We start from the raw sequence: 56,618 nt of genomic DNA, 5'->3' as shown, positions 1-56,618 counted from the left end.
GTGGCGGGGTAGAAATTTTTGAGCAAACTGAGACCGTGCTCGACGCCAAAATTAATATTCATTTCAAGGGAATTACCCAATATTTTCATACTCGGAATGTGAATCACCGCCCTGAAACAATTGACATGGTCTTTGTAGACGGCCCGTTTAAGCACTTTTCTGGGCAATGGAACTTTATCCCTTTGCGGGAAGATGCTTGTAAGGTGGAGTTCAAGTTGCACTGGGAGTTCAAAAGCGTCATTTTAGACAAGATTATTGGCCCAGTATTTGGTCATATAGCCGGCACCTTTGTTGACTGCTTTGTAAAGCGTGCCGAGGACCTCTATGGCTGAGCGCTCGCTTGACCTCATTCTCTGTGATGCCAGGCAGGGTGAGCCAGAGCTTAAGGCGTTCAAGCTCATCCTGTCAGCGGGCGAGTTGCCTACTGTTGGTCTGACCCTTATTAGGGCCGGGATTGCAGTTGGTCCAGACGACCCTGTTTTAGCCAGAAAAGGCTGCTTCGGGGTCTTTGGTAAGCGCAAGGACTGGGATAGCCCCATTTATGCTGGAGATCGCCTAGAGCTCTATTCCCCGCTATTAATTGACCCTAAAACGGTTCGGCGTAAGAAGGCTAATCAGAACCAAGATGCCAAATTCCAGGCTGCCGCAGCTAAAAGAAAGGCTAGGAGGCTATAATCTGTTTTTGCGACTAGGGGTTTTGCATGCGACTCATTCAAAAAGCACTCACTTTTGACGATGTGCTCCTCGTACCGGCTTATTCATCGGTACTCCCTCGAGATGCCAGCTTGGCAAGTAAGTTAACTCGAGATATTTCACTTAATACACCATTGGTGTCCGCAGCTATGGATACCGTCACTGAAGGTCGTTTGGCAATTGCCATGGCTAGTGAGGGTGGCATTGGCATCGTTCATAAAAACTTAAAGCCTGCTGAGCAAGCGCGTGAAGTAGCTAAAGTAAAGCGATATGAATCTGGTGTTCTGCGTGATCCAATCACGATAAGCCCAGAGGTCACTCTGCGTCAGGTGATCCAACTTTCTCGTGAGCATGGTTTCTCAGGATTCCCAGTGCTCGTTGGCAAAGAGGTTGTTGGCATTATTACGAACCGAGATTTGCGTTTCGAAGAAGACTTAGATGCTCCAGTAAAAACAAAGATGACTCCACGTGAGCGTTTGATTACCGTGAAAGAAGGTTGCTCACTGGATGAAGCAAAGCGCTTAATGAGTCATCATCGTTTAGAACGCGTGTTGGTTGTCAATAACAAGTTCGAACTGCGTGGTCTGATTACCGTTAAAGACATTCTCAAGGCAACTGAACATCCGAATGCTTGTAAAGACAGCGAAGGTAAATTACGCGTTGGCGCCGCAGTAGGCGTTGGCCCTGATAACGATGAGCGTATTGAGTTATTGGTGCGTGCTGGTGTTGATGTGATTGTGGTTGACACAGCTCATGGCCATAGCCAAGGCGTATTGGATCGCGTGAAGTGGGTTAAGAAAAATTATCCTCAAGTGCAAGTGATTGGCGGCAATATTGCTACTGGTGATGCTGCTAAGGCATTAGCTGATCATGGTGCTGATGGTGTCAAGGTTGGTATTGGTCCTGGCTCAATCTGTACAACACGTATTGTTGCTGGCGTTGGTGTTCCACAAATCACTGCGATAGTGAATGTGGCAACTGCACTTAAGGGCACCGGCATTCCATTAATTGCTGATGGTGGCATACGTTACTCCGGTGACGTTGCAAAAGCATTAGCGGCTGGCGCTAGTTCGGTCATGATGGGTGGCATGTTTGCTGGCACTGAAGAAGCTCCTGGTGAAGTGTTCCTGTATCAAGGACGCTCATATAAGAGCTATCGCGGTATGGGTTCTTTGGGCGCGATGGCGGATGGTTCTGCTGATCGTTATTTCCAAAGCGATATTGTTGCGAATGCAGAAAAGTTAGTGCCAGAAGGCATTGAAGGTCAAGTGCCATACAAAGGTAGCGTGTTGGCAATCTTGCATCAGCTCACTGGTGGTATTCGTTCTTCTATGGGCTATCTCGGTTGCAAGACCATTGATGAGCTCCATGAAAAAGCTAACTTCGTAGAAATCACATCAGCTGGCGTGCGTGAGTCGCACGTTCATGACGTGAAAATCACTAAAGAAGCGCCAAATTACCATATTGATTAACAACTATAAAAAGCTGAAATAAAGGCTGATCTTTTCGTGCACGACAAAATACTGATTCTCGACTTTGGTTCACAGGTAACTCAACTCATTGCTCGGCGTGTGCGCGATGGGCGCGTGTATTCAGAGATCCATTCTTACGATTGCGATCCTGAATTCATTCGCAAGTTTGTTCAGGAGCAGGGTGGCAAAGGCATTATTCTCTCTGGCGGCCCTAGTTCAGTTGCTGAAGACGGCAGTCCCCGTGCACCCCAAATTGTTTTTGAGCTTGGCGTTCCTGTTTTAGGAATTTGCTACGGTATGCAAACCATGGCTACTCAGTTGGGTGGTGCAGTTGCCTCTGCAGAGTCTTTGGGTAAAGCACGTGAGTTTGGTTACTCCGAAGTGCGCGCTCATGGGCACACAAATTTGCTTAAAGGCATTCAGGACTTCTCCACCAGCGAAGGTCATGGGATTTTGAAGGTGTGGATGAGTCATGGCGACTCAGTCACCTCAATGCCGCCTGCGTTTAAGTTGATGGCCTCTACTGAGTCTTGCCCAATTGCTGGCATGGCGGATGAAGAGCGTCGCTTCTATGCATTTCAGTTTCATCCAGAAGTAACCCATACCATTCAAGGCACTGCAATCATTGAGCGCTTTGTCCATGAAATTTGCCAATGCAAACCTGACTGGGTAATGGGCGACTACATTGCAGAAGCAGTTGAGAATATTCGCAAGCAAGTTGGAAATGAAGAAGTCATTCTGGGCTTGTCTGGCGGTGTCGACTCCAGTGTTGCAGCGGCCTTAATTCATCGTGCGATTGGCGATCAATTGACTTGTGTATTTGTGGATCATGGCCTGCTTCGCTTGAATGAAGGTGATATGGTGATGGAAATGTTTGCACGCAATTTGGGTGTGAAGGTTATCCGCGTTGATGCTAAAGAGAAATTCATGGGTGAGTTGGCTGGTGTTGCTGATCCAGAAGCCAAGCGCAAGATCATCGGTAAAGAATTCGTAGAAATTTTCCAGACTGAGTCTGGGAAGATTCAGAATGCCAAATGGCTAGCTCAAGGAACCATTTATCCAGACGTGATTGAGTCTGCTGGCAAGGGCAAGAAGGGCGCTCACACCATTAAGAGTCACCATAACGTTGGCGGCTTGCCTGAAGACATGCATCTCAAATTGCTCGAGCCCTTGCGTGAGCTCTTCAAGGATGAGGTCCGCGAACTTGGAGTGGCCTTAGGTCTTCCCCGTGAGATGGTATATCGCCATCCATTCCCAGGCCCAGGTCTTGGCGTGCGCATACTGGGTGAAGTCAAGGCAGAATTTGCTAGCTTGTTGCAACGTGCTGATGCCATTTTCATTGAAGAGCTGCGCAATACGATTGATGAAGCTAGTCAAAAATCTTGGTATGACCTTACTAGTCAAGCGTTCGCTGTTTTTTTGCCAGTGAAGTCTGTCGGTGTCATGGGCGACGGCAGAACATATGAATATGTTGTTGCCCTCAGGGCAGTCCAAACCCAAGACTTTATGACAGCGCATTGGGCCCACTTGCCACATGAGTTGTTAGGCAAGGTTTCAAACCGCATCATCAATGAAGTGCGCGGCATTAACCGTGTTGTATACGACATCAGTGGAAAACCGCCTGCAACGATCGAGTGGGAATAAGGGGTAGGCGATTTAAGCCTGCCAATATTCATGCTTGAGTTACGCGAAGCTTCACTCGCAATCCTAGCAAGCACTGATGCACAAAACAAAGTAAGTCAGTTACTCGGTTTGTTTGATAGCTATCACAAACAACAAATTACTCTGGATATTGCCCATAAGATAGATGCTCAAGGCCTTTCTCTACCTGGGCGTCCGCTAAAGCCAGAATTGGTACTTCCTAAGCTAGTTCCCAAAAGAAGAATGGATACGCCTGAGGGAAGGGCGGGCTTATTACATTCGCTTGCCCATATTGAATTTAATGCAATGAACCTTGCGCTAGATGCCATCTGGCGTTTCCCAGATATGCCCAAGGAATACTATGAGGACTGGTTGAAGGTTGCCAAAGAAGAGGCCTATCATTTCAGTTTAGTAAATGAGTATTTGCATGCGCTGGGGTTTTCTTATGGAGATTTCCCTGCCCACAATAGTTTGTGGGAGATGGTTGAAAGAACAACGGATTCTGTAATTGCAAGAATGGCTTTGGTGCCCAGAACAATGGAAGCAAGAGGCTTAGATGCGGTGCCAGCGATTCGAGATCGCTTCAAGCAAATTAAAGAAGTGCGTGCAGTGGAGATATTGGAAATTATTCTCAATGATGAAATCGGCCATGTATTGATTGGCAATCGCTGGTTTAATTTCTTGTGCGTGAAAGATAATCTTTCTCCAATCACTGCTTATCGAGAGTTAGCCGCCAAATATCGTGCGCCTGTTTTAAAGCCCCCATTCAATATGGAGGCCCGCAAGCAGGCTGGCTTTACAAGCGAAGAGCTATCTCTTCTTGGTGCATAGTAAATAATGATGAAGGTATTAAGCCTCATTCCACCCATGACCCAGCTGAACACGCCGTATCCCTCTACGGCGTATCTCACGGGATTCTTGAGGTCTCGTGGAGTTGACGCCGTTCAAGAGGATCTCGCCTTAGCTTTAGTGCTCAGTTTCTTTACTCCAGAGGGTATGTCTGAGATTCGTGCTCAAGCGCTCACGGTGCCTGAAGAGAGTCGCAGTGCCAGCGTTAATTTCTTTCTGGATTACTTTGATGCCTATCAATCAACCATTGCCCCAACGATTAGCTTCTTACAGGGGCGCGATAGCACTTTAAGTCATCGCATCAATACCCGTGATTTTCTACCTGAGGGACCACGATTTACTTCTCTTGATGCATTTGATGAAGAGGAGGCGGGTGATCCTTTATCTTGGGCCTTTGGCGCTTTAGGGTCTCAAGACAGGGCGCGTCATTTAGCCACCCTTTATCTCAATGATTTATCCGATGTATTGCGTGATGCTGTTGATGACCGCTTTGAATTCGTGCGTTATGCAGAATCCTTGGCAAGTAGTCAGCCTACCTTTACGCCTTTGGCTGATGCGCTCCAGGCTAAACCAACGCTCATGGACCTGCATTTACAAGAGTTAGCCAGTAAAGCGATTGAGCGTCACCAGCCGAATGTAGTACTCCTATCCGTACCCTTCCCGGGGGCCATGTATGCAGCCTTGCGTATAGCTCAGGTGATTAAAAAATCACATCCCAAAATCAAGATTGCTTTGGGTGGTGGTTATGTCAATACTGAGCTTCGAGAGTTATCCGACGCTCGGATCTTTGATTATGTGGATTTCATTACGCTAGATTCTGGCGAGAGACCGCTGCTTGCTTTACTCGAGCACATCGGCGGCAAACGCTCCACCGAAAGATTGGTGCGAACCTTTATGCGGAATTCTAGTAATCAAGTGCAATACCTCAATTGGCAAGAGCTTGATGTGCCTTTTGAAGAGGTTGGTACTGCCACTTGGGATGGGTTACCGCTGGATTCTTATTTATCTCTTTTGGATATGCTTAATCCGATGCATCGCCTATGGAGTGACGGCCGCTGGAACAAGCTGACTGTTGCGCATGGCTGTTATTGGAAAAAGTGCAGCTTCTGCGATGTATCTCTTGATTACATCTCTCGTTATGAAACTGCGTCAGCCAGTTTATTGGTAGATCGTATTGAGCAAATTGTTCAGGAAACTGGGCAGACAGGATTTCATTTTGTGGATGAAGCTGCGCCACCTAAGATATTAAAAGCGCTGGCTGAGGAGCTCATTCGCCGCAAGGTGCTCATTTCTTGGTGGGGCAATATTCGCTTTGAGAAAACCTTCACGCCTGAATTGGCGGAGCTGTTAGCTAAAAGTGGATGTATTGCGATGTCTGGAGGTCTCGAAGTGGCCTCTGATCGCCTACTCAATCTCATGAAAAAAGGCGTATCGGTTGAACAGGTTGCTCAGGTTACAAAGGGTTTCTCTGATGCCGGAATCTTGGTTCACGCTTATTTAATGTATGGCTTTCCAACACAAACCGTCCAAGAGACGGTGGATGCATTGGAATATGTGAGACAGCTTTTTGAGCATGGCTGCATTCAAAGCGGCTTCTTTCATCGTTTTACTTGCACCGTACATTCTCCGGTGGGTCAAAATCCGCAAGAGTATGGAATTGAACTCATTCCTTTGCCAGAAACCACCTTTGCCAAGAATGATGTTGCCTTTATTGATTCCACTGGGGTTGATCATGGAGTCCTTGGTCAGGGGCTAAAAAAGGCCATTTATAACTATATGCACGGCGTAGGATTTGAGATCAAAACTCAGTCTTGGTTTGATGGTTTGGGCATCTCCATACCCAAGACAACTGTCCCTAAAAATTTCATACAAAACGCTTTATATCGCTAGCCCATGCCTATTTGGCCACTGGAATTACAGACTGGCTGGAATGAATTTTTTACAATCCAATACCAAGTGCCAGCATACCCCGATGGAACTTACTACTGGGGGCTTGGTATGAATGTATCGCAATGGGAGCGCATTCAGACCCCTGCGGGGCCATTTTTGGTATGACAGATTCATAATAAAATCCCGAATTTTGTCAGTAATGACCTATTTAGGGTTGGCAATGAGCGGCAAGAGGACTTGTGGTTTACGCCAGAAATCGGGCGCTGGGTTATTCGGCGTAGTTCAGGACGCTATATCACTACTGGCGTCTATTGGGCTAATGCCTACTGGGAAGACTATCTAGAGTGGGAGTTAATCTCCTGGAAATAAGCAAAGCGCTTAAAATAGACGCACTGCTATGTATACCGTTAAAGAACTATTCCCCACACTTCAAGGCGAAGGCACCCACACTGGTAGGGCTGCCGTATTTTGTCGTTTTGCTGGATGCAATCTTTGGAGTGGGCGTGAAGAAGATCGCGCCTCAGCGATTTGCCAGTTTTGCGACACCGATTTTGTAGGTAGCGATGGTGCTGGCGGTGGTAAGTTTGAAACCGCTGCATCACTTGCTGATGCAATTGAGAATTCATGGCGTAGCACTTCGGCTGGTCCGCAGCAGCGTTATGTAGTTTTCACTGGTGGGGAGCCGCTCCTGCAATTGGATGAGGAGTTAATTGCAGCACTTCATCAAAAAGGTTTTGAAGTGGCGATTGAAACGAACGGCACCATTAAAGTTCCCAAAGGAGTTGATTGGGTTTGTGTAAGCCCTAAAGCTGGCGCTGATCTGATTGTTCTTCAAGCGGATGAGTTAAAGCTAGTCATCCCACAAAATGACCATCAAGCATTAGAAAAAATCATGGCCCGCTTTGAGGGAATGGATTATCGCAATCGTTTCTTGCAACCCATGGATGGGAAAAACCTTAAAAGTAATACTGAGTTAGCGGTAAGCTTATGTCAAAAGCGTCCCTTATGGAGATTGAGCCTGCAATCTCATAAACTGATTGGGATTCGATAGTTGACTAAGCTCAAATAGGATTAATTAAGCACCGAATGACAAATAAACAGCCTGCCATCTCCATTACCCGCCGCCTTGAGTTTGACTCCGGGCATCGTATTCCCAATCATGATGGTCAATGTCGGCATCTGCACGGACATCGCTATGCAATAGAAGTCACTCTGACTGGCAAGGTAGCTGATCATCCTGGTAAAGCAGATGATGGCATGGTGCTCGACTTTGGCGATATCAAACGCCTAACAAACCAATACGTAGTAGATCTTTGGGATCATGCATTTTTAGTGGCCAAAGAGGATGAAGGGCTGGTTGCATTCTTGTCAACCTTACCTGATCACAAGACGGTCATCATGGAGCATGTGCCAACTGTTGAGAACTTAGCTAACACGGCCTTTGCAATCTTGAAGCCCGTTTTCAGCAAAGCTTTTAGTGGTCGCTTAGAGCTCTCTTCCATTCGTCTTTATGAGACGCCCAATTGCTGGGCTGATGTGCATCCTGTCTAAATGACGCAAACAGAGCTTGACCAGCAATATATGCGTATGGCAATTGAGCAAGCTCAGTTGGCAGCGCAATCAGGTGAGGTTCCTGTAGGCGCAGTGCTAGTTCGGGGTGGCCAAGTCATATCGAGGGCATTTAACAAGCCGATTGCAAACCATGATCCTAGTGCTCATGCTGAAATGCTGGCCTTGCGAGAAGCAGCGCTAACCGAAGAGAATTACCGTATCCCAGGCAGCACCTTATATGTCACTCTTGAGCCGTGTGCGATGTGCTCCGGCGCCATGCTCCATGCTAGGATTGATCGAGTGGTTTATGGGGCGCAAGACCCCAAAACAGGCGCTGCTGGTAGCGTGCTAGATATATTTTCTTCAAAACAGATTAATCACCAGACCAGTGTTGAAGGTGGCATCATGAGTGAAGAGTGCGGTCAATTGCTGCGTGATTTTTTTAAGGGGCGACGTTGAAATCCATTCACCTCATTGCTCCTTCTGGAGCAAGCTTAGATAGTAAAAGTCCATTGGCTGGTATTGACTGGTTTGGACTTCAAGATATCGCTATCCTTAATGCAGATTGCATACATCGCGTCCATGAGCGCTTCGCTGGCAACGATGATGAACGGCTTGCTGAGTTAAATGCCATATCCAAATTAGAGCCTCAGACTGTAGTGATGTCTATGCGTGGAGGCTATGGTCTACATCGCTTGCTACCCGGTATTGAGTGGCAAGCAATTGCAAAGGCTATTCAAAACGGCTTGCAAGTATGTGGTCATAGTGATTTCACTGTCTTTCAGTTAGGATTACTAGCAAAAACTGGCGCCATTTCTTTGGCTGGTCCGATGCTGAACTATGACTTTGGAAGGTTGGGTGATGATGGTTCACCGGTAGTGCCGGATGAGTTTATGTGGAAGCATTTCCAGGCCGCAGTTCAAGACCGAAGGCTGGATTGCCAAGTGTCGACCCCACAATCTTTCTTGGGTAAAAAAGATGCGCACTCAATCACAGGTTTATTGTGGGGCGGTAATTTAACGGTTCTGGCTGGTTTAGTTGGCACACCATATCTTCCAAGCGCTCAGCAAACGCAAGGCGGGATCTTATTTTTGGAAGATGTGAATGAGCATCCTTATCGAATTGAAAGAATGTTGATGCAACTTTTAGATGCAGGCATTCTTGCAAATCAATTAGCCATATTGTTGGGTGGATTTTCTGCCTATCGTCTTTACGACAACGATAAGGGGTATTCGCTCGAGCGCGCTATTGAGGCGATACGCAAACGTTTGCCGGAAGCGATTCCAATTTTGACCGGGCTGCCATTCGGACATCAGGCCAATAAATTAACTTTGCCTGTTGGTGCGCAAGCCGATTTACATTTCAATTCAAATGGATTTGAACTTAAAGCACAGTGGTAATGTTTACTGAGACCAGTGTGGGAAACTCTTTTTTTAAAAGTCTTTTAGTTTTCATTGCACTCACCTTTACTGGAGCAGTCATGGCAACCGAAGAGCCAAAATATGCTGTTCTCGAAAAAGAACCACCCTTTGAAATCCGCTCTTATGCACCCATGATTGTTGCTGAGGTACAAGTTGAGGGTGATTTAGATGAGGCCTCGAGCCAAGGATTTCGCTTGATTGCTGCTTATATTTTTGGCCAGAATCAAGTGAGCGAAAAAATTGCAATGACTGCGCCAGTGACAGTCGAAGATCAATCGGTGAAGAGCGCAAAGATTGCAATGACTGCACCGGTAGGAATTGAGTCTAAAGCCGGCAAATGGACAGTGTCGTTCGTGATGCCTGCTGAATATACGATGGAATCGATACCCAAGCCCATGAGTCCGCAAGTGCAATTGCGCCAAATTCCCGCAGTAAAAAGGGCAGTCATTAGTTTTAGTGGTTTTTATAATAGCCAGAAAGTGGCCGAGAAAACGCTAGAGCTGGAGCAGTGGATGAAGTCTCGTAATTTGCAAAGTGCCGGCACTCCTAATTTCGCACGTTATAACCCGCCTTGGACTTTGCCCTTCATGCGTCGCAATGAAGTCATGATCACCTTACGTGACTAGTTCTTAGCTTCGAAGCTCTTCAATAAAAATTGGCCGCCGCCATTGATGCCTAAAGCCTTCGTTAAGGTCGGTAGTGCCTGGGCCAGATGTTTTTCTAGAGTCCATGGTGGGTTGATGATGAACATCCCGCTAGCTTGCAAACGGCGCTCACCTGGCGCATTTTCAACTCGTAATTCTGTATGTAACCATGAGCGTTTATGTGCGGTAGCAATTTTTTTCAGACGGTCAGGTAGGGCTGCCGACTCTCTTCTAGAGAGTGCTGGGTACCAAATCGCATAGCAGCCGGTTGCAAAGCGTTGCAGCGCCTCTTCCATGGCGAGCTCAAGATAACGATAGTCTTGCTTGTCTTCGTAAGAAGGGTCAATTAATACGAGGCCGCGTCGACTAGGAGGGGGCAGTAGTCCCTTGAGTCTGGCAAAGCTATCCTCAGCATAAATATCAATCTGTTTAGACTGTTTTAGTTCGCCAATATTGTGGCGCAGAATATCGATCTCTTTGGGGTGGAGCTCAAAGAGCTTGAGTCGATCTTGTGGACGCAGCAGGCGTGCCAGAATAAAGGGGGAGCCAGGATAGGTATTTAGATGTCCCTCAATGTTCTCAGCATCAATGCACTTCAAGTACTCTTGGATGCTCTCGGGGATTGGATTGTTTGCGTGATGGCAAGTTTCTGCATATTGCTTGAGGCGAAAGATTCCGCCATCAGCTTCTTTACTCACAGTAGAAAAGCCATCTTGCAAACTATAGATGCCAGCACCTGCATGGGTATCAACAAAGGTAATGGCAACAGGCTTCTCTTGAAGGTATTGAACCAAGTGAATTAAGGTAAGGTGCTTCAGGATGTCTGCGTGACTTCCCGCATGAAATGCATGTCGATAGCTAAACATCTTGAATTATTCTGCCTTGCGAGGCGCTTGAGTAAATTGCGCCTTGACATAAAAGACTAGGGTGAAGGCCACTATGGCAATGGAGAGATGCTGCAATGGCAGATTTAAGTCCAGATCCATGATTTGAGTAAGGTGGGCGTACATTGCGATAACACCGCCAAGTGCAATCAGATGCGACCAGATTTTTCTTGGCCCCAGTTGGTTTTCAGAAAATTGATTAGCCGCAAGTGCCCCGAGCATTCCACACCAAATACCAACACCTGCACCACCTAAAACATCAGTTAGCCAATGAGCGCCTACAGCGCTGCGTGATAGGCCCACTAATACTGCAAGTAAAAATAGCAGCATCAATGGAGCGCGTTTATCTTTGTCTACGGAAAAATACAAGGCGCTTGCAATAGCAAATGCAGTGAGCGTATGACCAGATGGGAAAGCTTTATAGAGTAATGCTTCACCAATTCGATAAAAGCTGCCATCGGTTAGGACGCCTGCAGGTCTTGGCAGGTCGAAGAGGCCTTTTAAGACTGTGCTTGCTAATGCGGCTATCCCGCCAGCAAAAATTCCAGCAGTCAGCATCCTTGGTGCAAGCAACAGCAATGGAAAGGTAAGTGCAAATACTCCCCAGCCATTACCTAAAAAAGTAAGCCAAGCCCAAAGGGTATCTGGCAGTAATTGTGTAAAGCGGTTAACGAATAAAAAAGTACTGCTTTGAAACTCACCAAAGTAGATTGCGCAAGCGAGCGCAATAGGAGCTAATGGAATGAACCAAGCAAAGGTAGGAATTGCCATTTTGCTCATCCAGCTTAGCGAGCCTTTGCCTTATCAGCGTCTTGCAATTGTGCGATCACTTTATCCAGCACTTGCGGAACAGTGATGGCCTGCATGCACACGTTGTCTTGACAAGGGGTTTTACGGTGATTGGCAGCACTTACGCAGGGCGAGCAAGCTAGATTGGCAGTGATCGCAATGGAATTGCCAACAGAACCATAAAGGGCTGGAGTCTCCGGTCCAAAGAGAACGACTGTTCTCAATGGCGTCACGGCTGAAAAGTGACCAGGACCAGAGTCGTTGGTAACCATGACATCTGATAGCGTGTACAACGGTGGCAGCTCAGCAAAGCCGACCTGTCCAGCAAAATTTAATGCATTTTTAACATTGGCAACAGCGCGAACTTTTTCTACGTAGACAAACTCAGCAGGTGAGCCGGTAATCAAGATGAGATCGTTGGGATATTGCTGATGGATTGCTTGAATCAACTCAGAAAAACGCTGTTGTGCCCAGCGGCGTTGTGGAAGTAGATCACTTGCATTTGGATTGATCAGGATGAGGCGATCTTTCCCCGGGGTGTAATTGATGCGCGCCTCTTTAGCCATTTTTTCGATACGCTCACGCACCTTTTCTAGTGCGCTTGGATTGATGATGGCTTGCTCTAGGCGTACTTCAGAGTCCGGAATCTCAATCTTGCTGAATGGAACTTCAATTTTTTGGGCAAACGCCGCATGAATTAAAGATAGAAAATTCTTAGTAATGTGAATATGCGGGTTGTAATGCACCTTGCGAGTGAGCATAAAGCCGCGCCACAATCCTTCACCATGAAAAATGTGATAACCGACGCGACGACGAGCACCGCACATGCCAGTCAGTAGGGCGGTAAATCGAGAGAACAACTCTAGGTCAATGACAGTATCAATGCGGTGTTTGCGAGCAAGAACCAAAAAGCGCAGCGTATCCTTGATTAATCCGCCCAAGCTAGATGAGTCAATTGTGAAGATATTTTCTGGTTTAACTGTGTTGAGCAAAGTCAGGCTGGCGCGATTGCTTTTGAAGATCAAGAAAAACAATTCTGCTCCACGAGCTTTTGCATTGCGCATTGCAGGATCTACCAGAATGGCGCTTCCCATTTCCGAGAGTTCAATAAAGAGTAATTTTTTTGGAGTCTCTGGGCCGTGATTGAATATATTTTTTATGCGATCAATCAAAGCGATAAATGGGCTAACGATTGCACAAAGAGGCACACCGACCCAATGATCAATCGCGCGCATAGTGTTGACACTAATAGTCATATTTTGGCTCTAAAAAATTATTTTCGTTTTAATAAAAAATAGGCGCCTGGCAACACCGATAAAACAGTAATTGCTCCGTAGCTAATGGAGGCTAATACTGTTAGCGAGGGGTTAACACCCCATAAGGCCAGGACCGATGAAAGGGTGGCTTCACGCAAGCCCCATCCCGAAATGCTAATTGGCAACATGAGCAACAGGCTGAGCGCAGGTAAGCCAATCATTAAGCCTTCAATAGGTGCATCTACACCGTAAGCCTTAAGACAAAAGAGTAGCGTCAAAATAGTGAGGAAATGAATGCCAATCGCCAGGCATGCTTGAGCAATATTGTTAGGCCACGCAAACGCTAGCTGGATACCAGGCATGGCTTTGTTCATATTGAAACGTTCTAAGAGTTTTTGCAGGAGTTGCTTGCTCGGCCCCCAGGCAAGGATAAGGGCGATTGCTACGCCAGCAAGCAGCATTACCGCCATGACTGCGTAGCCCAAATCTTGACCCCAGGCTGCGAGGGTGGCGCCACCCAATATCAAGCCAATCCCGCCTAGTAAATTGTTGCCCGCTAAACCAAGAAGGCGATCTACCAACACCATCGAAAAACTTAAACGCAATTTAGGTGTGGCGTGCTCAAGGTCTACTGAGTGATGAAGTTCATCATCCAGCTCTTTGGTTTCCGAGAGATTGCCGGTGCTGGTCAAATGCGTTGCAGTAATGGCGCGATAACTATCGCCACCCAAGGTACTAGGCAGGCCTTGGTTTATGAGACCGCCGGCAAAGTAGAGGCCAATGTAAGAGCGAATACGGCTTGGAAATCCCACTCTTTGCATAAACAAGCCCCAGCGATATCCGCCACAAATAAATGCAAATACCATGCTTGCTAGAGCCGCTAAGAACCATAGCGGCTGCATCTGAATATGGGTATCAAATAGTGAGCGCCAATCAATTCCACTCGTTGCTTTCCAAAGCAAGGCAATGGAGAGTAGAACGCGAATAGTAGGCCAAGCCTTCTTGAGAATGGATTTCCACCCCGATTGGGTCTTTGGGGTGGGTTGGGCTGGTGAACTCATAAGCGTAAGGATAATGCCTCGGGCGCCTAAGGTCTTGAATTTGGGGGAATTACTCCGCTTGGCCAGGGCCTTGCCAATGACTGCAGAGGCTAAAGTCAAATTTAGACAGAACTCGGCCAAATCGGACGATTTCTAGGCTATCCAAGGGCTCGCAGGCTTGAAAGGCTGATTTCTTGCCCACCGGTAAAGGGTATGGCATGTCAGACCAGTTAATCAGGAGTACATTCGCCCCTTTTGGTAAATCCCCAAACCAGAGATCAAACTGATCCTGCCTCTGGTCTAAAACATAAACTGGTGTAGGTGAAGCGTACCAAGCAGCTCGGCTTCCTAATGTCCAGTTTTGAACAGCAATGCCATTGGCTTTAGTGGCCTTAGCAAGGTCTGCTGCTTTTTGACCCGCTACCTTCCAGCCATACAAATCAGCAATCGGATTGGATTTGATTGAGGCCGAACTGATGCCACCTGACAATACATATCCAAAGCCGATACAACATAAAGCAATTTGAATAAAAAATAAAATGCGAATCCAGTAACGATGTTGTGTAGCCCAAGCTTTTGCTAAGCCAATTCCGGCAAATGGTGCGAGACAGAACCAAGCAGGTGAAGTCCAGTGAGGAAGTCCACCTCCACCAGAGAGGCTGACAAAGATTGCAAATGGAATCAGAAAGAATCCGAAGAGCGCAAGCAATGACAGTTTTGTAGCGTGCATGCAGTCTTTTAAAAACACAACAGATCCCAAGATGAAAAGAGGACCAAAGACTAGTATTTGAATGCCGATATAAGCGCCTAGCCTGCGCCAGAGCCATTCTCCACCGCCACCATGGGCAAGTTGATATTTGAATGAAATCCAATCGTTAGCCCAATTCCAATACAGGACGGGGGTGATCAGGAGTAGAGCGCTTAGTGTGGCAATCCAAAAACCTACTTTGGTGATCCATGGTTTTCTTGGCGTACTCAAAAATACCAATAGCAACGCAAGCGCAGTAAAGGCGGCCGTGTATTTACTTAAGCCAGCTAGGCCTAACAAAACGCCAGTAATAATCCAATCGCCAATGGTAAATTGGTCTTTACTTAACCAACGTAAAGCCATCCACATCAGACCAAGACTTAATGGCGCAAGTAAAGTGTCCGGTAGTAAACCGATTGCCAGAATGTGCAACATGGGTGCAGCGATAACTGTTAAGACCGCCATTAGTCCGCATAAGTTTGCTGATGGCAGTGCACTGGTGAGATAGCCAGCGTTGCGCCCACGAATAAAGTGGTGTACTTCAACCGTAACTTCATAAACTAAGTAACAAGAGAGAATCCACAACAACTCTGGAATCAGACGAATAATGCCTTCTGAAGAGGTGAGTGCCACCAAGGGCCACTGAATCCAACCCACCAACGGTGGGTGATCAAAATAACTCCAGGCTAAATGTTGGGCATATAGCGCATAGTGGGCCTCATCAACTGAAAACTCTATTGAAAAGCCCAGAGCCAGGTGCACTACCGCGGCAATAAGGACGCAGATTGCAGCCCAGCTGGAAGGTGATTGTTGGCGCATTCGATGATTTTAGACTCACAAAGACCATTCTTTGGGACAATTAAGGCATGCTTAAGCAAGCTCTCCCACTTTTAATCCTTGGCGCAGTCGTATTTTTGACTGGCTGTGCTGGGCTGGGCGGAGAATCTGTGCAAAACGAGGCAGGACAGGCATTTAATGTGGATCAATTGCCGGCGCAAGAAGAGCTACCCAAATTCTCTGCTGAAACTGCGCGTGCTGGCATGCCCAATGGTTGGAACTTTTACCGCATAGCACCCTTTAAAAAGAATACGATATATCGCCTGGAAAACTATCAAGGCAGAACAGTCTTGAGCGCAAATTCCAAAACATCTGCCTCCGGATTGGCTGTGAAGTTACGCCCCCGTAAGGCAAATAATTTATGGCTGCAGTGGGAATGGAAAGCCATCAACCCAATTGCGAATGCTGATAATGCGGATGCTTACGCAGATGATGCTCCGCTACGTATCTTGGTTGCATTCGATGGCAATAAGTCAAAGTTACCCTTAAAAGAAAAAATGACTTTTGAAATGGCCAATCTGATTAGTGGCCAAGAAATGCCGTATGCCACACTGATGTACATCTGGTCCGGAAAGTCCCCTGTGGATGCCATCATTCCAAATGCGCATACCTCTCGCATCAAAATGATTGTGGTGGATTCTGGTTGGGATGGTTTGGATCAGTGGCATAAGCATCAGCGTGATTTAGCGGCCGACTATAAGCGTGCCTACGGTGAGAGCCCTGGTCAGGTCATTGGTATCGCCTTACTCACCGATACAGACAATACCAAATCAGAAGCGCGTGCGTATTATGGTGATATTGAACTTATTCGCAAGAATCAAAAATAAATTACTTCCAAATAAGTGACAATATGCAAGTAAGCAATGCTTCTTATTTGTTAATGCGCAGGACGCCAGCGCTTGAGTAGTAAGGCGTTGCTAAGAACACAGAAGCTCGATAAGGCCATGGCACTGCCAGCTAGCATGGGTGACAGATAACCGAGCGCTGCCAATGGAATCCCGGTAGCATTAAAGATAAAAGCCCAGAATAAATTTTGCTGAATCTTTTTCCAGGTCCGCCTGGAGATATCGATAGCATTCGCAACCAGAGTGGGATCACCTCGCATTAAGGTAATCCCGGCAGCTTGCATGGCCACATCAGTGCCCGTAGACATTGCCATACCCACATCTGCAGTTGCCAAAGCAGGGGCATCATTCACGCCATCTCCTACCATTGCAACAAATTGACGTTCACCATCTTTCGATTGGAGTTGGCGAATAATTTCTGCTTTATTGCTTGGCATAATTTTTGCAAACACTTCTTGAATGCCAATCGTTTTGGCAACACGATTGGCTGCAGCTAGATTGTCACCAGAAAGCATTACTGCGCGAATATGCAACTTATGTAGTGAAGTAACCGCCTCTTGAGCGTTATCTTTGAGTTCATCTCCAAAGGCAATGATCGCAATGGGTGAGGAAGGATTTTCTTGATTCATTAATACGGAGATGGTTTGACCGGCGTCAAAACAGGCTTGTGCCTTTGCAAGTATTGCGGAGTAGTGTGGATTGCCTTCTAACGATGCAATGCTTTGTAGGTTCAGACTAAGGCCCAGAAAAACGCCAGCGCTTGGCCTGCCGCTGATACCAATGCCGGGCAGGGCTTTGCTGTCTGTTGGCGTGATGGGATTTAAGCCCCTTTGTTTAGCGGCATCTAACAGTGCTTTTGCAAGAGGGTGCTCACTACCAAGCTGTAAACCTGCTGCACTCGCGAGAATGTCATCAACCGCATATGAATCACCAAAAGGAATAATCTCTAGCAGTCTTGGTTTGCCAATAGTGAGGGTGCCTGTTTTATCGAAGGCCACTATGTTTAAGCGATGCGCTAACTCTAATACCTGTGGATCTTTGATGAGGATTCCAAAACGTGCTGCCACGCCAGTCCCTGCCATGATGGCTGCAGGTGTTGCAAGACCCAGGGCACATGGACATGCAATAACGAGAACTGAGACTGCGCGCAATATGGCGACAGATGCAGAGTCCAAATAAAACCAGTTCGCTAATCCAGTAATGATTGCAATCCCAATCACGCTAGGAACAAAAATTGCACTTACTTGATCGACTAATTTTTGTATAGGTGCTTTTTGGGTTTGCGCATCCTCTACTAAAGAAATAATTTTTGAGAGAACGCTCTCAACGCCTACCGCCTGGGCCTCGATCACTAACAGGCCTTCCCCATTGAGTGAGCCGCCAATGACCTTTTCACCAAGATGTTTTTTGACGGGGTCGCTTTCTCCAGTGAGGAGGGATTCATCAACATGGCTGTTGCCAAGTAAGATGATTCCATCCACCGGTATACGTTCACCTGGCAACACTAAGACGCGATCTTTAGGGAATACCTGATCTAGAGGAAGATCTCGAAATTGGTCTAATGCAGAGTTCTCGCTGATAACAATATTTCGCTCGATGACTTTGGCATGCTCAGGCCATAGCTTTTGCAAGGCGCGTATTGCTTCACTAGTTTGTTGCTTGGCTCTTGCTTCCAGCCATTTACCAAGCATGACCATGCATATAATGACAGCCGATCCTTCAAAATAGAGTCCATGACTTGCATGGGGTGATGCAATCATTTGATACACACTTAATCCGTAGGCTGCACTTGTGCCGAGCGCGACTAATAAATCCATATTGCCAACACCCGACATCAGAGATTTGAAGCCTGCTTTATAAAAGCGCCATCCTAAAAAGAATTGCACTGGAGTTGCAAGTAATAGTTGCCATGTCGGTGACAGTGACCAATGAATGCCAAAAGGCATGAGGAACATGGGTAGAAAGAGTGGAGCTGAAAGGCTAAAGCCTAGAATGACGCGACCCAGACCATCAGTCCCCCAGAACAATTTAGAGGGGGCTAACTCAGGAATGCCGTGGGGCGCACTGATTTTGGCTGAATAACCTGTTTTTTGTACTAAAGCGATGATGTCATCGATTTTGACCCCGGAATCAGCGTTTACGCGAATTTTGGCTTGTTCAGTTGCCAAATTCACGCTGGCCGCTTCCACGCCGGGAATCTTGTCTAGAGCCTTTTCAACCCTGCCAACACAAGAGGCGCAGGTCATCCCGCCGATATCTAGAGTAAATAGCTCTGAATTAGTGTCTTTTTGGGGATCCATATAGAAGATAATCTACTCTATACAAGCTATTTTCACAGCAAAAGGCCCTATATGTTGAGTTTAAAAGTTTCCGGAATGACCTGTGGGGGCTGCATTAATGCCGTCACTCGGGCAGTGCAGGCTCAGGACCCTCAGGCTAAAGTTCAGGCGGATTTGGCAGGTCAGACCGTCACTCTTGAAACTACTCTATCTGCTGCGCAGGCGAGTCAGCTCATCACAGATGCCGGCTTTCCAGTGATTCAATAGTAATTGTTTAGAATGTCGGCAAACATAACAAAACCCGTAGTTTTTGTTCCTAAAGGATCGTGATTTATGTTCTTCAGTAAGTTAATGCCTCACGATGGTAATTTCTTCGAGCTATTTAATGAGCACGCTAGCAATATCGTTTCCGCCTCCGAATCTTTTTTGAAGTTCGTTGAGTATTACAGTGATGAAACCTTGCGCGCTAAGTACACCCAAGAGGTAGATAAAGCTGAGCATGCTTGTGATGATGTTGTGAAAGAGGTGCATCGTCGTTTGCATAAGACCTTCATCACACCTATAGACCGCGACCAAATTTTTTCACTCATCAATACGATGGATGACGTAGCTGATTTATTGCAAAACGGCACTGAAGCAATGCACTTGTATGACGTGAAGCAAATGACGCCAGAGATGTTGCAAATGGCGGAGCTTTGCAATCAGTGCTGCATCAGCATGAAGAATGCTGTTGCTACATTAAAAGACATTTCTGATCCAGAAGTAGCTAAAGCAGCGTTAAAGACTTGTGATGAAATTGATCACCTGGAGTCTGGGGCTGATCGCCTACTATCTACTGCTATTACTAGGTTGTTCCGTGAAGACATCGAGGTGCGTGAGCTGATTAAGTGCCAGCGTATTTATGAGTTGCTCGAGGAAGTTACCGATAAATGTGAAGACGTTGCCAACTTGGTTGAAGGCATTGTTCTTGAAAACTCTTAAGGCGAATTAAGTTGCCAGCGACAGAAGTAGCCTTTTGGGTTGTAGCGCTATTAGTAGTGCTAGCTCTTGCATTTGATTTCATGAACGGCTTTCATGATGCTGCTAACTCTATTGCGACGGTGGTTTCTACTGGCGTTTTAAAGCCGCAACAGGCAGTGGTGTTCGCTGCCTTCTTTAACTTTCTTGCAATATTCATTTTCCATTTAAGTGTCGCTGCTACTGTGGGCAAGGGAATTGTGCTTCCTGCCGCGGTGGATCTCCACGTGATCTTTGGCGCATTGGTTGGCGCCATCATCTGGAACTTGGTGACTTGGTTCTATGGCATTCCATCAAGCTCTTCTCATGCTTTGATTGGTGGCTTGCTAGGAGCGGCGTTGCCTAAGGCGGGACTTGCCGGCTTAGTTTGGGCAGGTATTATCAAAACCGTTGCTTTTATCTTCATCTCCCCATTGGTTGGATTTCTTTTGGGCTCCTTGATGATGTTGCTGGTGTCATGGGTTTGCCGAAATGTCACGCTCTCTAAAACCGATCGCTGGTTCCGCCGTCTGCAATTGGTTTCTGCTGGCGCATATAGCCTTGGACACGGCGGTAATGATTCACAAAAAACGATTGGCATTATTTGGCTGCTACTCATCATTACTGGCTATACAGATGCCAGCGCAAGTATGCCGCCAATATGGACAATTGTTTGCTGCTATATCGCTATTGCGATGGGCACAATGTTTGGTGGTTGGAGGATTGTTAAAACCATGGGTCAAAAGCTGACAAAACTCAAACCAGTAGGAGGCTTCTGTGCTGAAACTGGTGGCGCCATTACTTTGTTTGCGGCAACAGCCTTGGGTGTTCCTGTTTCGACTACCCATACAATTACTGGGGCTATTGTCGGCGTTGGTTCAACTCAGAGAGCCAGCGCGGTGCGCTGGGGTGTCGCCGGAAACATCGTTTGGGCTTGGATCTTCACCATCCCAGCCACGGCTTTGATGTCAATGGCAGTCTATTACCTGAGTTTGCTGATTTTCTAATGCGGTAGACGGAAGGTGATCAAGGTCGCTTTCAGCAAATATTGGCAGCTACGAGTAAGCTAGCGCTAATTAAGAAAAATACTAAAAACCTAGAAGTCCATTCTAAGGTTATCCATATTAGGAGAATGTAGTGTCGGTTACACCAGAGTTGGTACAAGCAGCGCTAAAAAACTTAGTTGATCCCAATACGAAGATCGATTTTGTTACGGCAAAGAATATTAAAAATCTCCGCGTAGACGGCGGCGATATTTCTTTAGATATTGTGCTGGGATATCCCGCTAAAAGCCAGTTCGATTCGATTCGTAAATCGGTAATCAATGCCGTGCGTGAATTATCAGGCGTCAAAAATGTGAGTGTCAATATCTCTAGTCAAATCGTTGCGCATGCAGTGCAGCGTGGAGTGAAGTTATTGCCCGGCGTAAAAAATATTATTGCAGTGGCTAGCGGTAAGGGTGGAGTAGGGAAGTCCACAACAGCCGTAAATCTCGCCCTAGCTCTTGCTGCGGAGGGTGCGCAGGTCGGTATTTTGGATGCGGATATTTATGGCCCAAGTCAGCCAATGATGTTGGGTATTACCGGTAGACCGGACTCTATTGAAGAAAATACGATTGAGCCAATGGAGGCCTATGGTTTGCAGGCAAGTTCGATCGGTTTCCTGATTGATGACGACGCACCCATGGTGTGGCGTGGACCGATGGTGACTTCAGCCCTTGAGCAGTTGCTTCGCCAAACCCGTTGGCGTGATCTTGACTACCTGATCGTAGATATGCCGCCTGGTACGGGTGATATTCAATTGACCTTGGCGCAAAAGGTTCCTGTTACAGGAACAGTCATTGTTACCACACCTCAAGATATTGCTTTGCTAGATGCTCGCAAGGGCCTCAAGATGTTTGAGAAGGTCGGTGTACCCATCATTGGCATTATTGAAAATATGAGCACTTACGTTTGCACTCAATGTGGACACGAAGAGCACGTATTCGGTACTGGCGGCGGTGAAAAAATGTGTAAAGAGTACGCTGTAGATTTCTTGGGCTCCTTGCCCTTGAATCTTTCAATTCGTGAGCAGGCTGATGCTGGGCGCCCAACAGTAGTGGCTGATCCAGATGGCGCTATTGGTGCTATCTATAAAGGTATTGCTAGACAGGTAGCCATTCGTGTTGCTACTCTATCTAAAGACATGAGCAGTAAATTTCCGAACATTGTGGTTCAAAACACCTGAGGCTCTGAACATTTATGCGCTTTGCAGTGCTAATGCGTAAACAGAATATTGATAACCGATGGGTCTCGTTCCGCTGGGTGCCTCAGGAAGTATTGCCTGATTTTGGGCAATTTAATAGTCAACAAAGTAAATCCATTGCGGGTCAGTTTCTCGGGCGCGATGCTGATGGTGAATCCTGGCTATTCACAGGCTATGAGCTTGATCTCTTTCCGGATGAGGCTGAGGGCTACTACCTCAATGTTTCTGCTACAACGCCCGCATGGTTTGTCATGTGGCGCTTGGAAGAAGATATTGAGCGTTATATCGATGAGCAATCGCTTTCCTTGGCAAAATCTGAAGATTCCTTTGCAGTACCGCATCGCATTTGTGTCAGTTATAACGAAGCCGCTCGCTTGCTCGATGGTGGTGAGTCGGTTGATACGATACCGCTGAGTGAGCAGCATGCATCGTGGTTGCAAGAGTATGTCAATGACAACTATCGGCCGGAACCCAAAAAACGCCATAAGCCAGCTTCATTCAAGGGCGCGCAACGCCCTATGGAGGAATAATGGCTGATGGATTTCTGGGGCGTTGGTCTAAGCGTAAAGCTGGTAAAAAAGTTGTCTCGCCAGAAAAAAAAGTAGAGGTTCCTAAAGAGGTTGATCAGGCTCCACTCGTTGAGGGCGCTCAAGAGGCTGCACCTCCGCCAGCTACCCTAGAGGATGTAGTCAAGATCGATCGTTTCGATCCAGACTTTTCTGCTTTTATGAAGCCGGATGTAGATCCCGCTGTTCAGCAGGCTGCTCTAAAGAAAATGTTTACCGATCCCCATTTCAACATCATGGATGGATTAGATATTTATATTGATGACTACAGTAAGCCGGATCCACTGCCACCTGGAATGCTGGAGAGAATGGTGCAGAGCGATATGCTCAACCTTTTCCGCAAATCGAGCGAAGAGCTTGCTCCAGAATCCCAGCAAAGCATAAACCCAGGGCCTGACCTGCGTCTTGAGGCCGACACATTGGCAGTCGGACAGCAAACTGATTTAACATCCACACAACAAAAACCTACAGATCAGTTGGAAGAAGTGCCCAATAAGGCATCAATAGAGTCTGAACAGAAAAAAACCTAAGAAGATAGCGCATGAGTCAAAAATTAGTCTGCAACTGTAATGGCACCATGCCTTTGGATGCAAAAGCTATCGGGGTTCCGATTCATCAATCCTTGTGCAGGCAGGAGGTCGGCTCTTTTTTAAAAGCGCTAGATGGTTCTGATTCTCTGGTGATAGCGTGTACACAAGAGGGTGCACTTTTTAGTGAGCTCGCTGACCAAGCTGAAAAGCCATTAGTTGCGCCACTGCGTTTTGTCAATATACGTGAAGTAGCTGGTTGGACTCAAGAGGCTAAAACATCCGGACCTAAAATTGCTGCGTTGTTAGCTTTAGCTGACATGCCTGAGGCTGAACCTGTTCCTGTTGTGAATTATGAAAGCCAGGGACGATTATTAATTATCGGCGCTGGGTCACAAGCCATTCCTTGGGCTGAAAAATTAAGCCCATCATTAGATGTTTCTGTCTTATGTACGCAGCCCGGTGACTTGCCGCTGACCCGTAGCTACCCAATCTTTACTGGCGCAGTAACCAAGTTGGATGGTTATCTAGGCAACTTTTCAGTAAATTGGGATTTGCAAAATCCGATTGACCCAGAGATGTGTACTCGCTGTGGGGCCTGTGTTGAAGCATGTCCTGAAAGTGCCATTAATCTTTCCTTCCAGATTGATTTGAGTAAATGTAAATCCCATCGTGACTGCGTTACTGCATGTGCCAGCATTGGCGCCATTTCTTTTGATCGCAAAGAGCGTGAACGTAATTCAGAATTCGATTTAATTTTGGACCTACGTGTAGACCCCAAAATGCGTATGAGTCAAACGCCCCAGGGTTACTTCGCTCCCGGTGTTGATCCCCTTGAGCAGGCGCTGGCAGTTAATCAACTCTCCGAGATGGTGGGGGAGTTTGAAAAGCCTAAATATTTTGCCTATAACGAAAAAATTTGTGCTCATGGCCGTAATGGCAAAGTAGGTTGCAGCGCTTGTATTGATGTTTGTTCAACAGGCGCTATTGGTTCAATCTTTAAAAATGGCCAAGGTTCTGTAGAGGTCAATCCAAATCTTTGTATGGGTTGCGGAGCTTGTGCAACTGCATGCCCTTCCGGGGCAATGCGTTACAACTACCCAAGCGTTGCTCATCAGGGCAAAGAACTCAAAACGGTAGCGAGCGTCTTTACCGCCGAAGCTAAAAAGATTAATCAAGCGATGGCCCCCAGCTTGCTTTTGCATACCCTAAAAGCGGGTACGCAAATGATTGATGGCTTGGGCAGATCAGCGCATGTTATGTCAAAGCAATACGAAGGCCTCCCTGCATTTGTGACTCCTTATGGCATTGAGCATATTGCCTCTACTGGTTTGGACTTATGGCTGGGCGCACTGACGTATGGTTTTGCGGAAGTGACTTTGTTGTTAAGTGGAGACGAGGATCCTGCCTATCGTGCAGTACTTGAAGAGCAGGTAGTTTTAGCAAATAGCATTCTGAATGCGTATGGCTTTGACGATCGCATTCATCTGATCTTGGCTAGTTCTGCTGAAGATATGGCGACGGTGTCTAAAGCAATGGGCGTATTACGTCAGCGAGGAGCACTCAGTCCTATCTGCGCTCCTGCAAGTATTGGTTTATCGAATCAGAAACGCGAAACGCTTGAGGCAGTCTTAGAGCATTTGCAAAAACATGCGAAGACTCCGTTGCCGGAGATGGGCGTTGTACTTCCAAAGTCCTCCCTATTGGGTGGTCTAGCAATTAACAAAGATGCTTGCACCTTGTGCATGTCTTGCGTCAGCGGTTGCCCTGAAGGCGCGCTTTTAGACAATCCCGATGAACCCATTCTTTCTTTTATTGAGAAGCAGTGTGTTCAGTGCGGCATCTGCGTGCAAACCTGTCCCGAGAAGGCCTTAACCCTTATGCCTCGTTTGCAAACCGTTGAGCAACGCAAGCAACGGACTACCTTGAATGAAACCCAGGCATTCCATTGCATCAGCTGCGGCAAGCCTTTTGGAACACTTAAGATGGTTGATTTGATGCTCAGCAAGCTTGGTGCGCATGGTGCTTTTGCTGGAGCTGCAATGGATCGATTGAAGATGTGTAGTGATTGTCGAGTGGTAGATATGGTGAAAAAAGAAACATGAGCGAAATTGCGAAAGAAGCAGCAAAAGAGAATCTATCCGCCGAAGTAGGCGATGTAGGCTTGCCTGAGGATTTGGCTAGGGCCGATTTATATGGCTTGATCGCCCGCTTTTTTCAGATGCCGCCCGATCAAGAGCTTTTAGATCAAATTGCCGCTACCGCCGATCAACAAGATGCTGCCGATGAGGCGCCCTTGGCTAAGGTTTGGATGGATGTAGTGGAGGTCGCTAAAAATAATCCCGCTAAAGCTTGGCATGATGAGTTTGATTTGAATTTCATCAGTGTTGGTAAGCCGAATGTCATTTTGAATGGCTCCTTTTACATGGCAGGCCATCTAAATGAAAAGCCCTTAGTAAATATTCGCAAGGCTTTAGAGGGTTTTGGGCTTGAGGCCGCAGAAGAGGTGACTGAAACTGAAGACCATATCTCGGCCCTCAGTGAGGTCATGCGTTATCTCATTGCGGGGGATGACGTGGAGATCTCAAACCTTACAAATCAAAGGGTTTTTTTCAATGAGCATATTCGTCCCTGGTATGACGAATTTTGCGATGCTATAGAAGGCATACCGGAGATGCATCTGTATCACCCAATCGCAGCCTTAACTAGGGAGTTTCTAGCAATCGAAGGGCAAGGCTTTGACATGATTTGATGTTGCATCGCAATATAAATATTGCCTTAATAACTAATAGTTACACCAATATGTCAAAAATGCGATTTCCTATTACACTTGATGCAAATCAAGAATAATCCGATAGGAGCATGCAATGACCACCAAATCCAAGGTTGCTTTAAGCGAAGAAAACAAGCCGTCGCGCCGTAAGTTCTTTATTGGTGCAAGCGCTGCAGTTGGAGCTGTCGCTGTAGTGAGCCAAACTCCAGTTGGCAAAGCAGTTATCCAAGAAATTACTGGCGCTAAAGCGGTGCAAGATGTTGGTCAAACGATGACTGCTCACATGCGCAAGTACTACGAATCCACTCTGATTTAACAATCTTCGCTTCACTGTTTCTAAATAAATATAAAAACTTTCTCAGGGACATCATATGAGTCTGACTCGTAAATCCAATACCCCACAAAGCAGTCGTTCCACATCGCGCCTGATCGGTAGTCTGTCACGCGGCTTAAAAGCTGCTGTTCCAACGATGGATCGCCGCACATTCCTTAAGCGCTCGGGTGTAGGAGTTGGCGCTGGTATCGCTGCTAGTCAATTAAGTTTTGTTCAAAAAGCATCTGCTGAGCAAAGCAAGGCAATGCTAGATGGCAAGGGCACGATTGAGGTTAAGAGATCTATTTGTACCCATTGTTCTGTGGGCTGCGCTGTAGATGCCACCGTTGAGAATGGCGTATGGGTCCGTCAAAACCCAGTATTTGATTCCCCAATTAACATGGGTGCTCACTGTGCTAAAGGCGCTGCCTTGCGTGAACACGGACATGGTGATTACCGTTTGCGTTACCCAATGAAGTTGGTTGATGGAAAGTACCAACGCATTTCTTGGGATCAAGCCTTAACTGAAATTACCGCTCAGATGAAGGATATTCGCCAGAAATATTCTCCGGATGCAATGTTCTTCATCGGCTCCTCCAAACACAATAATGAACAGTCCTACTTACTCCGTAAGTGGGTCTCTTTCTTTGGCACAAACAACACAGACCATCAAGCTCGTATTTGTCACTCCACAACAGTAGCGGGTGTTGCAAACACCTGGGGCTATGGTGCGATGACCAATAGCTACAACGACATGATGAATGCCAAGGCTGCTTTGTACATTGGTTCAAATGCGGCTGAAGCACACCCAGTTTCGATGTTGATGTTACTGCACGCAAAAGAAAACGGTTGCAAAGTGATCGTTGTAGATCCACGTTACACCCGTACTGCTGCTAAGTCAGACCAGTACATCCGCATTCGTTCTGGTACGGACATTCCTTTCTTATTCGGTATGCTTTATCACATCTTTAAAAATGGCTGGGAAGATAAGAAGTACATCAACGACCGTGTTTATGGCATGGAAGAGATTCGTAAAGAAGTGATGGAGAAGTGGGCGCCTGCTGCAGTTGAGGAGGCTTGTGGTGTGCCTGAGGCTCAGGTTTACCAAGCTGCTAAAACTATGGCAATGAATCGTCCTAGTACCGTTGTTTGGTGTATGGGTCAAACCCAGCACACTATCGGTAATGCGATTGTGCGCGCCTCTTGTATTTTGCAATTGGCTTTAGGTAACATAGGTAAGTCTGGTGGTGGTACTAATATTTTCCGCGGTCACGATAACGTTCAGGGTGCTACTGACGTTGGCCCTAACCCAGATTCATTGCCGGGTTACTATGGTTTGGCTGCTGGCTCATGGAAGCACTTCTCAACAGTTTGGGGTGTTGACTATGAGTGGATTAAAGGTCGTTATGCGCCTGACATGATGGAGAAATCCGGCACTACTGTGTCTCGTTGGGTTGATGCTGTTCTCGAGAAGAATGACATGATCGACCAGCAGACTAACGTAAAAGGCTTGTTCTTCTGGGGTCATGCACCTAACTCACAAACGCGTGGCCTCGACATGAAGCGTGCGATGGATAAGTTGGATCTCTTGGTAGTGGTTGATCCATATCCAAGTGCTACTGCTGCAATGGCAGCAATGCCTGCTGCAGAAGGACAAGCGGTTAATAAGAATCGCAATGTGTACTTATTGCCTGCAGCAACGCAGTTTGAAACTTGCGGTTCAGCGACAGCTTCCAATCGTTCATTACAGTGGCGTGAGAAAGTAATTGATCCATTGTTTGAATCTGTTCCTGACCACGTGATCATGCAGGCTTTTGCTGATCGCTTAGGCTTCGGAGAAGAGTTGTCTAAGAATTACAAAATGCTTAGTTCCAAATTTGCCGGTAAGCAATGGAAAGAGCCGCAAATTGAAGACATCCTGCGCGAGATTAATCGCTCTTGCTGGACCATTGGATACACAGGTCAAACTCCTGAGCGCCTCAAGGCTCACATGAGAATGGTGGCAACCTTTGATCCGAAGACCTTGAAGTCTCGTGGTGCTGTTGATCCAGTTACTGGCTATGACACTACTGGCGACTACTATGGCTTGCCTTGGCCTTGCTACGGTACAGCAGCTATTAAGCATCCTGGCTCACCAAATCTGTATGACACAAGTAAGAGCGTGATGGAGGGCGGTGGTAACTTCCGCGCTAACTTCGGTGTTGAGCGTGATGGCGTCAGCTTGCTTGCTGCCGATGGATCCCACTCTAAGGGGGCTGCAATTACTACCGGCTACCCAGAGTTTGATCACGTGTTTATGAAGAAATTAGGTTGGTGGGATCAGTTAACTGAAGACGAGAAAAAACTCGCTGAAGGTAAAAACTGGAAGACTGACTTATCTGGTGGTATTCAGCGCGTGGTAATGAAGAATGGCTGTCATCCGTTTGGTAACGCCAAGGCGCGTGCGGTGGTTTGGAACTTCCCAGACCCAGTTCCAATTCACCGTGAGGCGCTCTACAGTACAAACGCTCCAATGATGCGTAAGTACCCAACAGCTGCCGATAAGAAAAACTTCTGGCGCTTGCCAACCCTCTATAAAACTGTTCAAGATCAAAACTTGAATCAGAAGTTATATGAGAAGTTCCCAATCATTCTGACTTCAGGTCGTTTGGTTGAGTACGAGGGTGGTGGTGATGAGACTCGTTCCAACCCATGGTTAGCAGAACTCCAACAAGAAAACTTTGTGGAGATTAATCCTAAGGCTGCAGCAGATCGTGGTATTAAGAACTGGGATTATGTTTGGGTGAAATCGCCAACGGGTGCCAAGATTAAGGTGCGCGCATTAGTGACTGAGCGTGTTGATCAAGGAACCGCGTTTGTACCATTCCACTTTGCTGGCTGGTGGCAGGGCGAAAATATTCGCAAGTACTACCCAGAGGGTGCTGCGCCGATAGTTCAGGGTGAAGCGGTTAATACTGCAACTACTTATGGTTATGACATGGTGACGATGATGCAAGAAACGAAAACCACAATGTGTCAAATCGAGAAATTTGCCTAAGTCAAAAAATAAGGTCAGGAGAACACAATGGCAAGAATGAAATTTATTTGCGACACGGAGCGATGCATTGAGTGCAACGGTTGTGTCACAGCCTGTAAGAATGAAAACGAAGTACCTTGGGGTGTTAATCGTCGTCGCGTTGTAACGGTGAATGACGGCATCATTGGTCAAGAAAAATCAGTTTCAGTTGCTTGTATGCACTGTAGCGATGCCCCATGTATGGCCGTATGCCCAGTAGATTGTTTCTACCGCACGGACGAGGGTGTTGTTCTGCACGATAAAGATATCTGTATCGGTTGCGGTTACTGCTCTTTTGCCTGCCCATTTGGCGCGCCTCAGTTCCTCAGCAAGGGTGCTTTCGGCTCCCGCAGCAAAATGGATAAGTGCACATTCTGTAGTGGTGGCCCAGAAGAAAACGGCAGCGTTGCAGAGTTTGAAAAATATGGCCGTAATCGTTTGGCAGAAGGCAAGTTACCGCTTTGCGCTGAAATGTGTTCTACCAAGGCATTGATTGGTGGCGATAGTGATGTCATTAGCGGCATCTTTAATAATCGCGTTGCTACCCGTGAGAAGAATGGCAAGTATCCAGGATCCAAAGCCTTTGGTTGGAATACTGCTTACGGTGGACCAGATGTCCCAGCGCCTACACCAACGCCTGCTGCAAAGATTCCAGGAGCTCAATAATGAAAGTCAATTTCAAAACTCTCGGCTTGTGTTTTGCAGTAGCTGCTTTCTTGGGGGCTTGCTCTGAGCCGCCAGAAATTGCTGCTAAAGCTGCTAAGCGTCCAGATGTAGCTCCTTATATGGGCGCTAATGATGGATTTATGACTAAGAATTGGACGCCAGGCAATCTGGCTAGTTGGACCGAGTCAATTGACAAGCGCAATCAAGGTCAAAACGAATACAGTCGCGTTAAGTGATCAACTAAATAACAATAAATAAAACGAAAACGTTTAAGGACATGTGTATGAAACGATCATTTTCTAAAGTTCTACGCACTTTGGTGGTGGCTGTAGGTTTGTCACTAACTCTAGCGAGTGGTATGAGCTTTGCTGAACGTGCACCGATGGCGCCTTTGCCTTCTCCTAGTGGAGTAGACGTGCCTCCTGCATCTGTGCCGGCAAATCCAAACGCTTTGGCCAATGGCACTCAAGCGCAGGCTCAGCCAGCTAATCCATCCATTTTCACGGCGCCAAACAGTGATCCACAAAACTACGTCAGTATTCCGGATAAACAAGCAGGTGTTTTAATCCAGCGTGCTGGTCAAGAATGGCGCGTAATTCGTAACGGCATCATTACTGTATACGGAGGCTGGTTGTTGGCGATTGCCTTCTTTGGCATTATTGCTATGTTCACCATCAAAGGCTCAATCAAACTACACGAGCCATTGTCAGGCATTAAAGTAAAGCGCTTTAGTGCATTGGACCGCATCACTCACTGGGTTATGGCCTTTAGCTTCCTGGCCTTAGCGTTTACTGGTTTGATGATTTTGTATGGCAAATATTTTGTAATGCCATTGATGGGCGGTGTCGCATATGGATCCTTCTTGTTTGTTTGCAAGAATATTCATAATTTTTCCGGCCCATTATTTACCCTAAGCATTGTGATTTTCTTCTTGCTCTTTGTCGGTAAAAATATTCCAGAAAAAGGCGATCTCAACTGGCTGTTAACTTTCGGTGGAATGTTTAGCGGCAAGCATGTGCCTGCTGGCTTTTTCAATATGGGTGAGAAGTTTTGGTTCTGGTTCGGTATGACTTTCTTAGGCTTAGTAATTTCTGCCTCAGGATTTGTGCTCGACATGATTGTGCCGTTTATGCAGATAGAGTACCTGCGTGGCACGATGCAAATCGCCAACATCATTCACAGTAGCGCTGCAATCTTGATGACTACCATGGCGATGGGCCATATTTATATCGGCACCATTGGTATGCAAGGTTCAATCGATGGCATGAAGACCGGCTATGTAGATGCTACTTGGGCTAAAGAGCACCATGAGCTCTGGTATGACAAACTGAATAAATAAGGATAAGGCCATGAAAAGAATCATTGCTCTTACGTTTTGCGCATTTGCTGCCTCCTCGGTACTTGCGACTTTGCCACCATTGAGCCCAGAGGCACAAGAGGCTGCTAATTTGGCTAAAGCTAAAGCCGCTTATGGGGACAAGGTTGGCGCATATAAATTGTGTTTAGTCCAAAATAAGGTGGCAGATCAATTTAAGGTCTCTGGAACTCCAGCGCCAGCAGCGTGCACTGCACCACCACCATTTACTCCGCCTGTTGCAGCTGTTGCCAAATAATTAGGTGGAAAGTAATTCTTGCCGTAAGTAGCGTTTAGCTGCTGGAGTTTGAGGATTGCTAAAGAAGGGGCCTACGGGTCCCTTTTCCTTTATTTCCCCTTGGTCAATGAAGATAATGTACTCAGCTAGTCTTTGTACTTGGGCAAGTTGATGGGATGAAAAAATCACATCTACCCCCTGACGGTCAAATTGACGAATCAGCTCTTCAACCTGTTCGGTAGTCTTGGGGTCGAGATTGGCAGTAGGCTCATCTAGTAGAACCAAATTGGGTTTTTGCAGAATAGCTCTTCCAAGGCAAACCTTTTGTCTTTCGCCTGCGGATAATTTATGCGCTGGGCTCTTAGCTAGCTCGCTTAAGCCTACTTGCTCAATCACAGAGTCTATATCAGCATTCGTAATGGACGCGTCCGCATCACAAACTATTGCGATATTTGTTTTTGCTGAGGCTTTGATCATCGGGGTGTGATGTAAAACCAAAGCCGTTTTTGTTTTAAACGAGTAACTCACTGTTCCGCCATCTGGCTTAACGAGCCCATCTAGAAGTTTCAGAAGAGTAGTTTTGCCAGCGCCATTGGGGCCAATACAAGCAGTAATTCTGTCTGCTGGAATGAGGGCGTGCTGGATATTCAGAATGGTTCTGCCATTGCTTTTGACGATGATGTCTTTGAGCTCAATGAACTTTTCAAAAGTTTCCATTGCATTAACCATAGCGATGCTCCGCAATTTGGCGAACTGCAAAGGTAAATAAATTGGCCAGAAGAACAATGGCGAGCAAGACGATGCCAAGGGCAAGGGCTAAAGGTAGGTCGCCTTTGCTAGTCTCCAGCGCAATCGCAGTTGTCATTGTTCTGGTGGAATGATCAATATTGCCACCAACAATCATGACCGCTCCAACCTCGGATATGGCTCTAGCTAGGCCGGCAAGCACGGCAATGGTCAGCGAGAACCGGCAATCCCATATCAGCCATTTAAAGCGGGAAAGGGGTGGCAATTTAAGGCTCAGAAAGGAATCGCGATGTATTTTCCAGGAGTCCTCCAGGATTTGGCGGCTAAGGGCTGCGATTAAAGGGGTTGTGAGCAATGTTTGAGCCACAGTCATACCCTTTACTGTAAATAGCCAGCCCCACATGCCAAGGGGCCCTGTACGTGACAGCATGAGATATACCAATACGCCAACTATGACTGTAGGCACACCCATGAGGGTGTTCAGGATCACAATGATGGTCCTTTTGCCCGCAAAACGTTCGGTGGCCAGAAGGGCGCCAATCGGTAGACCCAAAAGCGTTCCAACCAGAAGGGCGGTAAGGCTGACCTGTAGAGAAACCCAGACGATCCCCATTACACCGCCATCGAGGTGGGCTAACAAGGAAAGGGCATCTTGAAAAGCTTTTAACATGCGCCTGATTCTATCAAGGCAATGGCAAAATGACTGTAATGAAATTGATTTCCCTATTTTTGACCTATGGCTGAAGTGGTGTGCCTCTGCAATGAGGTCCTCGACGTGGATTTGCGCGAATATTTAGATACTCACCCGATAGACTCGATTGACGAGTTGCGGGAGCGGGCATCCATTTGCAATAAATGCATGCAGTGTCAAGATTTAGTCGAGAGCGAAATCTACTTGGCGCGCGTTCGACGTCAACGTGCCGCAGGTCAGTTTTAATGAGTCCTAATAAAACTTCTCGTTTCACGGTGCTGAGTATGAATGTCCATAAGGGGGTATCTCCCTTACATAGACATTCCACGATTTACCAGCTGCGTGAAAAAATGCGTAGTCATCACCCAGATCTACTTTTCTTGCAGGAGTTGCAACAGGAGCATCGTGGTAGGGTGCGTCGTTTTACTCAATGGCCTTTAGCAGAGTTGACTCACTTCCTTTCGGAGGGATTTTGGCGCGATTGGCATTATGGAAAAAATGTTGAGTATCTCGATGGACATCATGGCAATGCCATCCTCTCTAAGCACCCTCAGCAAAAAGGAAATAACTACGATATTTCAGCATACCGCTTTGAGAGTCGCGGTCTTCTACATAGCGTTACTACTTTGGATGGTATGGATCAACCCATTCATTGTTTCTGTGTACATTTGGCGCTTTTCGAAGGAGGTAGAGAGCGACAGCTGGAGGCCATCATTGGACATATTCAGGATCTCACCCAAAATGGACCTACGATCGTGGCGGGAGACTTCAATGATTGGCGCAATCGGGTAAGCGCCCCCATGAAGGCTGCTGGCTTCGATGAGGTGTTTGAATTACTGACCGGCTCCCCGGCAAAAACATTTCCTAGTGTGAAGCCGTTGCTTGCAATGGATAGAATTTATGTTCGAGGAATAAAAGTACATTCAGCAGAAATTTTGCATGAATGGTTAACGTTATCAGATCACCTAGGTATTACTGCTGAATTGGAACTTGAATGAATGATTTATTAGGCATTTTTATTAATACACAATCTCCTTTTAATTTGAGATTGATTTTATTAATCCATTTCTTATTGGTAACGTATTTTATTCTCCTTATTATTTCTGTAAGAAGGCCTGTTGGCGTAGCTTTTGCATGGATATTTATTGTGATGACGTTCCCGCTGCTGGGAATAGGTTTGTATATTTTGATTGGTGAGCGCCCAGTTGGAAGAGTCTTGACTCGAAAAATTATTCGGATGAATCGCGAATACCAGGAAACTACTGAGCTGATGAGGAGGCAATTTATTGGCGATAGAGAGAAATTGCCAATGGAAGGTAGGGCCTTGAGCCTGCTTGCAGAATCTAAGAACGGCTCACCCGTGGTTGCTGGCAATAAGATTAAATTGCACACAGAATCATTAAAAATTCTACAAAATTTCATTGATGAAATTAACTCAGCCAAGAAAAGCCTCCATTTAGAGTTCTATATCTGGGCATTGGGCGGTGATGCCGATCGGGTTTGTGAAGCCTTGATAACCGCAGCCAAGCGTGGGGTTGCATGCCGCGTTTTGTTAGACTCGCTCGGAAGTAAAGATTGGTTTAAGTCTGCTTGGCCCAAACGTTTTAAAACGGCTGGCATTCAGGTCACTGAGGCATTGCCGATTCAGATTGGCCGTTTCCAGTTCCGCCGTGCAGATTTACGCTTGCATCGAAAAATATTTGTGGTGGACGGTTCTGTGGTGTGGACTGGCAGCATGAATATGGTTGACCCTCGTACTTTTAAGCAGGACTCTGGAGTGGGAGAGTGGGTTGATGCCATGGTGCGCATCGAGGGCCCAGTTGCATCTCAGTTTGAACTTACGTTTTCCTTAGACTGGAGTATTGATAACCCTAAAATTACCCACTTCAATGATCGTGAGCCACCAGTATCGCCACATGAAGGTGGTGTTTTAGCTCAGGAGTTTTCATCTGGCCCGGTATACCGAGACGATATTCTTTATCAAGTACTCTTGTCGGCCATTATGGATGCTAGACAGGAGTTAACCATTACTACGCCATACTTTGGCCCAGATGATGGTTTACTTCAGGCATTGATGGCGGCTGCGGCCCGTGGAGTAAACGTTACGCTGATCGTTCCCAAATTGAATGATTCCAAATTGGTTGCCTGGAGTAGTAGAAGTTTCTATGGCGATTTAATGAATGCAGGCGTCAAAATCGCAGAGTTCCATGGGGGGCTCTTACATACCAAGAGTTTGCTGATCGATAAACGGATTGCAATCTTTGGTTCAGTGAATTTTGATCAACGTAGTTTGCGACTCAACTTTGAAATTAGCTTGATTGTGTATGACGATGACTTCTGCGCCAATCTAGAAAGGCTGATTCAGTCCTACTTAGCGCAATCAGATTACGTTGATCCTAAGGCCTGGGCGAAGCGCCCGCGCTGGCATCGCTATCTTGAAAATGCAGCGCATCTTACTTCGCCGCTGCTTTAAATCGCGCCACTTGCCCTCATGCTGGCAATATCAGTCTCGTCCAGCCCTAATTCTTTAAGGATGGAGTCGGTATGATCTCCAACCGCTGGGATGGGATCCATACGATAGTCATAGCTACTATTTAAGCCGGGGGGCAGTAGGGCTGCAATCGCACCGTTGGGGGTATCTACCTCAGTCCAGCGATTACGCGCTTTAAGCTGCTCATGCTTCCAAAGACCCTCCATATCATTGAGGTGGGCATTTGCAATCTGTGCCTTTTCTAGTCTTGTAATTAATTGCTCGGAAGTAAGCTTGCTAAAGCAAGCGTCAATAATTTCTAAAAGCTCAGTGCGCTTTTCATTGCGCTTAAAGTTACGATCAAAGCGTTCATCTTGGGCAAGCGCAGGGTTTTCTAAGACGGTTTCGCAAAATTGCACCCACTCACGTTCATTCTGTAAGCCCAGCATGACCGTCTTACCATCACCAGCCTTAAAGGGGCCATATGGATAGATGGTGGCATGGGAGGCGCCATTGCGTGGTGGCGGCTCTGCGCCTTTGTAGGCGTAGTACAGAGGAAAACTCATCCATTCAGTGAGCGACTCGAGCATAGAGATATCGATGACAGATCCTTTACCTGTTTTTCCTCTTTGCAAGAGGGCCGCCAAGATATTGGTATAGGCATACATGCCGGCTGCAATATCAGCAATCGAGTTTCCCGCTTTGCTAGGGGTTTCAGGTGTACCCGTGACCGATAAGAATCCGGCCTCACTCTGAATAAGTAAGTCGTAAGCTTTTTTATCTCGATAGGGGCCGTTATTGCCGTAGCCCGAGATATCACACAGAATGAGTTTTGGATTGTCTTTCTGCAAAATCTCGGCTGTGAGTCCCATACGTGCAGCAGCACCTGGGGCAAGGTTTTGTACTAAGACATCTGCCGTCTTTAGTAATGTCTTAAGCGCTGCAATTGCTGATGGCTGCTTAAGATCTAGCGTCAAACTTTCCTTAGAGCGATTGACCCAAACGAAGTGAGAGCATAGCCCATCTACCTGCGTGTCATACCCTCTAGCAAAGTCACCTCCACCAGGCCTCTCAACCTTAATGACTCTTGCCCCTAAGTCTGCTAATTGGCGTGTGCAGAAAGGTGCTGCTATAGCATGCTCTAGAGAAACAACGGTAATGCCATCCAATGGACGAATGCTCATATTAATGTCTTCTTAGAAAGATCTTGGAAGACCAAGAACATGTTCGGCAATATAGGAATAAATTAAATTCGTTGAAATAGGTGCCACTTGATAGAGGCGAGTTTCTCTAAATTTACGCTCAACATCGTATTCATTGGCAAAGCCGAAGCCACCATGGGTTTGTAAGGAGACGTTTGCTGCTTCCCAAGATGCTTTGGCCGCTAGGTATTTGGCCATATTAGCCTCTGGACCACAGGGTTGGTGATTGTCAAATAACTCGCATGCTTTAAAGCGCATGAGATTTGCGGCTTCGGTTTCAATATAGCTATCCGCAATCGGAAATTGAATCCCTTGGTTTTTACCAATTGGGCGATCAAAAACGACTCGGTCATTAGCATAGCGGCGGGCGCGATCAATAAACCAGTAGGCGTCACCAATACATTCAGCAGCGATCAAGACTCGCTCGGCATTCAAGCCATCCAAAATATATTTAAATCCTTGACCTTCGGTGCCAATGAGATTCTCTGCAGGGATTTCTAGGTTATCGAAGAACACTTCGTTAGTTTCGTGGTTCACCATATTAGCGATGGGTCGCACTTCCATGCCTTTGCCAATGGCGTCAGCGAGATTAACGATAAAGATCGACATGCCTTCTGACTTGCGTTGTACTTCACTAAGTGGAGTAGTGCGCGCCAGCAAAATCATTAAGTCAGAGTGCTGAATTCTGGAGATCCATACCTTTTGACCATTCACTACGTACTTGTCACCTTTTTTAACGGCAGTTGTTTTTAGTTTGGTGGTATCTGTTCCTGTGGTGGGCTCTGTGACTGCCATGCTTTGAAGACGTAATTCACCCGAAGCAATTTTGGGAAGATACATTTTTTTCTGAGCATCTGAGCCATGGCGAAGTAGGGTGCCCATGTTGTACATCTGTCCGTGACATGAACCTGAGTTACCCCCAGAAAAATTAATCTCTTCCATGATTACGGAGGCTTCCGCTAAGCCTAAACCAGAGCCAGCATATTCTTCTGGAATTAAGGCAGCCAGCCAGCCAGCCTTAGTCATCGCATCCACAAAAGCCTCTGGATAACCTCGTTCGTGATCAATCTTTTGCCAATAGGCGGAATCAAAAGAGCCGCAGAGATCACGCAATGCTTCACGGATTTCTTGATATTGGTCTGGCTTGGGAATAGGGTGATTCATGAAAGTCTCAATTTATAGGCTTTATGGTGTATTTACCGTTTCAAGCATTAGTTTAAGCAAGATTTGAAATTCCTGGAGATTGGCCAAAACAAGGCAAAATAGACTGATTGGGGTTAATGAATCCCTAGAAGGCATTACATAAGGGGTATGCGTTTTATGGAGCACGCACTTTCACATTTTTTTAGCTGGTTTGGAATGCCTTCAGTTGGCTTACCTGCGGTGTTTATCAGCGCTTTTGTTTCAGCAACTTTATTACCGGTTGGTTCGGAGCCAATTCTGTTTGGTTACACCGCCTTGAATCCAGATTTATATTGGGTTGCAATTTTTGTGGCCGCTGTTGGAAATACCTTGGGGGGCATGTTCGACTGGTGGCTTGGTCTCATTGCCCGTAGAAGTATGAAGTCTGTTGGTGAGCCAAAAAATGAACGCCTCAAAGATTGGCTAGAAGCTTGGGGTCCAAAAATTCTGTTACTTTCATGGCTGCCTGGGCTTGGTGATCCCCTATGCCTTGCCGCTGGATGGTTGAAACTTGCTTGGCAACCTTGCATAATTTATATGTTCATTGGCAAGTTGCTGCGCTATCTGACCTTAACCTGGTTGCTGACTTTGGTGCCAGATAGTTTTTGGCACCAGTTGGGTCACTGGCTACATCTCATCTAAACGGCGCAATACTTCTGCTGAACCTCATCATTGTTCAAGAGGTTCTGTGCAGTGTCATGAAAAACAATCTCACCCTGATCGAGAATATAGGCCCGGTCAGAAATTTTCAGAGCTTGTTGAACGTTTTGCTCAACCAGGAGAATGGTTAGACCTTCTTGCTTTAGTTTGGCAAAAAGCTCAAACATCTCTTCAACCAAGACTGGCATGATGCCTTCTGAAGGCTCATCAAGCAGAATGACTTTAGGTTTGCCAATCATTGCTCTGGCAATGGCAAGCATTTGTTGCTCACCTCCGGACATCGATGTGCCGTCTTGATGTAAACGCTCTTTCAGTCTGGGGAAGGTTTCGGCAATCTCATCAACTAATGCACTCATGTCGCCTGAATTCTTCTTGGCGATCACCCCAAGCTCTAAGTTTTCTTTGACGGTCAGCCCAGGAACAATGCGACGATCCTCTGGAACATATGCCAGGCCTAGATGAAAGCGCTCATGAGCGGGTAAATCTAAAAATGAAGTGCCATCAATGGATGCTTTACCTTGGCGTTTAGATAGCAGGCCCATTAGAGAGCGTAGGGTGGTGGTTTTGCCAGCGCCATTACGACCCATCAAAGTAACGATCTCTCCTTTATTTACTTCCAGTGAGACGCCTTGCAATACGTGACTACGGTCATACCAAGCGTTTAAGTTTTCAACACGCAACATAGTTTGCTTTCTGTTTAACCTTGACCTAGGTACACACGACGTACCTCTGAATTATTTTGGATTTCTTCTGGAGTGCCTTCTGCCAAAAACTCACCATGGTGCAGCACGATGATGCGCTTGCAAAGACCCATGATGAGTTTCATCTTGTGCTCAACCAAAATCACTGTCCGCTCGCTAGCGAGTGTGCGAATCAATTCCATCATCACTAATGTTTCTTCTGGAGACATGCCAGCAGTGGGCTCATCTAGCAAAAGTAGGCTCGGGTTGCAGGCCAATGCCATCGCAATTTCAAGAGCGCGCTGCTGACCATGCGCTAAGTCACCTGTTTTCTTATTCCGTAAGTGCTCCAGATTGACTCGATGCAGCAATTCATCGGCAATCTCAATTGGCTTTGGATAGCTTTGCGCATTCCGGAGGAAGTTGTAACGTGCTGTTTCCATCTGTGCGGCCACCCGGACATTCTCATGAACGCTGAGTTGCTTAAACACATTGGTGATCTGAAAGCTTTTAGAAATTCCGATGCGAGCAAATTCATGCTGCTGCATGCCGGTGATATCTTTGCCATTAAATAGAATTTGACCGCTCGATGGTGGAAACGCGCCACTCAAGACATTAAAGAAGGTGCTTTTACCTGCACCATTCGGGCCAATAATGGCCGTAAGTGTTCCAGGCATAAAGCTAGTGGATACGTCCTGTAATGCCTTGAACTTACCAAAGCTCTTGCTGACATGACGCGCTTCAAGAATAGGGGTTGTAGTTGCGCTATTCATTATTTCGAATCCTGATTAATTTGTAGCTTGCTCAGAATGGTTCCCCAGATACCTTTAGGGAAGAACAGCACAAAGAACATGAACACTAAACCAACGACAGCCATCCAATGCTTAGTGAAGGTGGTGACGACGTCTTCCAAGTAGAGCATGACTGCTGCGCCGATGAATGGGCCAAAGAAGGTGCCCATTCCACCAAGAATGCTCATCATGACCGCCTGACCAGACTGTAGGTAGTGCAGAGAATCAATCGGCACGATGGAGAGGTGCAGCGCGCGCAATGAGCCCGCTAAGCCACAAATTGCCGCTGACAATACAAAAACCAATAGTTTGGTACGGGCTACGTCAAATCCACAAGCTGCTGCGCGCTTCTCATTCTCGCGAATCGCCTCCATTACGGCACCTAAAGGTGAGCTTAGGATGCGGGAAATAAGCCAAATGGCAATCACCACAAAGAAAAGAATGATGTAGTACTTCACTAATGGATTTAAGAAGTCAACTGGGATGCCTAAGATGTTGAATTCATCTACGCGGACACCTCGTAAACCATTCTCACCACCAGTAAGGCTCTCTGCCTTATAGAAGATGTAGTACACAATTTGGCCAAGCGCTAAGGTCACCATGGAGAAGTAGATGCCACGAGTACGAATTGCAAGGAAGCCCATGATGAGGCCGCCAATAGCGGCGCCAATAACGCCCACCAGAATGGCAGCGCCCCAAGGTAGGCCATAGTGAACAATGGCTATGCCGGTGATGTAGCTACCAATGCCTAGGAAGGCTGCATGACCAAAGGATAGTAGTCCCATGTAACCAAACAGTAAGTTAAAGCCCATGGCGAATAAACCAAAGATCAAAATATTGATCGCCAGAGCTTCATACGGCATGATGAATGGGAAGATTGCTAAGAACAGCGTGCTAGCTAGTACGCGATGACGTGCAATAAGTTGGAAAAATGAATTCATAAATATTCGGAGCCTTAGCCCATCGCTCCTGCTTTACCAAATAAACCCTGTGGGCGAATTAACAGCACTACGGCCATCAGTACAAAAATGGAAAGCTCTGCTAAGTCGGGGAAGAAGAGGGAAGTCATGCTGTAGACCACGCCCACTAACAAGCCGGCTACCACTGCGCCAACTGGTGAGCCCATGCCGCCAACAACAGTCACTACAAATGATTCCGCCAGAATGGGAATGCCCATCTCTGGATTGACAGAGCGTGTTGGTGAGGCAAGAATTCCGGAAAGGCCGGCGATTGCGCAACCCAATCCAAAAACCAAAAGCCACACCTTGGCGATATCGACACCCAAGACCTTCACAATTTCTTGGTCGGCAGCGCCGGCTTTAATGATGAGGCCGTAACGTGTCTTTTGAATGAAGAACCAAACGCCTAAAATAACGACCGCAGTTGCTGCAATGAGGAAGAGGCGGTATTTAGGGAAGTAACCAATGCCTACATTCACTGTTCCGCCAAGACCTTCCGGGGTGATTGAGGGTAAGCCTTCGATTCCAAAGGTAACGCGCATTACTTCAATCAGGACGTATGACAGTCCGAAGGTGAGTAGTAAAGCGTAATCTAGCCCGCGTCCATAGAGTGGTCTGACCAAAAAACGCTCAGTGACAAGCCCTATGCCGCCTGTAAGCAATGGCGTAAGTACTAGGCTGAACCAAAAGCTTCCAGTGATGCCTAAGAAGTACACGCCTAAAAATGCGCCCACCATAAAGAAGGCGCCATGTGCAAAGTTCACCACGTTCAGCATGCCAAAAATGAGGCAAAGGCCAAGGGCTAAAAGTGCATAAATACTCCCTAAGGCGATGCCTGTAAGCAGTTGCATGCAAAGAAGTTCGAATGAAAGACCGGTCATAAATGTACTCAGAAAAAACTCCCCTTTACCAAATGGTGCGGGGGAGTGGATCAAGGTGAATGGGTCATCCACCTTGAAATTTTAAGATTAGGCTTTGTGACCTAGCTCCGCGCATGAACGCATATTTTTCTCGGTAGTAGGTTCGATTGTCAGAATATTAAAGACGTCATACTTATCTTTCATATTCTTAGATTTGGACTCTACGATGATGACGGTTTGCACGGCCTGATGGTCGCACTTACGATAGTACTCAGGACCTTTGTACCAGTCATACTTGAGGTTTTCCATTGCGGAAACTACTTTCAAAGTTTCTGTAGACTTGGCGATCTTAATAGAAGCCAATACACTCTTAACGCCTGCATAACCTAATGCACCATAGTCAGACGGTACTGAGCCGTTATACATTTTTCGGAAAGCATCGTTAAATGTTTTTGCAGTTGGGATGCGATCTTCTAGACCCCAGTAATAAGATGTGCCACCAATAATGCCTTCAAAGGCTTCTGGCCCACCTGCAAGGCGTGAGGTATAGAGGAGTACTGGCGTAACAATCTTCATGCTGGATTTAAGGCCAAAGTCAGTACATTGTTTTGCTGCATTGACCAAGTCGCGACCAAAGTTACAGAGCACCAAAATATCTGGATTCAAAGCTTTGATACGTGGCAAGAAGGCGGAGTAATCGGATGCGCCTAATGGGTGACGGATGTCAGCCAGGATAGTGGCACCCATTTCTTTGCCAGCACGCTCAAACGCACGCACCATTTCATGGCCGTATGCATAGTCAGCCGTTAAGAACACAATTTTTTTACCAAAACGTGGGATGGAGTAACGCGCTACAGCGCCAGCAGTCATCGTTGGGTTCAGGGCCTCGTGGAATGTATAGACGCTCCAGTCTTTCGCTTCGTTAATCGCATCGGATTGGCTGATGGAATTAAAGAGAACCTTACGCTCCTTACAAACGGCATTGATCGAGAGTTGGGTTGCTGCAGAAAGTGAGCCAACTACAAAGTTCACCTTGTCTTTTTCAATTAACTCCAATGTACGTGTTGCTGCTTCGCCAGGATTGAGTTTGTCGTCACGCACTAAGAGTTCTGCTTTGCGTCCATTAAAGCCGCCTGCATCGTTAAATTCTTTAATGGCTAATTCAGCAGCTTTCACCTGATCTTGAGCTTCTGCTGAGAAGGGCCCTGTCAACGGCGTCGGAAAGCCGATCTTGATAGTGTCAGCCTGAGCATTTGCTACGTTTAACCAAAGTGGGGTGCTTGCTGCTGCGGCTCCACCAATCAACATCTTGCGTCTCGTTTGATTCGTTACTTTTTGTTTCATGGTTGTCTCCTCCATATAAAACTTTGTTAAATAAGAATATTTTTTATTTTTTAAATCTTAACTGAATGCGCCATTTAGTGCGCAGATTCAGGCACTGCTTTCCCTTGAGCTAATAGATCGCTGATATCAATCGCAGTTTCCGCCATCACAGTATCGGCATTTCTTTTCAACTTCTCGTTATCCCTATTACCCTTGCTTCCTTGGGCTTGCATATAGCGACCCAAATACTGGGCTCTAGCCACTACTTGTTGACCTAGCTTTAAGCGCTCTTCGCTATATGCATTGAGTGCTGCTGGAGTAGCGCCATGGGCGGCAACATGCTTGGCTATCACAATAGCTTCATCACCAGCCTTAGTGACACCCATTCCTACGTGCGGTCTACCAACAAAAGCAGCATCACCCATGAGTGCGATTCTGCCAAAGACAATTTGTTCGGAGCGCACGTCATAAATGGCTTGTAAAAATGGTGCAGTTGTTTTTTCTAATATTTCTGAGTACTGTGGCGCCAAGATCTCCTGTGCGACTTTACGCATGTGGGCAATATGCTTCCAAGACACCTTGAGGGGCGGGATACCAGTGGGGTAATAATGACCATCATCGTCTGTCAGAAGGCTTATTAACTCTTCATGCTCTGAAGCTGGGCGATACCAAACAAAGTTATAGCGACGCTTTCCAGGGCGCGTGTCATTGCCAGAGCCAGCAACTGGGTAACCCAGCATTTGCTCGCCATTAGGCAAACAAAAGCCAAAGCGATTAAATAGAGTGCCCAAGGTGTTCCTTGATAGGCAGGCTTCGTCACATACGCCACGCCAAGCTATATAGCCGGCATATTCAGGTTGAATCTGTGGTGCGACTTGCGCTCGCACTGCAGAGCGTATGCCATCGGATGCAATGAGTAATTCAGCATCATATTGGCTGCCGTCTTCACAAAGCACCTGTACAGCGTGCGCATCTTGGGTGGCCGACTTTACTGTCTTGCCTTGAAGGTAGCGCTCGCTTGGAAAGCTTTCTTTGAGCATGTGATACAGGCGACTCCAAGAGGTTAATACTTGAGGTAATTCCATTTCGCCCAAGCTTTGACCGTCAGCACCCAAAGTGACGCGCTTAGTCACAGGTACGCCGAGTGTTTCGTCAACAGTCACTCCAGCAGCGCGTAGCGCTTCAGCCAAAGCATCATGGGTCACAATGCCAGCGCCACGACCGTCTAAGGATCCAATAGTCTTTTCTAGCAAAGTAACGTCATGCCCTTGGCGCAGCAAAATATTTGCCACAAACAAACCGCCAAGAGAGCCGCCTACAACTAGAATTTTTGCCATCAATAGCCCCTATGCTGCTTTCGTATCCAGAGCAGCCTTTTCTTCAGCTGGGTAGTTGAGTTCAATAACCACACCATTAGGATCGTCCAAAAATATTTGGTGGAGCTTCAGGACGGGTACAGTGCGCTCGCGATAAGAAACATTGAGTTTCTTTAGGAGAGCAATTTTTTCTTCTAGTCCGGTTGCAAAAAAAGCAATGTGATCTACTGCACCTGACCCATGGAGTGTGCTGGGGTCGCGTTCACCTAAATATTTTTTCAGTCCGTTCGGATCATTTTTGTCGATAGCAATGAGATGCAGGACCGCATTAGCCCAACTACTCTCATCACCGTTGTATAGCCAAACACCTGGGAAAGGGAACTCAGGTCTTGGACCAACAGTTAAGCCAAGGAGCTTGCTAAAAAATTCAGTCGTTTTTTCAATCTCTAGACTGCGGATGGAGAAGTGATTTAGGCTTAGATTAGACATAGATACCTTTTGAATTAAGCAAACAGTGATTTAGCAGAGTGAAGGTAAGACTGCACTCGGTCGCGAATGATCTCTTGTTCTGTATTGGGGCTTTCGGCGGCATAGATGGCTTGCCCGTAGATCCAACGTCTCATGCCGATATAGAAAACGCCACCATGCAATCCCATGAGAAATTCAAGTTCACGCTGGGTGGGCTTTGATGCATCAGACCTGCCGCAATACTTGCGAGTTTCGCGAATGAGTCTTGGTAATAAGCGCGTGCGCAAGAGCTCGAAGAAGCGATCGCTAATAGAGTGATCACTTAAGCCAGAAAAAATCAAAATGCGCACAAAGTCATAAGTTAAGACTGTGTTGGAGTAGTCCAAATAGAACGCATTGAATTTTTCTTCGGGAGTAAGGGAATCATCATCCAGCAGTTCTTCCCACTCTGGCTTCCAGCGAGATTCAAAGACCTCTTTATAGACTTCTTGAATCAGCGCATCTTTGGTGGGGAAGTAGTGATAGAGCAGGGTGTGAGTGATGCCTAGTTCTTTAGATAAATTTCTTAATTGACCATCGATACCATTTCTAGCAAAGAACTGAATAGCGCTATCCAATATTTGGCGTTTACGCTCGGCTGTACCCATTCTTTTTCGGATGGGCGCCAAAGGGCCTTCTGAACTTTCAGTAGTATTTGGGCTGGAAACGCTATCTTCAGTAAAACGCATGGATTCTCAGGGTTTATCCGAATTTGGACTTATTGACCAAAAGTTAAATAATGGTACATTGTTGAACAATTGGTAGATAAGACTCTATTCGTACAAACCCCAAGGAGATCAAATGGAATTAAATGGCGAGCAACTCATATCCGCTCCAATCCCTGAAGTATGGAAGGGTTTGAACGATATTGACGTGTTGGCCAAGTCCATTCCTGGCTGCGAGGAGATCAGTCGCATCTCCCCAGAAGAGATTCATGCCAAGGTGATGTTCAAAATTGGGCCCGTTAGAGCCCGTTTTGCAGGGAAATTGCTCCTAAGTGACATCATCCCGGACCAATCTTGCTCTATGGCCTTTGAAGGGTCTGGTGGGGCGGCAGGGTTTGCCAAAGGTAAGTCACGAGTGGAGCTAAAGCAAGCCGAAGGAGGTACTTTGGTCTCTTATACGACGGAAGCCTCGATTGGTGGCAAGTTAGGTCAAATTGGCGGTCGCTTAATTAGCGCATCGGCAAAAAAGATTGCAGATGATTTTTTTCAGAAATTCGCAAAAGAATTAGGCGGGGAGACGGTGGCGTTGGAGTCAGACGCTGGTGGTAAATAAAAAAGCGGTAATAAAAAAGTAGCGCAAAAAATAAAAAGCTAGAAAAGCTTAATACATTGGTGGTGGAGGAGACTTAATGAAATCTGCAGCATTCGATTATGTAAAGCCCAAGGCCTTACAAGAGGCCTTGTCTTTGCTTGAGCAGGGCGGTGATGATGCTCAATTAATTGCGGGTGGGCAAACTTTATTAGCCACTTTGAATATGCGTTTGTCTGAGCCCGCAGTGTTAATCGATATCACTGATATCGCTGAGCTCAAAGGTATTTCAGTTGTTGGCGATAGTTTGCGTATTGGCGCGCTAGTGACCCATACTGAAATTGAAGATTCAGAATTAGTCGCAAAATATGCCCCACTTTTAAAAGCAGCAGCCCCACATATTGCCCATCGCGCCATTCGTAATCTAGGAACCTGGGGAGGCTCACTGGCATATGGTGACCCAGCGGCTGAATGGCCCGCTTGCAGCTTAACTTTACGGGCGACGATGATTATTCATGGACCAGCAGGCGAGCGCCGAATTTCTGCAAACGATTTTTTCATTGACCTGTATACGACCTCATTAGAGCCCGATGAAATTCTCGTGGCGACTGAGATTCCATCGGCAAGCAAGCAAGAAGTTTTCTATTTTCATGAGCTGGCTAGACGTCATGGCGACTATGCGGTTGCTGGTTTAGCTGCAGTTGCACAGAAGCAAGGTGATGTTTTGACTCGCTGTGCCTTTACATTCTTCTCTGTTGGCGCTACGCCAGTAATGGCAACTAAAGCGCAGGATTTAATCAATGGCCAAAAACTCAACGATGAGTTGATTGCTAGGGCTGTAGCAGAAGCGCGTGATGAAATCGAAGCAATTGCAGACATAACTAATAGCGCAGAAGCGAAACAACATTTAATTGGTGTATTGCTCGAGCGTGGACTCAAGCACATGATTGCTTAATACTCAAATAGTAAGTATTGGCAAAAGAATTCGGAGATCAAAATGAGTTTGAAGAAAAAAATTTCAATGACCGTGAATGGTCGACTCGTCAACGCAGAGATTGAACCGCGCAGACACCTAGTGGATTTTTTACGCGAAGATTTGCATTTAAAAGGCCCTCACTTGGGTTGTGAGCAGGGCGCGTGCGGGGCTTGTACCGTCAAGGTGGATGGGCAAATCATTCGCGGATGCCTATTTCTGGCAGTACAGGCGGATGGTAGTGTGGTTGAAACGGTCGAAGGTCTCACCAAAAATGGTGTTTTGACAGATCTACAAGAATCTTTTATGCGCCACAACGCTATGCAGTGCGGCTTCTGCTCCTCTGGCATGTTGTTAGCTGCAGCAGAGTTGATTGAGAAACAACCAAAAGCAACGCGCGAACAAGTGCGCGAATGGATCTCAGGCAATTACTGTCGTTGCACTGGCTACCACTCTATCGTCGATGCAATCATCGACGTATTGAATGCTCGTGCCAAGGGCCAAAAAATTAAACCTGTCCTTGCTGACGCTTAAGGAAAACGCATTATGAATAAGCCAAGTGATTTAAAGGGAATGGTACTGGATCCCGTAACAAATGATCAGCGATATATAGGTCATAGCGAACCACGACATGGAGCTCGTCGTCTGCTTGAAGGTCAGGGCACTTACATTGACGATATTCAATTGCCTCGTATGGCGCATGTGGTGTTCTGGCGCTCCCCAGTAGCACACATGAAAATCGGCAAAATTCATACTGAGCATGCCAGCAAGATGCCTGGAGTGCTTGCAGTAGTTGATGGCGTGCAAATGGCGAAAATTTGCAAGCCTTGGGTAGCCACTTTGGGCCACCTAGCTGGTATGAAGTCCGCCCCTCAACACGCCTTAGCAATTGATCGTGCTTGTTGGCAGGGTGAGCCGGTGGTAGCGGTAGTTGCAGAAACTAGAGCGCAGGCGGAAGACGCTCTGCAGCATATCGATGTTGAGTGGGAAGAGTTGCCGGCAGTCGTTTCCATGGAAACTGCGCTTGATGCAGATACTCCGGTTATTCATCCCGACCTTGGCGACAATTTATGCTTCACCCGTACTTTAGATGTCGGTAATGTGGAAGAAGTATTTGCAACTGCTGACGTGGTAGCAGAAGCTACTTTTGGATTTGGGCGCCATACCGGCGTAACACTTGAGCCGCGCTGTCAGATTGCAGATTACAACCCAGGCGATCGTCGCCTCACTGTGTACCATTCGCAACAAGCGCCACACATGATGCAAGATCTATATTGTCGTCAGTTTGGGCTTTCGGAATCAGATGTGCATGTCATTTGTAAGGATGTGGGCGGATCATTTGGTATTAAGGTGCATGCCTATCCAGATGACTTTGCTACCGTAGGGCTTGCCATGATGCTTGAGCGCCCGGTGAAGTTTGTTGCAGACCGTCTTGAATCATTTACCAGTGATATTCATGCGCGTGAGCATCGTATTAAAGGACGTATAGCTGCCAATAAGGCAGGCGATATATTGGCTTTTGAGATCGATGATCTGACTGCAATTGGCCCATACTCCATGTTCCCTAGAACTAGCGCTATTGAAGGCAATCAAGTCGTGAACTTGGTCGGTGGTCCTTACAAGCATCAAAACTATCGCGCTAAGCTGAATGTCGTTTTTCAGAATAAAACACCCACTTGTCAGTATCGTGGGGTAGGTCATCCGATTGCTTGTGCTGTGACCGAAGGTTTAGTGGATTTGGCTGCGCAAAAATTACAAATGGATCCGCTCGAGTTTCGTAAACGTAACGTCATTCCGGATGATGCTTATCCTTGCTCTGGAATTTCTGGAATTAAGTTGGAAGTTCTATCACATGAGCAATGTTTGCGAACCATCGAAAAGATGATGGATTATTCTGCATTGCGTAAAGAGCAGGCTGAGTTGCGCAAAAAAGGGATCTATCGCGGCATTGGGTTTGCAACATTAATTGAGCTAACCAATCCAAGCCCTGCTTTCTATGGCGTAGGAGGTGCTCGCATTGCCTCTCAGGATGGCGCTACCGTTCGCATGGATCCTAGTGGTGTGGTTTCAGTCTTGATTGGTGTTGGTGAACAAGGTCAAGGTACTGAAGGTATCTATACCCAGATTGCGGCTGATGCTGTCGGTGTTTCAATCGACCAAGTGCGCGTTATTACTGGTGATACCGATGTGACTCCTTACGGCGGTGGCACGTGGGCTTCACGTGGAGCAGGTGTTGGCGGTGAAGCGGTTCTCTTGGCTTCTCAAGCCCTACAAGAAAATATTATTAAACTGGCGGGCGCCATTTTGAATCGGCCTGTTGCAGAACTCACTGCGCGTCGTGGATACATCTTAGATAAAGCGACTGGTGAGCAATTGTTGCCGTTTGGTGAAGTGGGTAGAGTGGGTTATTTCCGTACCGATACTTTGCCGGCTGGATTCTCTGCAGATCTGATGGTAACGCGCCACTACACTCAAAAAGAATACCCATTCATTTTTACAAATGGAGTGCAAGCGTCTTATGTAGAGGTTGACCCAGATACAGGCTTTGTGAAGTTATTGAAGCATTGGGCGGTAGAAGACTGTGGCCGTGTTATTAATCCAATGTTGGTGAATGAACAAGTGCGCGGTGCAATCGTTCAAGGTATTGGCGGCGTTCTTTTTGAAGAGTGCCTCTATGACGAAAGTGGTTTGTTGCGCAATGGCAGCATGGCAGATTACTTGGTGCCGATGGCTAATGAGATGCCGGATATTGAGGTTGCTCACGTTGAGACGCCTACCCAATCTTCCAAATTGGGTGCTAAAGGAGCAGGTGAGGCTGGTACAGCCGGAGCGCCAGGTGCAGTTCAAAACGCTATTAATGATGCCTTGGCACCATTAAATGCATCCGTCTTTGATCAGCCCATCACCTGTGAAAAGATCCTGCGGGCTCTTAAGAAAATCTAATATTTATAGGTTCTGACCACCCTGGTGCATCACCTCCGGGGGTGGTTCAGCACATCCTGTAACATCCAGTTTTGGGGCCCATAAAGCGTTTTGCAGCCCTTTTAATTAACTTGATACGGTAAATGATATGTCCACATTAAAAGGTAAAACAGCTTTAGTTACTGGCTCCACTAGCGGTATTGGCTTAGGAATGGCTATTGCACTGGCTAAACAAGGCGTCAACATCATGGTCAATGGTTTTGGCGAGAAAGATGAAGCCATTGCTCAAATTAAAGCCTGTGGTGTAGAGGTTGATTACCATGGTGCTGATATGAGCAAGCCCGCTGAGATTGAAGACCTGATCAAGCAAACAGAGAAGCGTTTTGGTTCGCTTGATATCTTAATTAATAATGCGGGTATTCAGTACACTGCGAACATTGAAGAGTTTCCAACAGATAAGTGGGATGCCATCATTGCTATTAATTTAAGTTCGGCATTTCACACAACACACCATGTCTTACCCGGTATGAAAAAACGCAACTGGGGCCGCATTATTAATATCGCCTCAGTACATGGCTTAGTAGCTTCTACTCAGAAGGCTGCCTATGTTGCTGCTAAGCATGGCATTGTTGGATTAACTAAAGTGACGGCTTTGGAAAATGCGCGCACTGGCATTACTTGCAATGCAATCTGCCCGGGTTGGGTATTAACCCCGTTAGTTCAGAAGCAGGTAGACGCTCGCGCAGAACGCGAAGGCATTTCTAATGAGGCCGCCAAGAATGCCCTGGTATCCGAAAAGCAGCCCTCTGGAGAGTTTGTGAATCCAGAGCAATTGGCAGCCTTGGCGGTTTTCCTTTGTGGGCCAGACGCCTCTGAAGTTCGTGGAGTGGCTTGGAACATGGATGGCGGCTGGACCGCTCAATAAACCTTTATAAACAGAGTTGAAGTTAATGCCGGTAGGCTGCTTTGCCGGCATTTTTCTTGGATCAAACAAAAACCTCAGAATAGTCTATAGTTATCCAAAATTAATCTAACTTTGGCGCAATGTAATTAAAAGGAATATAAATGGAACATACCTTACCTCAGTTGCCATATGCACTCGATGCTTTGGCTCCATATATCTCCAAGGAAACTTTGGAGTACCACTATGGTAAACATCACCAGGCTTATGTCACTAATTTAAATAATTTGATTAAAGGGACTGAGTTTGAAAATTCATCTCTTGAAGATATCATTAAGAAATCTACAGGTGGTGTATTTAATAACGCCGCACAAGTTTGGAACCATACCTTTTATTGGTCAAGCATGAAGCCAAATGGTGGTGGAGCTCCTAGCGGCCCATTGGCTGATGCTATCAATACCAAGTGGGGCTCGTTTGATAAATTCAAAGAAGAGTTTACAAAGTGTGCTGTAGGAACTTTTGGTTCAGGTTGGGCATGGCTGGTTAAAAAAGCAGATGGCAGCCTTGATCTTGCTTCCACCAGTAATGCTGCAACTCCTATCACCACAGATGCTAAGCCGCTGATGACATGTGATGTTTGGGAGCATGCTTATTATATTGATACACGCAATGCGCGACCAAAATATGTAGAAAATTTTTGGAATGTAGTGAATTGGGATTTTGCTAGCCAAAATTTTGCTTAATTCAATTTATCTCATTTAGGAAAATCTAATGACATCAATCTTGACCTCTTTGGGACGCACTATTTTTGCCGGTTTTGTCCTGCTCGCCCTTATTATTTTGGCTTTAGGCGGCAACTTTAGTTCTGCTGAACTTCCGTTTGTCTTCCGCTGGTTGCACGTGATGTGCGGTGTGATGTGGATTGGTTTGCTCTGGTACTTTAACTTTGTGCAGATTCCATCAATGCCAAAGATTCCCGATGAGCAAAAGCCAGCGATTGGCAAAGTCATTGCTCCAGCAGCATTGTTCTGGTTTCGTTACGCGGCTTTGTTTACTGTGCTAACGGGTTTGATTGTGGCCGCTTTAAATGGTTACCTTCATCAAGCCTTCACATTGCAAGCCCCGTTCCGCGCAATCGGTTTAGGTATGTGGATTGCCTTGGTAATGGCTATTAACGTTTGGTTCATTATTTGGCCAAATCAAAAGCGCGCTCTTGGTATCGTTGCTGTTGAAGCTGACGTTAAGGCAAAATCTGCTCGCGTTGCGATGTTGACATCCCGTTTGAATACATTGCTATCCGTACCAATGTTGTTCTTGATGGTTGCTCAATCACACAACACTACATGGTTCGTGATCGTTTCTTAATCACTGCCAGCTGCATAAAGAAAAGGCCCGCATCGCGGGCCTTTTTGTTTGATCAATCAAATAAATGCCAGAGAATTTAAGCCAGAATAGCCGGCAACTCCTTGGTGAGGGCGCCGCGTTGTGCGGTGGCAGTTCCCATTAATATAAAACCCAACAACTTGCCATCAGCAGATTCAAAGCGAGACTCCATGCCACCTTCAATAGGTGTTGTGGTCCATTTGCCTTCGGCACCTTTAGCTGGCGGAGAAACGATGGTAGCTAATGCAGGAGTTTTGACCATCACAGGCATTGCAGGATAGGTCAAAGCAGTGGTTTGTCCAATTAAGGTGGGCGCCAATGCTCTCGCTGCTTGCATGATGGGCATCACGTAAGGCAGGACTAAGCCGTCCACCTCTGCGCAATCTCCAATTGCGAATATGTTTTTAATGTTGGTTTCGAGTTCGCGGTTTACCTGAATGCCAGCTCCTGTATTCATGCCACTTTCTTTAGCTAATTCAATTCTGGGCTTTAGACCAACGGCCGATAAAAATACGTCGCAAGAGATTGTGTTGCCATTGGCTAGTGTGACCTGCAAAGCGTCCCCATGACGATCAATTGCTTGCACGGTTGTAGATAGGTGCCAATGCACGCCAGCCGCACTGAGTTTCTCCTGCAGCTCTAGGGCTGCAGCTTCAGGCAAAAGGCGACCCAGAGCTTGTGGAGATAAGTCAATCACATCTACCTCATAACCTCCCAGCACAAGATCATTGGCGAATTCACAACCAATCAGACCTGCACCCAGAATAGCAACTTTCTTTTTTCCATTGATTGCATTGCGAAAGCGTGCATAGTCCTCCAGATCATTTACTGTGATGACTTCGTTCGCGGCGCTCCCTTGAAGTGGGAGGCGAATTTGATCGGCACCCAAAGCCATTACCAGTTTTCCATAAGGTACCTCACCTTTGCTGGTTAGGATAGTTTGCGCACTAGGCTTAATTGAGATGACATCACACTCGCCCAAGACAGTCATTTCTAGTTGCGTTGCCATGCCATCAGCTGGCGTGGAGATTAATTGCGCTGCTTCTTTCTTGCTCGCAAGAGCGGTGGAAAGCATAGGCTTTGAATAAAAATATCCAGGCTCACGCGTTACTAGCGTTATCGGAACTGCTTTATCCAGTTTACGAATTTCCCGAATGACAGTGTAGCCAGCCAATCCACTGCCAATGATGACAATTGCGGATTGGGATTGAGGGGTAGTTTGATCCAAAGCTGGGCTCTCCAAGTGACGAATAGGTAAACAGGGTAAAGGGATGTTGAAGCGGTCTTAGCTTACCTGAACCATTTCGAAGTCTGCTTTTGCTACACCGCAATCAGGGCATTCCCAATCTTCTGGTACATCAGCCCAGAGTGTGCCGGCTGGAATGCCATCTTCTGGGATTCCTTTGGCTTCGTCATAAATATAGCCGCACACGATACATTGGTAAGTTTTCATTTTGATTCCTTAAATAGTCTGTTGATTTTAAATTTAATTTCTAATTCTTTCTGGGCTCATCTTATTGGGCTGCAAAAACCTTAGCATTTTCCAAAGCTTGCTTGTAATGGTTCGCATGACGCTCTTCAACGTTTGCTAACGCTGCGAAGCGTTTTGCTGCTTTGGCCAATACCGCCTGAAATTGCTCAGCATGCTCTTTAGATTCCGCAATTTGCTCATCGATTTCTTGTATGGCCGCAGCATTGCCTTCTTCAACTGCCGTTTTCCGAAAGGATGGATACATTTCTGTGTATTCATAGGTTTCGCCTTCAATGGCAATCTCTAAGGCTCTTGCTGGAGTAATTGTGCCGGCAGGGTAGAGTAAGTCTAAGTGGCCAAAGGCATGCATCACTTCTTGGTCAGCGGTTGCTTCAAAGATCTTTGCGGTTTCTTCGTCACCAGCAGCGCGAGCTAATTTTGCAAAATAACGATACTTGATATGAGCCATAGATTCGCCGGCGAAGGCGGACTCTAAGTTTTGGATAGTTTTGATTTCTGGACGTGTCATTTTGATTCCTTTATTAAGACATACGGTTTGTTGAGTATTCCTTGCTGCTTTCTCAACTATGGATGCAGTGTGCACCTTATTTATTGATCAGTCTAATGAATCATTATGATAGTATTTATCTAATTATTCGATAAAGGAGGGAAAATGGCCTATTTACCGTCTTTAAGGCAGCTGGGGTATTTCGTTGCATTGGCAAAAGAACTCAATTTCACGCGCGCAGCACAGGCTTGTTTTGTTGGCCAGTCCACTTTAAGTGCCGGCCTGAAGGAGTTGGAGGATGCGCTGGGAATCCATTTGGTGGAGCGTGATCGACAGAATGTATCCATCACTCCAATAGGTTTGGAGGTTCTTGAGCGTGCCAAGCTCATCTTGGCGGCATCTGAGGATTTGGTGGAGTATGCAGGCGCAACCGGCAAGCCCATGACTGCCACAATTCGTTTGGGCGTCATACCCACTATTGCACCATTTCTATTGCCAACAGTGCTTCCGGAAATTCGTAGCCGTTTTCCAGAACTTAAAATCACACTCAGAGAAGATCTCACTGCCAATCTCCTTTCCAGATTAGCTGAGCATAAATTGGATTTTGCTCTGATAGCACTTCCATATGATGTTGAGGGTCTTCTCGTTCAGGAATTATTTGACGACCATTTTTGGTTGGTTGCGAAAGAAGGTGATCCCGCCTTGAAGGGAAAAGAAGTGACCTTACCTGCCAAGATGGCCGAACGCCTCTTGCTACTTGAAGAAGGGCATTGTCTACGAGAGCATAGTTTGCAAGCGTGCAAGCGCACTGACATTCGTAAGGCTGAGGGGATGGAAGCCACTAGCTTGTTGACCTTGTTGCAAATGGTGGAGTCTGGACTTGGCATTGCTTTACTTCCCGGAATGGCAGTTAAAAGTAGTCTATTAAATAACTCTGAGTTAGTGGCAAAAGAGTTGGCCTCACCAGCGCCCAAGAGAGTGATTGCCTTAGTTGCAAGACCTTCTACCGCGCACACTCAAGAATTTAATGCGCTGGCAGATTGCATACGCGAACAATTTGGAACCGCATAATCACATGCTCAGCAAAATTTGTTAATCCTTGTTACAGTCAATCCTCTTTTTACTCATTTAAAAGGCAGCAAATGTCAGGCAAAGAAATTATGTTCACCCCGGTAAATCTGGGAGCACTTCATTTAAAAAATCGTTTAGTGATGGCACCGCTCACGCGGATGCGTGCTGTTGGTGGTGATGTTCCTAACCCGTTAGCGAAAACCTATTACGCACAACGTGCGAGTGCCGGACTCATTATTACTGAGGCAACACAGATTTCTCCATTGGGTAAAGGTTACCCAGCGACGCCTGGAATTTATTCGCCCGAGCAAACCGCTGCATGGAAAGAGATTGTTGAGGCAGTTCACGCCAAGGGTGGTGCGATTGTTGCGCAGCTATGGCACGTAGGCCGCATCTCCCATTCTTCCTTGCATCCAGAGCAGGGTGCACCTGAGGCGCCTTCCGCAATTGCTGCGGCTGGTCAAACCTATGGCGCAGACTGGAAGTTGCATGATTATGAGATGCCAACCGCGATGAGTTTGGAAGATATCGCTCGCTTGCTCAAAGAGTTTGAGTTAGCGGCACAAAATGCAAAATCTGCAGGCTTTGATGGTATTGAAATTCACTCGGCTAATGGCTACTTGTTAGATCAGTACTTGCAAGACAAAACCAATCAACGTACGGATGAATATGGCGGTTCGATCGACAATCGTCTGCGCCTATTGGGTCAAGTCATTGAAGTTGTAAGTAAAGTATTCCCGAGCGATAAGGTAGGAGTTCGCCTTTCACCATACGGCACTTTTAACGATATGGGTGATAGCGATCCAGTAGCGTTATTCACTGCTGCAATTAAGAAGCTCAATGGCTATAACTTAGCTTACGTGCACATGATTGAGCCACGTTCAACTAGCGCTGGTGGTGGCGATCAGGTCTTGGAAGATGCCCCGATTACTTCAGAGATGTTCCGTGCCGCTTATCAAGGACAATTTATTACTGCTGGTGGCTATGACCAGGCAATGGGTGAAAAGGTGTTAGAAGATGGCTTGGCTGATGCGGTAGCTTATGGCCGTCTCTATATCTCTAATCCAGATCTAGCAGAGAGATTTCAGCAGGGTGCCGCACTAAATCCATATAACCGCGCTACTTTTTATGGTGGCGAGGAAGTGGGCTACACAGATTACCCAACTCTGTAATAGA

At 46.6% G+C, this 56,618-nt stretch carries 60 protein-coding genes (1 of these 60 only partly in view); 39 read left to right on the top strand and 21 right to left on the bottom strand.

Annotated elements, in window-relative coordinates:
• The 12 genes from ICN40_RS03795 to ICN40_RS03740 all read left to right on the top strand — a co-directional run.
• Positions 1 to 332, top strand: the 3' portion of a protein-coding gene (locus ICN40_RS03795; RefSeq protein WP_215359568.1) for a type II toxin-antitoxin system RatA family toxin. The gene continues 100 nt to the left of window position 1, outside the view; 332 of the gene's 432 nt are visible here — the last part of the coding sequence; its start codon lies beyond the left edge, outside the window; the stop codon is at positions 330 to 332.
• Entirely contained in the window at positions 325 to 675 is a 351-nt protein-coding gene (locus ICN40_RS03790; RefSeq protein WP_216242267.1) for an RnfH family protein, read from the top strand. Before ICN40_RS03795 ends, ICN40_RS03790 begins: the two co-directional genes overlap by 8 nt.
• A gap of 26 nt (positions 676 to 701) precedes the next feature.
• Positions 702 to 2,165 (top strand): IMP dehydrogenase, encoded by a 1,464-nt coding sequence (guaB, locus tag ICN40_RS03785; RefSeq protein WP_216242265.1) that lies wholly within the window; start codon positions 702 to 704, stop codon positions 2,163 to 2,165.
• A 36-nt stretch (positions 2,166 to 2,201) separates the two neighbouring features.
• The gene (gene guaA, locus ICN40_RS03780) at positions 2,202 to 3,809 is read left to right on the top strand and encodes a glutamine-hydrolyzing GMP synthase (protein WP_216242263.1); all 1,608 of its coding nucleotides are present in this window, start codon (positions 2,202 to 2,204) and stop codon (positions 3,807 to 3,809) included.
• Between the two features lie 30 nt (positions 3,810 to 3,839).
• Positions 3,840 to 4,637, top strand: coding sequence for a ferritin-like domain-containing protein (locus ICN40_RS03775; RefSeq protein WP_216242261.1), 798 nt, complete (start codon positions 3,840 to 3,842; stop codon positions 4,635 to 4,637).
• A gap of 36 nt (positions 4,638 to 4,673) precedes the next feature.
• A complete protein-coding gene (locus tag ICN40_RS03770; protein WP_216242259.1) occupies positions 4,674 to 6,545 on the top strand; it encodes a radical SAM protein in 1,872 nt (623 codons plus the stop codon).
• Between the two features lie 3 nt (positions 6,546 to 6,548).
• On the top strand, positions 6,549 to 6,710 hold the full coding sequence (locus ICN40_RS03765) for a hypothetical protein (protein WP_216242257.1): 162 nt from the start codon (positions 6,549 to 6,551) through the stop codon (positions 6,708 to 6,710).
• Between the two features lie 232 nt (positions 6,711 to 6,942).
• On the top strand, positions 6,943 to 7,596 hold the full coding sequence (gene queE, locus ICN40_RS03760; RefSeq protein WP_216242255.1) for a 7-carboxy-7-deazaguanine synthase: 654 nt from the start codon (positions 6,943 to 6,945) through the stop codon (positions 7,594 to 7,596).
• Between the two features lie 35 nt (positions 7,597 to 7,631).
• Positions 7,632 to 8,096: a 6-carboxytetrahydropterin synthase QueD gene (gene queD, locus ICN40_RS03755; RefSeq protein ID WP_216242253.1), complete on the top strand. Its 465-nt coding sequence runs from the start codon at positions 7,632 to 7,634 to the stop codon at positions 8,094 to 8,096.
• Positions 8,097 to 8,555, top strand: a complete 459-nt coding sequence (tadA, locus tag ICN40_RS03750) for a tRNA adenosine(34) deaminase TadA (RefSeq protein ID WP_216242251.1) — start codon at positions 8,097 to 8,099, stop codon at positions 8,553 to 8,555.
• On the top strand, positions 8,552 to 9,496 hold the full coding sequence (locus ICN40_RS03745) for an LD-carboxypeptidase (RefSeq protein ID WP_216242249.1): 945 nt from the start codon (positions 8,552 to 8,554) through the stop codon (positions 9,494 to 9,496). The genes tadA and ICN40_RS03745 overlap by 4 nt, the downstream gene beginning before the upstream one ends.
• 80 nt (positions 9,497 to 9,576) lie before the next feature.
• Complete coding sequence (locus tag ICN40_RS03740) at positions 9,577 to 10,143, top strand: heme-binding protein (protein ID WP_216242246.1); 567 nt, start codon at positions 9,577 to 9,579, stop codon at positions 10,141 to 10,143.
• On the opposite strand, the gene ICN40_RS03735 is transcribed toward ICN40_RS03740, so the two are convergent.
• The 5 genes from ICN40_RS03735 to ICN40_RS03715 are packed head-to-tail and all read right to left on the bottom strand — an operon-like array spanning position 10,140 to position 15,697.
• Complete coding sequence (locus ICN40_RS03735) at positions 10,140 to 11,027, bottom strand: 23S rRNA (adenine(2030)-N(6))-methyltransferase RlmJ (protein WP_216242244.1); 888 nt, start codon at positions 11,025 to 11,027, stop codon at positions 10,140 to 10,142. The two genes, ICN40_RS03740 and ICN40_RS03735, sit on opposite strands and share 4 nt — an antisense overlap.
• A gap of 6 nt (positions 11,028 to 11,033) precedes the next feature.
• Positions 11,034 to 11,816, bottom strand: a complete 783-nt coding sequence (locus tag ICN40_RS03730; RefSeq protein WP_255561120.1) for a phosphatase PAP2 family protein — start codon at positions 11,814 to 11,816, stop codon at positions 11,034 to 11,036.
• Positions 11,817 to 11,830: 14 nt separating this feature from the next.
• A complete protein-coding gene (locus ICN40_RS03725; RefSeq protein ID WP_216242241.1) occupies positions 11,831 to 13,090 on the bottom strand; it encodes a glycosyltransferase family 9 protein in 1,260 nt (419 codons plus the stop codon).
• Positions 13,091 to 13,107: 17 nt separating this feature from the next.
• Positions 13,108 to 14,151: a lysylphosphatidylglycerol synthase transmembrane domain-containing protein gene (locus ICN40_RS03720; RefSeq protein ID WP_216242240.1), complete on the bottom strand. Its 1,044-nt coding sequence runs from the start codon at positions 14,149 to 14,151 to the stop codon at positions 13,108 to 13,110.
• A 49-nt stretch (positions 14,152 to 14,200) separates the two neighbouring features.
• On the bottom strand, positions 14,201 to 15,697 hold the full coding sequence (locus ICN40_RS03715; RefSeq protein WP_216242238.1) for a glycosyltransferase family 39 protein: 1,497 nt from the start codon (positions 15,695 to 15,697) through the stop codon (positions 14,201 to 14,203).
• 47 nt (positions 15,698 to 15,744) lie between these two features.
• Here ICN40_RS03715 and ICN40_RS03710 point away from each other — a divergent pair, with 47 nt between their 5' ends.
• Entirely contained in the window at positions 15,745 to 16,542 is a 798-nt protein-coding gene (locus ICN40_RS03710) for a DUF3047 domain-containing protein (protein ID WP_216242236.1), read from the top strand.
• A 50-nt stretch (positions 16,543 to 16,592) separates the two neighbouring features.
• On the opposite strand, the gene ICN40_RS03705 is transcribed toward ICN40_RS03710, so the two are convergent.
• Positions 16,593 to 18,860 (bottom strand): cation-translocating P-type ATPase, encoded by a 2,268-nt coding sequence (locus tag ICN40_RS03705; RefSeq protein ID WP_216242234.1) that lies wholly within the window; start codon positions 18,858 to 18,860, stop codon positions 16,593 to 16,595.
• Between the two features lie 51 nt (positions 18,861 to 18,911).
• Here ICN40_RS03705 and ICN40_RS03700 point away from each other — a divergent pair, with 51 nt between their 5' ends.
• The 14 genes from ICN40_RS03700 (at position 18,912) to ICN40_RS03635 (ending at position 31,592) form a co-directional block, all read left to right on the top strand.
• Complete coding sequence (locus ICN40_RS03700) at positions 18,912 to 19,106, top strand: heavy-metal-associated domain-containing protein (protein WP_072582998.1); 195 nt, start codon at positions 18,912 to 18,914, stop codon at positions 19,104 to 19,106.
• 66 nt (positions 19,107 to 19,172) lie between these two features.
• Positions 19,173 to 19,820 carry a DUF47 domain-containing protein gene (locus ICN40_RS03695; RefSeq protein ID WP_072582997.1) on the top strand — a complete coding sequence of 216 codons (648 nt, stop codon included), beginning with the start codon at positions 19,173 to 19,175 and terminating at the stop codon, positions 19,818 to 19,820.
• 80 nt (positions 19,821 to 19,900) lie between these two features.
• The gene (locus ICN40_RS03690) at positions 19,901 to 20,842 is read left to right on the top strand and encodes an anion permease (protein WP_370623997.1); all 942 of its coding nucleotides are present in this window, start codon (positions 19,901 to 19,903) and stop codon (positions 20,840 to 20,842) included.
• A gap of 130 nt (positions 20,843 to 20,972) precedes the next feature.
• Positions 20,973 to 22,061 (top strand): iron-sulfur cluster carrier protein ApbC, encoded by a 1,089-nt coding sequence (gene apbC / locus ICN40_RS03685; protein WP_216242232.1) that lies wholly within the window; start codon positions 20,973 to 20,975, stop codon positions 22,059 to 22,061.
• 32 nt (positions 22,062 to 22,093) lie between these two features.
• Positions 22,094 to 22,609, top strand: a complete 516-nt coding sequence (locus ICN40_RS03680) for a DUF3305 domain-containing protein (protein ID WP_308281763.1) — start codon at positions 22,094 to 22,096, stop codon at positions 22,607 to 22,609.
• Positions 22,609 to 23,175, top strand: a complete 567-nt coding sequence (locus tag ICN40_RS03675) for a DUF3306 domain-containing protein (protein WP_216242228.1) — start codon at positions 22,609 to 22,611, stop codon at positions 23,173 to 23,175. The genes ICN40_RS03680 and ICN40_RS03675 overlap by 1 nt, the downstream gene beginning before the upstream one ends.
• A gap of 11 nt (positions 23,176 to 23,186) precedes the next feature.
• A complete protein-coding gene (locus ICN40_RS03670; protein WP_216242226.1) occupies positions 23,187 to 25,277 on the top strand; it encodes a 4Fe-4S binding protein in 2,091 nt (696 codons plus the stop codon).
• Positions 25,274 to 25,924 carry a molecular chaperone gene (locus ICN40_RS03665; protein WP_216121829.1) on the top strand — a complete coding sequence of 217 codons (651 nt, stop codon included), beginning with the start codon at positions 25,274 to 25,276 and terminating at the stop codon, positions 25,922 to 25,924. The genes ICN40_RS03670 and ICN40_RS03665 overlap by 4 nt, the downstream gene beginning before the upstream one ends.
• A 115-nt stretch (positions 25,925 to 26,039) precedes the next feature.
• On the top strand, positions 26,040 to 26,261 hold the full coding sequence (locus ICN40_RS03660) for a hypothetical protein (RefSeq protein ID WP_072582990.1): 222 nt from the start codon (positions 26,040 to 26,042) through the stop codon (positions 26,259 to 26,261).
• Positions 26,262 to 26,316: 55 nt separating this feature from the next.
• A complete protein-coding gene (locus ICN40_RS03655; RefSeq protein ID WP_216242224.1) occupies positions 26,317 to 29,295 on the top strand; it encodes a formate dehydrogenase subunit alpha in 2,979 nt (992 codons plus the stop codon).
• 27 nt (positions 29,296 to 29,322) lie between these two features.
• A complete protein-coding gene (fdh3B, locus tag ICN40_RS03650) occupies positions 29,323 to 29,979 on the top strand; it encodes a formate dehydrogenase FDH3 subunit beta (RefSeq protein ID WP_215321733.1) in 657 nt (218 codons plus the stop codon).
• Positions 29,979 to 30,215, top strand: coding sequence for a hypothetical protein (locus ICN40_RS03645; protein WP_215321734.1), 237 nt, complete (start codon positions 29,979 to 29,981; stop codon positions 30,213 to 30,215). Before fdh3B ends, ICN40_RS03645 begins: the two co-directional genes overlap by 1 nt.
• Before the next feature lie 47 nt (positions 30,216 to 30,262).
• Positions 30,263 to 31,318 carry a formate dehydrogenase subunit gamma gene (locus ICN40_RS03640; RefSeq protein ID WP_216191140.1) on the top strand — a complete coding sequence of 352 codons (1,056 nt, stop codon included), beginning with the start codon at positions 30,263 to 30,265 and terminating at the stop codon, positions 31,316 to 31,318.
• Between the two features lie 10 nt (positions 31,319 to 31,328).
• Positions 31,329 to 31,592 carry a hypothetical protein gene (locus tag ICN40_RS03635; RefSeq protein ID WP_215321736.1) on the top strand — a complete coding sequence of 88 codons (264 nt, stop codon included), beginning with the start codon at positions 31,329 to 31,331 and terminating at the stop codon, positions 31,590 to 31,592.
• On the opposite strand, the gene ICN40_RS03630 is transcribed toward ICN40_RS03635, so the two are convergent.
• Entirely contained in the window at positions 31,593 to 32,300 is a 708-nt protein-coding gene (locus ICN40_RS03630; protein ID WP_216242222.1) for an ATP-binding cassette domain-containing protein, read from the bottom strand.
• The gene (locus ICN40_RS03625; RefSeq protein WP_215321738.1) at positions 32,293 to 32,988 is read right to left on the bottom strand and encodes an ABC transporter permease; all 696 of its coding nucleotides are present in this window, start codon (positions 32,986 to 32,988) and stop codon (positions 32,293 to 32,295) included. Before ICN40_RS03625 ends, ICN40_RS03630 begins: the two co-directional genes overlap by 8 nt.
• A gap of 266 nt (positions 32,989 to 33,254) precedes the next feature.
• Here ICN40_RS03625 and ICN40_RS03615 point away from each other — a divergent pair, with 266 nt between their 5' ends.
• Positions 33,255 to 34,007 (top strand): endonuclease/exonuclease/phosphatase family protein, encoded by a 753-nt coding sequence (locus ICN40_RS03615; protein WP_216242219.1) that lies wholly within the window; start codon positions 33,255 to 33,257, stop codon positions 34,005 to 34,007.
• A complete protein-coding gene (cls, locus tag ICN40_RS03610) occupies positions 34,004 to 35,482 on the top strand; it encodes a cardiolipin synthase (RefSeq protein ID WP_216242217.1) in 1,479 nt (492 codons plus the stop codon). The genes ICN40_RS03615 and cls overlap by 4 nt, the downstream gene beginning before the upstream one ends.
• Here the strand turns inward: cls and ICN40_RS03605 are convergent.
• A complete protein-coding gene (locus tag ICN40_RS03605; protein WP_216121837.1) occupies positions 35,479 to 36,663 on the bottom strand; it encodes a CaiB/BaiF CoA-transferase family protein in 1,185 nt (394 codons plus the stop codon). The genes cls and ICN40_RS03605 overlap by 4 nt on opposite strands.
• Before the next feature lie 12 nt (positions 36,664 to 36,675).
• Entirely contained in the window at positions 36,676 to 37,845 is a 1,170-nt protein-coding gene (locus ICN40_RS03600) for an acyl-CoA dehydrogenase family protein (protein ID WP_216242215.1), read from the bottom strand.
• Between the two features lie 156 nt (positions 37,846 to 38,001).
• On the opposite strand from ICN40_RS03600, the gene ICN40_RS03595 reads away from it, so the two are divergent.
• The gene (locus tag ICN40_RS03595; RefSeq protein ID WP_216242213.1) at positions 38,002 to 38,505 is read left to right on the top strand and encodes a YqaA family protein; all 504 of its coding nucleotides are present in this window, start codon (positions 38,002 to 38,004) and stop codon (positions 38,503 to 38,505) included.
• On the opposite strand, the gene ICN40_RS03590 is transcribed toward ICN40_RS03595, so the two are convergent.
• The 8 genes from ICN40_RS03590 to ICN40_RS03555 form a co-directional block, all read right to left on the bottom strand.
• Entirely contained in the window at positions 38,502 to 39,206 is a 705-nt protein-coding gene (locus ICN40_RS03590) for an ABC transporter ATP-binding protein (protein WP_072582978.1), read from the bottom strand. The two genes, ICN40_RS03595 and ICN40_RS03590, sit on opposite strands and share 4 nt — an antisense overlap.
• Before the next feature lie 14 nt (positions 39,207 to 39,220).
• On the bottom strand, positions 39,221 to 39,976 hold the full coding sequence (locus tag ICN40_RS03585; RefSeq protein ID WP_072582977.1) for an ABC transporter ATP-binding protein: 756 nt from the start codon (positions 39,974 to 39,976) through the stop codon (positions 39,221 to 39,223).
• Positions 39,976 to 40,935: a branched-chain amino acid ABC transporter permease gene (locus tag ICN40_RS03580; protein WP_072582976.1), complete on the bottom strand. Its 960-nt coding sequence runs from the start codon at positions 40,933 to 40,935 to the stop codon at positions 39,976 to 39,978. Before ICN40_RS03580 ends, ICN40_RS03585 begins: the two co-directional genes overlap by 1 nt.
• Positions 40,936 to 40,949: 14 nt before the next feature.
• Positions 40,950 to 41,804, bottom strand: a complete 855-nt coding sequence (locus ICN40_RS03575) for a branched-chain amino acid ABC transporter permease (RefSeq protein ID WP_255561117.1) — start codon at positions 41,802 to 41,804, stop codon at positions 40,950 to 40,952.
• A gap of 117 nt (positions 41,805 to 41,921) precedes the next feature.
• Positions 41,922 to 43,157 carry an ABC transporter substrate-binding protein gene (locus ICN40_RS03570; RefSeq protein WP_255561116.1) on the bottom strand — a complete coding sequence of 412 codons (1,236 nt, stop codon included), beginning with the start codon at positions 43,155 to 43,157 and terminating at the stop codon, positions 41,922 to 41,924.
• A gap of 74 nt (positions 43,158 to 43,231) precedes the next feature.
• The gene (locus tag ICN40_RS03565; RefSeq protein ID WP_216242209.1) at positions 43,232 to 44,473 is read right to left on the bottom strand and encodes an FAD binding domain-containing protein; all 1,242 of its coding nucleotides are present in this window, start codon (positions 44,471 to 44,473) and stop codon (positions 43,232 to 43,234) included.
• 9 nt (positions 44,474 to 44,482) lie between these two features.
• Positions 44,483 to 44,941, bottom strand: a complete 459-nt coding sequence (locus ICN40_RS03560) for a glyoxalase (protein WP_072582972.1) — start codon at positions 44,939 to 44,941, stop codon at positions 44,483 to 44,485.
• A 14-nt stretch (positions 44,942 to 44,955) separates the two neighbouring features.
• Positions 44,956 to 45,648: a TetR/AcrR family transcriptional regulator gene (locus tag ICN40_RS03555; protein WP_216860722.1), complete on the bottom strand. Its 693-nt coding sequence runs from the start codon at positions 45,646 to 45,648 to the stop codon at positions 44,956 to 44,958.
• A 112-nt stretch (positions 45,649 to 45,760) separates the two neighbouring features.
• Between ICN40_RS03555 and ICN40_RS03550 the strand changes: the two genes are divergently transcribed.
• The 7 genes from ICN40_RS03550 to ICN40_RS03520 all read left to right on the top strand — a co-directional run bounded on the left by ICN40_RS03550 (position 45,761) and on the right by ICN40_RS03520 (position 52,374).
• Complete coding sequence (locus ICN40_RS03550; protein WP_072582970.1) at positions 45,761 to 46,237, top strand: CoxG family protein; 477 nt, start codon at positions 45,761 to 45,763, stop codon at positions 46,235 to 46,237.
• Positions 46,238 to 46,313: 76 nt separating this feature from the next.
• On the top strand, positions 46,314 to 47,168 hold the full coding sequence (locus ICN40_RS03545) for a xanthine dehydrogenase family protein subunit M (protein WP_216242207.1): 855 nt from the start codon (positions 46,314 to 46,316) through the stop codon (positions 47,166 to 47,168).
• 42 nt (positions 47,169 to 47,210) lie between these two features.
• Positions 47,211 to 47,720: a (2Fe-2S)-binding protein gene (locus ICN40_RS03540; RefSeq protein WP_216242205.1), complete on the top strand. Its 510-nt coding sequence runs from the start codon at positions 47,211 to 47,213 to the stop codon at positions 47,718 to 47,720.
• A gap of 12 nt (positions 47,721 to 47,732) precedes the next feature.
• Positions 47,733 to 50,129 carry a xanthine dehydrogenase family protein molybdopterin-binding subunit gene (locus ICN40_RS03535; RefSeq protein WP_215321753.1) on the top strand — a complete coding sequence of 799 codons (2,397 nt, stop codon included), beginning with the start codon at positions 47,733 to 47,735 and terminating at the stop codon, positions 50,127 to 50,129.
• Between the two features lie 127 nt (positions 50,130 to 50,256).
• Positions 50,257 to 51,033 (top strand): 3-hydroxybutyrate dehydrogenase, encoded by a 777-nt coding sequence (locus ICN40_RS03530; RefSeq protein ID WP_216242203.1) that lies wholly within the window; start codon positions 50,257 to 50,259, stop codon positions 51,031 to 51,033.
• Positions 51,034 to 51,173: 140 nt separating this feature from the next.
• Positions 51,174 to 51,752 carry a superoxide dismutase gene (locus tag ICN40_RS03525; RefSeq protein ID WP_072582965.1) on the top strand — a complete coding sequence of 193 codons (579 nt, stop codon included), beginning with the start codon at positions 51,174 to 51,176 and terminating at the stop codon, positions 51,750 to 51,752.
• 28 nt (positions 51,753 to 51,780) lie between these two features.
• Positions 51,781 to 52,374: a urate hydroxylase PuuD gene (locus ICN40_RS03520; protein ID WP_215321756.1), complete on the top strand. Its 594-nt coding sequence runs from the start codon at positions 51,781 to 51,783 to the stop codon at positions 52,372 to 52,374.
• 76 nt (positions 52,375 to 52,450) lie between these two features.
• Here ICN40_RS03520 and ICN40_RS03515 read toward each other — a convergent pair whose 3' ends face one another.
• From ICN40_RS03515 to ICN40_RS03505, 3 genes are all read right to left on the bottom strand, one after another.
• Positions 52,451 to 53,620 carry an NAD(P)/FAD-dependent oxidoreductase gene (locus tag ICN40_RS03515; RefSeq protein WP_216242201.1) on the bottom strand — a complete coding sequence of 390 codons (1,170 nt, stop codon included), beginning with the start codon at positions 53,618 to 53,620 and terminating at the stop codon, positions 52,451 to 52,453.
• Between the two features lie 57 nt (positions 53,621 to 53,677).
• Entirely contained in the window at positions 53,678 to 53,845 is a 168-nt protein-coding gene (locus tag ICN40_RS03510; protein WP_068321654.1) for a rubredoxin, read from the bottom strand.
• Positions 53,846 to 53,906: 61 nt separating this feature from the next.
• Positions 53,907 to 54,392 carry a rubrerythrin family protein gene (locus ICN40_RS03505; protein ID WP_216242199.1) on the bottom strand — a complete coding sequence of 162 codons (486 nt, stop codon included), beginning with the start codon at positions 54,390 to 54,392 and terminating at the stop codon, positions 53,907 to 53,909.
• A 144-nt stretch (positions 54,393 to 54,536) separates the two neighbouring features.
• Between ICN40_RS03505 and ICN40_RS03500 the strand changes: the two genes are divergently transcribed.
• Entirely contained in the window at positions 54,537 to 55,442 is a 906-nt protein-coding gene (locus ICN40_RS03500; RefSeq protein ID WP_215321764.1) for a hydrogen peroxide-inducible genes activator, read from the top strand.
• 71 nt (positions 55,443 to 55,513) lie between these two features.
• The gene (locus ICN40_RS03495) at positions 55,514 to 56,614 is read left to right on the top strand and encodes an alkene reductase (RefSeq protein ID WP_216191163.1); all 1,101 of its coding nucleotides are present in this window, start codon (positions 55,514 to 55,516) and stop codon (positions 56,612 to 56,614) included.
• The last annotated feature ends 4 nt before the right edge of the window (positions 56,615 to 56,618 follow it).

The sequence above is a fragment of the Polynucleobacter sp. Fuers-14 genome, from assembly GCF_018882045.1.
Lineage (GTDB): Bacteria > Pseudomonadota > Gammaproteobacteria > Burkholderiales > Burkholderiaceae > Polynucleobacter.
Note: the sequence above shows the minus strand (reverse complement) of the source record. Positions and strands in the feature narration are given on the sequence as shown.

Coding starts and splice junctions, on each gene's coding strand:
- ICN40_RS03790 (WP_216242267.1), top strand. CDS start 325: ATGGCTGAGCGCTCGCTTGACCTCATTCTCTGTGATGCCAGGCAGGGT.
- guaB (WP_216242265.1), top strand. CDS start 702: ATGCGACTCATTCAAAAAGCACTCACTTTTGACGATGTGCTCCTCGTA.
- ICN40_RS03775 (WP_216242261.1), top strand. CDS start 3,840: ATGCTTGAGTTACGCGAAGCTTCACTCGCAATCCTAGCAAGCACTGAT.
- ICN40_RS03770 (WP_216242259.1), top strand. CDS start 4,674: ATGACCCAGCTGAACACGCCGTATCCCTCTACGGCGTATCTCACGGGA.
- ICN40_RS03765 (WP_216242257.1), top strand. CDS start 6,549: ATGCCTATTTGGCCACTGGAATTACAGACTGGCTGGAATGAATTTTTT.
- queE (WP_216242255.1), top strand. CDS start 6,943: ATGTATACCGTTAAAGAACTATTCCCCACACTTCAAGGCGAAGGCACC.
- queD (WP_216242253.1), top strand. CDS start 7,632: ATGACAAATAAACAGCCTGCCATCTCCATTACCCGCCGCCTTGAGTTT.
- tadA (WP_216242251.1), top strand. CDS start 8,097: ATGACGCAAACAGAGCTTGACCAGCAATATATGCGTATGGCAATTGAG.
- ICN40_RS03740 (WP_216242246.1), top strand. CDS start 9,577: ATGGCAACCGAAGAGCCAAAATATGCTGTTCTCGAAAAAGAACCACCC.
- ICN40_RS03735 (WP_216242244.1), bottom strand. CDS start 11,027: ATGTTTAGCTATCGACATGCATTTCATGCGGGAAGTCACGCAGACATC.
- ICN40_RS03730 (WP_255561120.1), bottom strand. CDS start 11,816: ATGGCAATTCCTACCTTTGCTTGGTTCATTCCATTAGCTCCTATTGCG.
- ICN40_RS03725 (WP_216242241.1), bottom strand. CDS start 13,090: ATGACTATTAGTGTCAACACTATGCGCGCGATTGATCATTGGGTCGGT.
- ICN40_RS03720 (WP_216242240.1), bottom strand. CDS start 14,151: ATGAGTTCACCAGCCCAACCCACCCCAAAGACCCAATCGGGGTGGAAA.
- ICN40_RS03715 (WP_216242238.1), bottom strand. CDS start 15,697: ATGCGCCAACAATCACCTTCCAGCTGGGCTGCAATCTGCGTCCTTATT.
- ICN40_RS03710 (WP_216242236.1), top strand. CDS start 15,745: ATGCTTAAGCAAGCTCTCCCACTTTTAATCCTTGGCGCAGTCGTATTT.
- ICN40_RS03705 (WP_216242234.1), bottom strand. CDS start 18,860: ATGGATCCCCAAAAAGACACTAATTCAGAGCTATTTACTCTAGATATC.
- ICN40_RS03700 (WP_072582998.1), top strand. CDS start 18,912: ATGTTGAGTTTAAAAGTTTCCGGAATGACCTGTGGGGGCTGCATTAAT.
- ICN40_RS03695 (WP_072582997.1), top strand. CDS start 19,173: ATGTTCTTCAGTAAGTTAATGCCTCACGATGGTAATTTCTTCGAGCTA.
- ICN40_RS03690 (WP_370623997.1), top strand. CDS start 19,901: ATGAACGGCTTTCATGATGCTGCTAACTCTATTGCGACGGTGGTTTCT.
- ICN40_RS03680 (WP_308281763.1), top strand. CDS start 22,094: ATGCGTAAACAGAATATTGATAACCGATGGGTCTCGTTCCGCTGGGTG.
- ICN40_RS03675 (WP_216242228.1), top strand. CDS start 22,609: ATGGCTGATGGATTTCTGGGGCGTTGGTCTAAGCGTAAAGCTGGTAAA.
- ICN40_RS03670 (WP_216242226.1), top strand. CDS start 23,187: ATGAGTCAAAAATTAGTCTGCAACTGTAATGGCACCATGCCTTTGGAT.
- ICN40_RS03665 (WP_216121829.1), top strand. CDS start 25,274: ATGAGCGAAATTGCGAAAGAAGCAGCAAAAGAGAATCTATCCGCCGAA.
- ICN40_RS03660 (WP_072582990.1), top strand. CDS start 26,040: ATGACCACCAAATCCAAGGTTGCTTTAAGCGAAGAAAACAAGCCGTCG.
- ICN40_RS03655 (WP_216242224.1), top strand. CDS start 26,317: ATGAGTCTGACTCGTAAATCCAATACCCCACAAAGCAGTCGTTCCACA.
- fdh3B (WP_215321733.1), top strand. CDS start 29,323: ATGGCAAGAATGAAATTTATTTGCGACACGGAGCGATGCATTGAGTGC.
- ICN40_RS03645 (WP_215321734.1), top strand. CDS start 29,979: ATGAAAGTCAATTTCAAAACTCTCGGCTTGTGTTTTGCAGTAGCTGCT.
- ICN40_RS03640 (WP_216191140.1), top strand. CDS start 30,263: ATGAAACGATCATTTTCTAAAGTTCTACGCACTTTGGTGGTGGCTGTA.
- ICN40_RS03635 (WP_215321736.1), top strand. CDS start 31,329: ATGAAAAGAATCATTGCTCTTACGTTTTGCGCATTTGCTGCCTCCTCG.
- ICN40_RS03630 (WP_216242222.1), bottom strand. CDS start 32,300: ATGGTTAATGCAATGGAAACTTTTGAAAAGTTCATTGAGCTCAAAGAC.
- ICN40_RS03625 (WP_215321738.1), bottom strand. CDS start 32,988: ATGTTAAAAGCTTTTCAAGATGCCCTTTCCTTGTTAGCCCACCTCGAT.
- ICN40_RS03615 (WP_216242219.1), top strand. CDS start 33,255: ATGAGTCCTAATAAAACTTCTCGTTTCACGGTGCTGAGTATGAATGTC.
- cls (WP_216242217.1), top strand. CDS start 34,004: ATGAATGATTTATTAGGCATTTTTATTAATACACAATCTCCTTTTAAT.
- ICN40_RS03605 (WP_216121837.1), bottom strand. CDS start 36,663: ATGAGCATTCGTCCATTGGATGGCATTACCGTTGTTTCTCTAGAGCAT.
- ICN40_RS03600 (WP_216242215.1), bottom strand. CDS start 37,845: ATGAATCACCCTATTCCCAAGCCAGACCAATATCAAGAAATCCGTGAA.
- ICN40_RS03595 (WP_216242213.1), top strand. CDS start 38,002: ATGGAGCACGCACTTTCACATTTTTTTAGCTGGTTTGGAATGCCTTCA.
- ICN40_RS03590 (WP_072582978.1), bottom strand. CDS start 39,206: ATGTTGCGTGTTGAAAACTTAAACGCTTGGTATGACCGTAGTCACGTA.
- ICN40_RS03585 (WP_072582977.1), bottom strand. CDS start 39,976: ATGAATAGCGCAACTACAACCCCTATTCTTGAAGCGCGTCATGTCAGC.
- ICN40_RS03580 (WP_072582976.1), bottom strand. CDS start 40,935: ATGAATTCATTTTTCCAACTTATTGCACGTCATCGCGTACTAGCTAGC.
- ICN40_RS03575 (WP_255561117.1), bottom strand. CDS start 41,804: ATGCAACTGCTTACAGGCATCGCCTTAGGGAGTATTTATGCACTTTTA.
- ICN40_RS03570 (WP_255561116.1), bottom strand. CDS start 43,157: ATGAAACAAAAAGTAACGAATCAAACGAGACGCAAGATGTTGATTGGT.
- ICN40_RS03565 (WP_216242209.1), bottom strand. CDS start 44,473: ATGGCAAAAATTCTAGTTGTAGGCGGCTCTCTTGGCGGTTTGTTTGTG.
- ICN40_RS03560 (WP_072582972.1), bottom strand. CDS start 44,941: ATGTCTAATCTAAGCCTAAATCACTTCTCCATCCGCAGTCTAGAGATT.
- ICN40_RS03555 (WP_216860722.1), bottom strand. CDS start 45,648: ATGCGTTTTACTGAAGATAGCGTTTCCAGCCCAAATACTACTGAAAGT.
- ICN40_RS03550 (WP_072582970.1), top strand. CDS start 45,761: ATGGAATTAAATGGCGAGCAACTCATATCCGCTCCAATCCCTGAAGTA.
- ICN40_RS03545 (WP_216242207.1), top strand. CDS start 46,314: ATGAAATCTGCAGCATTCGATTATGTAAAGCCCAAGGCCTTACAAGAG.
- ICN40_RS03540 (WP_216242205.1), top strand. CDS start 47,211: ATGAGTTTGAAGAAAAAAATTTCAATGACCGTGAATGGTCGACTCGTC.
- ICN40_RS03535 (WP_215321753.1), top strand. CDS start 47,733: ATGAATAAGCCAAGTGATTTAAAGGGAATGGTACTGGATCCCGTAACA.
- ICN40_RS03530 (WP_216242203.1), top strand. CDS start 50,257: ATGTCCACATTAAAAGGTAAAACAGCTTTAGTTACTGGCTCCACTAGC.
- ICN40_RS03525 (WP_072582965.1), top strand. CDS start 51,174: ATGGAACATACCTTACCTCAGTTGCCATATGCACTCGATGCTTTGGCT.
- ICN40_RS03520 (WP_215321756.1), top strand. CDS start 51,781: ATGACATCAATCTTGACCTCTTTGGGACGCACTATTTTTGCCGGTTTT.
- ICN40_RS03510 (WP_068321654.1), bottom strand. CDS start 53,845: ATGAAAACTTACCAATGTATCGTGTGCGGCTATATTTATGACGAAGCC.
- ICN40_RS03505 (WP_216242199.1), bottom strand. CDS start 54,392: ATGACACGTCCAGAAATCAAAACTATCCAAAACTTAGAGTCCGCCTTC.
- ICN40_RS03500 (WP_215321764.1), top strand. CDS start 54,537: ATGGCCTATTTACCGTCTTTAAGGCAGCTGGGGTATTTCGTTGCATTG.
- ICN40_RS03495 (WP_216191163.1), top strand. CDS start 55,514: ATGTCAGGCAAAGAAATTATGTTCACCCCGGTAAATCTGGGAGCACTT.